Source organism: Roseibium sp. (genome assembly GCF_965216085.1).
Taxonomy (GTDB): domain Bacteria; phylum Pseudomonadota; class Alphaproteobacteria; order Rhizobiales; family Stappiaceae; genus Roseibium.
Genome location: NZ_OZ244138.1, coordinates 3,662,821 through 3,718,539 on the forward strand (window position 1 = coordinate 3,662,821; position 55,719 = coordinate 3,718,539).

Genomic DNA, 55,719 nt, shown 5'->3' on the forward strand with positions numbered 1-55,719 from the left:
TTGATCGCGCCCATCAGCACCCAACGGTTCACCTCCAGATCGCTGATCCAGGCGGCGATTGATTGGGTAATGAAGAGACTGGACAGCATGTAGGAAAAGACACCGGCAGCGGCGATTATGAACAGGATCATCACGCTTTCCTTGGTGCTGTCGCGCAGGACGGCCCAGATGGCCGATGGCCGGGTCAGCTTGTAGATGATCATTGCCATGACCAGACATAGGAGCGCGCCCACAGCTGCGGTTTCGGACGGTGTCGCAACTCCGCCATACATGGCGTAAAGCACACCCAGAATGATTGCGACAAAGGGCAGGACGCGCGGCATGATTTCGAACCGTTCCCGCCAGGTGTAGGTCAACCGCGAAGTGCCGGTTCTGCCGCCAGACGTCCAGGTCGCATAGATTGACCAGGCCATGAACAAGCCAACCAACAAAAACCCCGGGACAACACCGGCCAGGAAAAGGCGGCCAATCGAGGTTTCCGTTGCAATGCCATAGACGATCATTGTGATCGATGGCGGAATCAGGATCCCGAGTGTTCCACCAGCTGCAATCGATCCGGTTGCAATTTCCTCCGGATAACCGCGTTTGCGCATTTCCGGAATGCCCATCTTGCCGATGGCCGCGCAGGTGGCCGGACTGGATCCGGACATGGCGGCAAAGAGCGCACACGCCCCAAGATTGGAGATCACCAGGCCGCCAGGTATCCGGGTGAGCCACCGTTCCAGCGCTTCATAAAGATCAGCGCCGGCACGGGTCGAGGCAATGGATGCGCCCATGATGATGAACATCGGAATGGAGAGCAGCGCAAAACTGTCGAGTTTTCCAAAGAGCACCTCCGGGATCAGTTCCAAAGACCGCAATCCGTCAAATGCGAGAAGGAAACTGGCCGACACCAGCAACAGCCCGATCGCGACGGATATCCCGGAAAACAGAACAAAGATCGTAACAGTGCCGACAACCGAGCCAAGAAGAAGCGGATCCATCAGCTTGCCTCCCGTTCTGAGTAGCCCTGGAGCGTGTCCAGAAGATCGGCGATCAATTGGAGCAGCATCAAGCTGAGACCCACCGGAAGCGTCAGATACGGGATCCACAACGGCACCGCTGTGACCGTGTCAGACGTCCAGCCCCGCGCTTGTGCGAAATGCCAGAACTCAAACCCGTAAAAAAGACAAACCGCGATGACTGCGACTGCCGCCGTCTGTGTGAGGATCGCCAAGACCCGCGCGGCAGCCGGGTTCAGCCACAACGGCAACAGATCGACATTCACATGGCCTTTGTGTTTCTGCACAAAGGCAAGGCCAATCAGGGTCGCCCCGACCATCAGATAGATGACGATTTCGGTCTGCCACACAGTAGATGCATTGAGAACAAAGCGGACGAAGATCATTTGACACGTGAGCAGCACAGCGCTGACGATCATTGCAGCGGCGCACCAGCCAGACACTTCCGAGATCCAGCCAACGACCCGCTGAAATCCGCGGGCGGCAACCGGCCTGGCGGACAGAATGGTTTCCATGATTTTTTACCTGATTAAGGGGAAAAACGGGTACAGCCTTACGGCCACACCCGGGTATGGTCAGTCGACGGAGAGCGCCAGGTCGAGCAGCCTCTGGCCGTCAGCAACACTTTCGGTGAAGGCCTTGTAGGAGGTCTTCTGAGCCAGGGCCTGCCAGGCAGCAAAATCCTCTTGAGACATTTCGGCAATTTCCACACCGGCCTCTTTGAAGACTTCAACCGAGGCTGCGTCCTGTTTTTTGGCTTCTTGCAGATAATAGGCTTCCGCTTTTTTCGCTGCGGCTATGAGCGCTGTCTGCTGGTCAGATGTCAGCGCTTCGAAAGTCGATTTGTTCATCAAGAGCGGCTGATAGAGAAACCAGAGCGCCACCTCTGAAGCTGGCGTGTAGCAGGCGACCTGTTCGAAGATCCGGTAAGAAACAAAGGACGACGACGAGGTATTTGCGCCGTCCAAAACCCCCGTCTGCATGGCGCTGTAGATTTCCGAAGACGCCATGGACGTGATCGATGCGCCTGCACCGACCAGCATCTGTTCAAAGGATTTGCCAGCGGCCCGCATCTGCTGACCTTCGGCATCACCTGGTTTTACGATGCACTTGTCTTTTCCGACAAAACCACCGGCAAGATACCCGTGTACCAGCACCATCACGTCATCTTCGGCCATCTTAGCTTCGAGCGCATCCATGAAGGGCGAGTTTGCAAGGCGGGCCGCATGGTCATGGTTTTTAACCAGGCCGGGCATCAAAGTGAGATTGAATTCCGGCCGCTGGCCACCGGCATAACTCAGCGGAAACACCGTCATGTCGAGAATGCCTCGGCTGAGCGGACGGTATTGCTCGCGCGGTTTGAAAAGCGATTTTGACGGAAAGATCTTGATCTCAAGGTCAACCTCCGAAGCTGCAACTTCTTTCGCAACAATTTCCGCCACAGCGTGGCGGACGTCCTTCGTCGACCACTGATGCGACAAGCGAAGTTCCGCACTTTGTACAGCTGTTGTGAGGGCCGCCGCGCAGGCCGCGGCGCAAAGAGCTGTCTTTAATATGCGCATGATATCCTTCCATATGCGTTGATATAATATCTATATGTATACATATAATTTTTATAAGAATGCAAATGAAAAATTTCTGCATCGACATGGCAGGTGAAGAATGCTAACGGCAGGAGGACATCAGAGGCTTGATCATGAAACGTGTCGCAGACCAGCTCATCGAAACGCTCAAACAGGAAATGCATGCCGGGACTTTGAAACCCGGTGACCAGTTGGAAGAAGCGGCCCTCGCCGACCGCTTCGAGGTCTCACGCACACCGGTGCGCGAAGCCGTGCGCTCCCTGGTGGAAAGCGGACTGCTCGAAACACGGCCCCGAAAAGGAGCCTTTGTCCGGATGTTGTCGGCCAAGGAACTGATCGACCTTTTTGAGGTCGCAGCCGAGCTGGAAGCCTTGGCCAGCCGCCTGGCTTCCGAACGCTTAACCGATGAAGGGCTTGCCAGTATCCAGCAGGGTCTTGAGGCTTGCGCGACCGCCGCTAACAACGATGATGCTACGGCCTATTCAGCCGCCAACCTTCAGTTTCACCGGGCGATCCATATGGCGACCGGCAATGAGTGGCTAATTGAGCAACTGGCTCAAATCGAAACCCGGATCAATCCTTACCGCTCCATCCCTTACAAGATGCATGGCCGGTTGCGGCAATCGGCTGAAGAGCATGCGGCAATCCTAAAGGCCATATCCACTGGCAAAGGCGCGGAAGCAGCGCAGCTCATGCGGGACCATATGATGTTGCAAGGAAAACGCGTTCCGCTATTGCTGCAAAGTGTCGGGTAACTCCCTGGCAAATCAGACAGGCTCCTCCCCAAACTCCCAAGATAAGCCTTGATAAACGCGGCCTAAGGAAGGACGCGTGAGTTTTCTGTGCGGCGTTTGTAGCACCAATTGGCAAACAGAGAAAAGCGCTAGGTTCTCAACAAACCAATCAGCGGCACTGTCACAAAGTCTTGTTGGACCGACCTTATTAAGCTCCGCTATAAAAGCTGAATAATTTCAAAATGCTCGTGTACAAATATGTCCAGAATTGAAAAAGCCTCTGCCGAACATCTGCCCGCCATCATCGCGATCATCAATGCAGGGGCGACCAGTGTCCGCAAGGACAAGGAATTCGCCGATTGGCAAGAATACCTGCCAACGTTTGAGGCCATGCTGGCCGCGCCGGAGATGGATATCTATGTCGCGCTTGATGCCGCTGGGGACGTTATCGGCACGTACCAGATCCATTTTCTGAAAGGCCTTGCGTTTCGCGGCCGCCCCCGGGTGGAGCTGGAAAGTGTGCATGTGCGCGCCGATCAGCGCGGCACCGGAATTGGCCGCCTGATGATGGAGCATGCTGAACAACTGGCGAAAGACGCCAATGCCTGCATGGTACAGCTGACGTCCAACAAGGAGCGCGAAGGCTCTCATCATTTTTATAAGCGGCTCGGCTATGACCAGAGCCACCTTGGCTACAAAAAGATGTTTGTTTAGATCAGGCGCCCAAAAAAAGAACCCGCCGCTCTGCCTGAAAATGCGCCACACATTCTTTCAGCAGACAGAGCAAGCGGGCCGGAACCAAACCAACCGGTCTGGCGGAGCAGTTTTTGAAGCTTATTTCAACCGGGTCCAGGTTTCGCCTTTGCAGATCAGACCGCCCATGACACAGCCTTCCAGTTTCAGCTTGTTGTTGCCGTTCAATTTGATGAAGCCGGTGTAGGTTTTGCCGTCTTCAGCATTGTAGACCTTGCCTTTCCATTGACCGTCCTTGCCGGTTGGCTTCATCGACTGGACGATCCGCACACCCAGCAGCGGCCGGCTTCGTTTGGAAGCATCTGGATTTTCGGTATCCTTGCGCGGCTCGCGCAACCAAATCAGTTTACCGCAAAGGGCGCTGCCGCAAGAGCTGATCCGGATTTTCGAGGCGCCATTCGGGCGTGCCCAATCGCCTTTGGCATCAGCAGCCAGAGACGGAGTGGCAGTGGCCGCCAGCAGCCCGGCGGCTACAAACCCGGCAACAGCAAATAGTTTCATCATGTTTCTCCTCCCGAAGCGGAAAAGCTTCCGTTTACGAAAGCGGAAGGTACATCACTCAAATGCCTCTGCCTAGCCGTCACGTTACGGAACACCGGCGTTTTTTTTTCTAAAAATAATGAGAGTTTCCGCGCTAATCGCGCGCCAATCCCAATCACCATCAATGGAAATTCAAGCAATCCGTTTTGCATAACACCGCACCAGTTAGTGCCAGGAATTACGACTGCCAGTTTTGGCAATATTGAAAATCGGCATCTTGGCCATTGTAATGCCGAAAGTGTCTGTCACCGGGCCAAGGATGTGCGGTGTTAAGAAGCGTATTGATCCGTGTTGTTATCCTCGCCACAGTCGCTGTCCTCGGCGGCACCGGATCGCCGCGTGCTGACAACATCCGGGCGGCCACCGACGAATGGCCACCGTTCCGTATTTCAACGGACACAGGTTTCGTCGGTTTAGACCTCGATTTAATCAGCGAAATCGGCCAACGCATTCAGACACAAATAGAAGTGATCAGAATGCCCTGGGGACGAGCCCTTGCTTCCATGGAAAGTGGCGCCGTCGACATCATGACCGGTCTCGCCTACCGGAAAGAACGGGCAGTCTATATCGCGTATACCGATACACCATATTATTCCTGTGAAACGGCTTTTTATACGCCAGCATCCCGGCCTGCGATTATCAATGGATATGAAGACTTGCAGGACTATGTGGTCGGATTCGTCCTGCATTCCGCCTATTTCGAAAGGTTCGACACGGATCAAGACCTTCAAAAACTCGGCGTGTCGAAAGAACAGATCCTGATTGATATGACGAAGCGTGGCCGATTGGATGTGATGATCGGAACAGATTGCCAAGTGGATTATTTCATCAAGGCCAGCGGCCTTAGTGACAAGATCATCAAGACAGATTACCGCCCTGGAAATTCGGTCGACCTTTTTCTGGGTGTCTCAAGGCAATCACCCTGGGCGAAACGGCTCGATGAACTCAATTCCGTAATAAAATCCCTTGTCGATGACGGTACCATCGATGAGCTGGCCAAGCGGTACTACGATTCCCCATCCTGATCCGTCTAGAGCATCCTGCGTTCAGGTGAACGCAGACAAGATGCTCTACCACTTCAAAATCGATCAGCTTGTGGCTGTTCAAGCGGTTCCACCTGAACAGCCGCTGATCTAGAGCTCCCCCTGTCCAAAGCCTCCAAATGACCGCATTTGCCCTGCCACGAAGCAATCGCCATCAGTAAGCGCTCCAGAACAGGCTGACCCTCCATTTGCCGGCATCGCCAACAACAGCAAAAAAGTGCAAAGCGTCGGCTTGGTGAATCCAAGATTAATCCGCTCTGTCGAATTTTCAGAGAATGCTATTGAAATCAAACAGGAATTCGCAACCATAGGGTTTCCATCCGGTAAATTTCAGACTTACTTAAATTTTTGTTCGGATTTCATTAAATCTAATTCTTAACTGGCTCTTCAACTGCTCCTGATGAAGTAACCCTCAAGAAACGACGGGGAAAGCTTCAGATAAGCTTGCGTTTCTAGGAAAGTCTTTGAGACAAACAGGGGAGAGCGTAATGGCTCGTTTTGAAATGCATTCGGCCGACATGGCCATCATGGGCGAAAAGCCAGTAACCGCCGACATTCTGTTCCAGATGGGCCTGGACAGCGCCTGTGGCCGTCACGGCGCCACCGATCTTGTAACCGCCCATAAGTGGTTCAACATTGCCGCGCTGAAAGGCAATCAGGAAGCCGTGCGTTACCGCAAGGAAATCTCCGGTGAAATGAGCACCAGTGAAATCGCCGAAGCACAGCGCTCTGCGCGTGAATGGCTGTCGATGCATTGAGCGTGGTGAGGGCTGCCAGCCGTATGGCACCTGAACGCGTTAACATCACATGACGCGGTGCGTATGAGCCGCCGCGTCACCATCTTCAAATTTACTCAATAAACAGCTGCCAGGCCAAGATCATCCCAGAGTTTTTGAGGGATTGGCGGACCCAGCGCATATTCAAACTCTTCAACCACGGTCCCTGCCGCATTCAGCCGGCAGCGGTAGGTGATTTCATACCAGTTTCTCCGGCTGCGCAGCGCAGCCGCTGGCGCAAAGATCAACTGGGCGTTTTGAACAGTGTTTTTCAGCGCATAGGGCATCAATCTGTCCGGCTGAAAACCGGCAGCGTCTGCCCGCACCTGCTCCATCGCCTCCAGCGCACAGATTTGCTCCCGCCGGTCCTGGCTGGTGACCATCGTCAGCACCCGGCGTGCTTGTGCTGAACGTGGGTCTTTTAAGACCTCTGCGGCCCGCAAGGTTCCCGCCACCACCCAGTAGTGTGGCGCACGCCAGTCTGGCGCTGAGCGGCTTTGATCAAAAGACTGGTCTTGAGGCAGGCGCGTTATTTGCTGAAGCTCGACATCGTCAAGACGTATCCCCTCACCTCCCGGTGCCGGCCGTAAAGTCGGCACACCTGAGGCTTTTCCATCTAAAGATTGGCCCTGTCTGCGATTAATCATCGGTTCAGACAATACCGGACGATCCGGCTCTTGAACAATTTCCACCTCGACCGGAGCCGAAGTGCCGTTTAGGTGGATCACGGCGGGTGGCAGGCTTGCAAGGATAATAAACAACGCGGCATGCAGCCAAACGGCACAAACAGCCGGAAAATGGTCGGCGATTAGCCGCTCGAAGACTTGGGGCTGCGCTGCCTCGATAAGGCTATCCTCACGCTTTGATTGCAGGTGTTAGAAATCAGGAAACTGCGGCAACAATGGGTCATAACCAACACCTATCGCTTGCCAAGCGGCACAAAAGGCTGAGTGTCTGCTTCGTCGTTCGATGTTTATGTGTGCCCTGCTAGGGCTGCTGCGAACAGGCTCCGCGCAACAGAGATGTCTCAATAAAGAAGCCGGTAGGAGGTGAGAATTTGCCCATAAATGCCGGTTTCCTTGATCGTTTCAAGCCCCTGTTTGAGGGCCTTGATCAGCTCTGGATCGCTGTCTTTGTTGAGCGCCATATAAAGGCTGCCACTGATGTCTTCCAAGCGGTAGACTTGCTCAAATTGCGCCGGATCCATTTCTTCCAGAACCAATCGGTGTTGAAAGGATGCTTCGTCGAAGGCGATCAGATCCAACCGGCCGAGCGCAAGCTTGCGGATGTTCAAAACATCCTGACCAACCACTTCAAGATTGGTAAATTTCTTACTCTTAAGGTATTGATATATCAAATCTTCCACCGACACACCTATGGTGTAGCCTTTGGCATCATCCAGCTCCTTGACTGTGATATCTGTCCGGTTGGCAAGCTTATAAAGCGACGTGTTATAGGGGGCGATGACGCCGATCCATTCAAACAACTCTTCACGTTCTGGGATCCGCCCAATCGAGAAGATCAGCGTGTTCTTGCGGTTCTGGGCTGTCAGATAGGCCCGCGCCCAAGGCAAAAACTGAAAGCGGGCGTTGAGGCCGGCTTGGCCAAGAACCGCCTTCACAACGTCACTGGAAAGCCCCTTAATCTCGCCATTTTCCAAATAGTTGTAGGGTGGGAATTCTTCGGTGACGATCGTCAGGTCCTGAGCCCAAACCGGACGGGCGAACAAGCACAGCAGCAAAAACGGCAGGAAGCGGCGCGTCACACCAAGATGTCGACCAAAGAACATGCGCCATTAGGCCAAGGAAACACCTACCCGGCAAGCTGCGAATTCTGTCATGTCCTTCGAAGGCAAGCGCAATTGCTTCCGATTGGGTCGGTTGATTTGACCGGCCGCTTTGGCGCAGACCGGTGACAGCCTCTCGCCCGCCCGGGTCCTTTTGAGGGTTTTCTGCGCCGGTCTTGAGAAACGCCCTGCGCAGAATGTGTAAATTTCAGCACACCTTCTGGCTCCTGATTTGGGCAGCGGTGGAAAAAAGACAAGGGAGCAAAAATCCCCTTGAACTCTGAAGCGTTTGTTCGTACACGGACGGTACCGGAGAGGTGGCCGAGTGGTCGAAGGCGCTCCCCTGCTAAGGGAGTAGGCGGGCAACCGTCTCGAGGGTTCGAATCCCTTCCTCTCCGCCATTTCCTAAGAGTGAAATTGTTTACCGTCTCCAATACGCATGTGAGCAATGCTGCGGACGGTTGTCGCAGGTGGCTTTTCAAAACAGGCCTTTGCACTCGATTTTAACCCGTGCGAAAAGACTGCGGCTTTCATGTCGCAGGGAACAAATCGATGAAATTTTCCGACCTTCGTCAGGCCAATATCACCCGGCAAAAGGAATGGCCGGGAAATGACCAGGCTGACATTGCCTTTCGGGGACTGGAAGTTGCCGGTGAATTCGGTGAAGTCGCGGAAGCCTTGAAAAAATATCTCCGCGGGCAGCGCGGCATCAAAGGCTCAACTGCTACACTGGAAGATGTTGCATCTGAAATGGCCGACAGCATCATCGCGCTCGATCTACTCGCAGACCTGATGGGCATTGATTTGGGAGAAGCGGTGGCCCGGAAGTTCAATGCAACGTCTGAAAAATATGGGCTGGAGACGCGCCTATCAGATGATGGCCGTCCAATCTAAGGCTTCAGGATGCCCAAATCCGGCTCGGTCAAGCTGGTCACATACCGCGTGCCCTCTGCACCTTCAATCAATCCGGTCGTCAGAGCATAGCCGCCCGATGGGTCCTGCAGGGTCTCCAGAATGTCCCCGTCCTCATTTATCTTAATAACAAACCCATAACGTTGTGCTGCCGGGCGCAGGAAGGCCGGAAGGCGCATGACCACTTTCTTCAAAAATGGCTTGTCCGCAATCGCATCTGCGACCGGCGACCGCGGACTGACAATCCCCACCCAGAATGTCCCGTCGGGGTTCCTATTGATGTTGTCTGGAAATCCGGGAAGGTTTTCGACAATAACTTCAGGCGCCACAGTGCCATCCACGGGCACCTTCAAAATGGAATAAGTACCGGTCTCAACGACCAGAAAATGCGTACCGCTTTCAGTTACCGCCAGGCCATTTGCAAAGCTGAGACCATCGAGAAACGTTGTTGTTTCACCCGTTGCAGGAGTGTAGCGCAACACCCGGCCATTGGGACCGTGCTCCATCAGATCCAGCAGCGAGGCCGGCAGCGTCCCGCCATTTTCCCTTGCACCGAATTTTGTCGAGGCGTCCGTGAAATAGACCGTCCCGTCCGCAGCAATATCCAGATCATCCGCATAGAGGATCGGCGAGCCGCTTGCTGTCTTGTCGGCCAGAGTAACGACTTCTCCGTCTCCGGAAATTTTCAAAAGTCCGCGAAAAGCATCCGCAACATAGAGTTCTCCAGCGCGGTCAAACTCCACACCAAGCGGGCGTCCATCGGTTTCCGCAAACAGCGAAACCTTCCCGGACGCCGGATCATACTTGAGAATGCCACCTTCATGGGTCGCAATATAGAGAGCTCCATCCGGACCGAGCGCTGCGTCTTCAGGGCCGCTATGTGCCCCGAGTTTCAGCCGTTCAATTCCGGCCAAGCCTTCATTGGGGGCATAAGAACCGGTATATCCAGGGTTCTTTGGCGCGTTCCAGGCGACCGGATCTATCGGCACCGGCCAGAACAGAAGATACGCACAGAGCACAATGAGCAAAACAGCCATTGCCTGCCAAATTCTTTTGGTCATGGGTCTCTCTGAAAACGGAGAAATAGTAGACTTGCAATACTACGGATAGTGGTGTGGTACCAGTGCCTGGCAGCCAGGACAAACAAGCCCCCCACAGGGTCATTCACGCTGGCGCTCCCTCCTGCCTATTACCAGCATCAAAGACCAGATCAGCGGCAGGGAACAGCACTTCGGATAAGGCAGTATCATCGCTGCGATTGACATTCAGGTCGCTCCGGCAGGCAATGCGCTCCCGGTATTCAACACGGATTCTGGAATAATGAACTGGAATCGGGACATCTCTGCAGAATAGGCAGAACTGACTTGCTTCAAAAATCTGGTGTTTTGCTGGCTTCAGCCTTCAACCACGACAAGAACTGCGCTTTGCCGCCGTCATCGTCCAATGGATAGTGGACGTTTACATAATAGCCGCTGTCCAGATGAACCGGCATCTGACAAGCCGGTGTCAGCTGCCCCGCCGCGATGTGGTCTGCAACAACGGAGCGCCAGCCAAGCATGATGCCGTCGCCGGTCAATGCAGACTGAACCGCCTGGACATAATTGCCAAAGCGCAGATCACAGGCTTCCCTTGATCTGCGGCGGCCCAATGCCTTGAAGTAACTTTCCCAGCCGAGCCATTCCGGGTCCTGAACCGCCACATGGATAAGGCGGCGGGACGACAGGTCTTCCAGATTTTTTGCCAGCCCGTGTCGCTCCAGATAATCAGGAGAACATATGGGCACAATCGTTTCTTTGAGCAGAAGCTCCCAGGGCCCATCCGGCCATTTGCCGTCACCGTAACGAAGCGCAATATCCGAACCGTCATGCAATCCGGCCGCGCCCTGATAGGCGGCCATCACATGAACAGAAATCTCCGGATGAGCGGCGCTAAAGTAGTTCAGGCGCGGCATCAGCCAATAAGTGGCGCAGCCAAGATTGCAAGACACGGTGACCACATTGTTCTGACCGTTGCCCGCTTTCCGCATATCTTCGACTGTTGAGGCCAGCCGCCCGAGGGTTTCAATGACGGTGCGGTGAAACTCATGACCAGCTTCCGTCAACCCCATCGGCCGGGTCGAACGGTCCAAGAGCGATACGCCGACAAAATCTTCCAGCTGCCGGATCATCTGACTGACAGCTGATTGCGAGATCGCCATCTCCTTGGCCGCGCGGGTCATGGAGTGATGACGGACAACCGCATCAAACAGCTTCAGGCTTTGCAGGGACGGGATCTGATTCCACATACCATTAGCTATAACTTATTTTATGATGATAACTCACTCTCTTTTTCGCTGACTGAAACGACAGTATCAAACCGCTAGCATGACATCATTAGCTGGAGGAGAAGGTGATGCAAAAGGTGACTTTGGGAGACATGCTGCACGAGTGCGCAAAACGGTATGCAGACCGGCCCTTTGTCACCATTGCGGAAACCGGTGAGACTTACTCCTATTCAGATGTGGAAACACTGACCAACCGGCTCGCCCACGGCATGAAGGAGAAACTCCCGGCCAATCTTTCGCATGCGGCCATTGTGTTAGAAAACTGCGTTGAATATCTGGCGCTCACCTATGCGCTGAAGAAGATCAACACGGTGGAAGTTTCGATCAACCGCGCAATGCGCGGGGCGGCCCTGGCCCGGATGATTGATCAAACCAAAACACCAGTCCTCTTCACCTCCGAAATTCATCTGGGCGCCCTGTTCGAAATCCGGTCCGAACTTATGCACCTGCACACTTTGGTGCTTCTGAGTGGGGCTGCAAAGGCAAAGGCATTGTTCCCAGATCTTAATGTGATTGCTTTTGAAACCCTTTTGTCGGATCGCAGCGACCATATTGTCTCTCCGGCTAAAGACACCGATACAGCGACCATCTTGTTCACCTCCGGCACGACTGGGGTCTCCAAGGGCTGCTTGCTATCGCACCGCTACGCAATTCGCACAGCCGAGAACATGATCGGCCCCTTCCGGGTCACCAGCGAAGACTGCATCTACTCCCCCTACCCGCTGTCGCATATTGGTGCCGCCTACTACGATATTCTGCCAACCATGATGACGGGCGGCCGTGTCGTTCTGCGCGAACGTTTCAGCGTGTCAAACTTCTGGCCTGAAGTGAAAAAATATGGCGTTACCTGGTTCATGATGCTCGGCTCTGTGCAACAGCTCTTATGGGCGCACCCGCCCTGTAAGGAAGAAAACACCCACAAGGTCACTCGTTGCTGGGGAACGCCCGCCCCCGTTCCGAAGGAGGACTTCGACGCCCGCTTCAACTTGCACATGATCCCTGGTGGTGGCTATGGTTCTACGGATGCCGGTTGGGTTGCCGTTCCGCAGTGGGATCACTACGGCGGGATCGTTCTGCCGCATTTCGATGTCGAGATTCATGATGATAATGGTGAAGAACTGCCCGCCGGCATGGCCGGTCATATGGTCGTACGGCCGAAAGAACCCGGCGTCATGTCCGACGGTTATTTCGGCATGCCGGAGCGCACGCTGGAAAGCCGCCGAAACCTCTGGTTTCAAACCGGCGATATCTGCCGCATGGATGAAGACGGTCATCTTTATTTCCTGCACCGGGTAAGCGAACGCATCCGGGTGAAGGGGGAGATGGTGTCTGGCTACGAGGTTGAAGAAGGCATTTTGAGCCACGACGCCATCGAGGACTGCGCCGTCATAGCTGTCCCGGGCGAGTTTGGCGAAGAAGACATCAAGGCCTTTGTCACGGTCAAAAATGGCCGGTCTATCGATGCAGACACGATAAAAAGCCACTGCGCCTGCCGCATGGCCAAATTCATGGTGCCCAAACACATCGCATTTTTGGAAGAGATGCCCCGCACGCCCACCGGCAAACCTGAAAAGGGCAAATTGGCGGCCATTACGGGTGCTTAACTCAAGCGTTGCCCGGCCAAACCGCACAAAGTTTCAGTGGGGTTTTTAAACACCAAATCCCGTTTTGGATTTGACGAAAACTAACTGCTTCCAGTTGGCTCGTTCCGTGAGATCTGCCGGAAACGCCGCGGTGAGACACCGCTGTGCCGTTTGAAATCGCGGCTGAAATGATAGGGGTCGCTGTAGCCGCACCGCGCCGCCACACCGGCGATCTGGCTGGTTGTCGCGGTGAGCAAATGCTCAGCCAGCATCATGCGTTCCTGCCGGAGCCAGGAAATCGGAGTGGTGCCGGTTGCAGCCTTGAACCGGCGGAAGAGTTGCGAAGAACTCAGTCCGGCAATACCTGCCATCGCTTCAATTTCCCAATGCCCGTCGATGCTGCGGCGCAGTTGGCGCATGACTTCATTGATCGGATCGTCTCCAACGGCTGCCCAGGTGTCCGCCCGTTTGCTGTACAAGGCCGCCACCACTGCAGCCACCTGCGCATTCAAACGCGCATCAGCATCCGGTGCCTGCGCGCGCAGCGCCGTGATGACGGCCTCGAAACAACCGCAAAGGCTCCCCAAATCCTCAATCACCGGATCGTCCAGCAAGGCTAATTGTTCATACAGACGATCCAACCCGTGGCCCGCCATAGCGAACCACAGGTACGTCCAAGGAGCGCCGTGACCGGCGCCGTGACCATATTTCTGGCTGGTATCCAACCACACAAGGCTGTCTGGACCGGCCTTAAAAACCTTCCCGCCGACTTCTATCCGTCCCGCGCCCGACAACGTGAGGATGAACACATGTTCATGATAACTCTGCCGCACCATGCCGTCTTGATGGGTGACAATCGTCTGCCCACCCACAGGAACCGTGTACGGCCAGAGAGAGGCCAAAGGATCGGTGGCGTGAAAGAACACTTCGGATCGGTCAAAAACACGCATTGTGCGAGTATTGTCCAGGTTTCTTGCACAATACACCATTTTTTCCGCACTTGATGCTGGTATTATCAATTAACGCTTTAAGCGCAGCCGCTTGCCACCAAATCAAGGATGGTTCTGATGACCGTTGAAAAACCCGCCGTCCGCCGGATCGTCAACGACCCGGCCTTAACGGCCTCCCAAAAAGCCCGGTATTTGTCGCTAGAAGCAGAAAACGCACTGGCTTATCCGGATTTGGACAGCGGCACACGGGCCGCGCTCGATGACCGGGTCATCTGCGACATGTATGAAGGCCATGCGCCCTACAAGCCGCGCTATGTCCTGCCGGATTACAACGTGGTGTTGACCAGAGGCAGCGACTGGCTGGAACTGCCTGTGCCGCGGACCCTGGAAGAGGCCATTCATACCTTGATGATTGCTTACCACCATGTGCCGTCGGTAACCGGCATGCCGGTCTATATCGGCCAGCTGGATGATCTGCTGCTGCCGTTTTGCGATGGCGTTTCGGACGAACGCCTCTATCAGCAAATCAAACTGTTCTGGCGTTATTTGGACCGGGTTTTGCCGGATGCTTTCATGCACGCCAACATCGGGCCGAGCGACAACCGGGTCGCCCGTGCCATCCTGCGGGTGGATGCGGAACTGAAACAGATCGCACCGAACCTGACGTTCTTTTATGACCCTGAAGTGAGCAGCGACGACATCCTCCAGATGGCCGCCGCCAATATCGCCGAATGCTCCAAGCCGCATATTGCCAATCATCCGCTGCATGACGCCGTCTTCGGCGACCGGGGCTACGGCATCGTTAGCTGCTATAATGCCCTGCCCGTCTGCGGCGGTGCCTCCACCCTCACCCGGGTTAACCTGGCGAAAGTGGCTGAACGTTCCACCGATGCCGCCGACTTCCTGAATAATCAGCTACCGTACTATGTCGACCTGAATTTCCGGTTGACCGAAGCGCGCGTCGATTACCTCTTCAATCAGTCCGGCTTCATGGACAGTTTTCTGGTGACCGAAGGCTGGCTGGATGAAACCCGGTTTGCCGCCATGTTCGGCATCTTTGCCATGGCCGAGGCGGTCAACACCCTGCAGGACAAGGCGGGCGCGGCCGGGCGTTATGGCCACGATGCTGATGCCAATGCCCTCGGCCACAAGATTTCCGCAAGACTGGCAGACTTGGTGGATACACGGCCGATGAAAAACATCTGGCAGGGCCGCGCCATGCTGCACTCCCAGGCTGGTCTTTCCACCGACGAAGGCTATACACCGGGCGTCCGGATCCCCTATGGCACGGAACCTGATCCGGTCAGCCACATTCGCGCGCTCGCCGCACACCATGAGTACTATTCATCCGGGATCAGCGAAATCCTGACGCTGGATGAAACCGTGAAGGCGAATCCGGCCGCCATCCGTGATCTGTGCAAGGGCGCCTTTGCTTTGGGCTTCCGCGAGTTCACCGCCAATGTCGCCAGCAATGATCTGGTACGGGTGACCGGCTATATGATCCGTCTGTCGGATGTTGAAAAATTCAACGCCGAGGCTGGGTCGCGTACCAACACCACGGCGCTCGGCGCGGAAGCCGCCGACGTCACCTCAATCCTCGACCGCAAACCCCGGGTGGTTGCCAATGAGCTCTTTGCAGGCGCCGGTCAGTAAGATCCTGACCTGGTCCTGTGTCGATGGGCCCGGCAACAGGCTGGTTCTGTTTCTGCAGGGCTGCAATTACAATTGTATCACCTGCCACAACCCGCACACCATCGGCCAGTGCAACGATTGTGGCGATTGCATTCCCGCGTGCCCCACGTCCGCGCTTTCATTGGTGGATGGCAAGATCCGCTTTGATGCGAACGCCTGCACAAATTGCGACGCCTGCCTGAGGGCCTGCCCGATCAGTGCCAATCCGATGGTTCAGACCTACACCGTCGAAGACATCCTGGCGTTGCTGCGGGAAAACGCGGACTTTCTGTCCGGCATTACGATTTCCGGCGGCGAAGCGACGCTGCATCACTCCTTCATCAAGGCGCTGTTCTCCGCCATAGGCGCGACAGCGGACCTGAAACATCTGACGCGCTTCATCGACAGCAATGGCCACCTGGGCGCGGACGGCTGGAAAGAGCTTCTGCCGGTCACCGATGGGGTGATGCTCGACATCAAGGCCTTTGACGTTCAACTGCATAAGTCTTTGACAAAACGCACCAACACCCGGAGCCTCGCCTCCGCCCGGCAATTGGCAGACGCGGGCAAGCTCTATGAGCTGCGCTATCTGATGATCCCCGGCCGGACGGACACAGATGCTGAGCTGGACGCCCTCGCTGACTTTGTGCGCTCGCTCCCTCAGCCTATCCGCCTCCGGCTCAACGGTTTTCGCACGCATGGCGTCCGGCCCGAAGCGGCCAAACTCCCGGCACTTGCCCGCGACAGGCTGGAAGCTGCCGCCGCTAAACTTGAAACGGCCGGTCTTGGCCCGGTCGCCTTGCCGGCGATTTAACAACCTTCTAAAGACTAGCGGCCTTTGACCGGCAAGACCGTTCCAGCCGTGCCAACCGTCTCCCAAAACCATTCCAGCTTGCCCCACCATCAGAACCCTGCCACTTTTGCGGATAGGTTTTATGGATCCGCATATTCGGGAGCTTCGGCATGAACGGCAAACGCACCCTGATCGACATTTCCGTTGCGATTGAAGCTGATATTCCCTCAGATCCGCCGATTATGCTGCCGGAGATCGAGTATCTCGATCACCAGGCAACGGTGGAGCAGATGACCGGCTTCTTTCCGGGCCTCACCAAAGATCAGCTTCCTGGCGGAGAAGGCTGGGCCGTGGAGGTGATGAAACTCTCCACCCACAACGGCACACATCTCGATGCGCCTTATCATCACCACTCCACGATGAACGGCGGCGAGCGGGCGATCACGATTGACGAAGTGCCGCTGGACTGGTGCCTCAATCCCGGCGTTAAACTCGATTTCCGGCATTTGCCGGATGGCCATGTTGTCAGCGCAGCGGAGGTCGAGGCCGAACTCGACCGGATCGGTCATGACCTGGCCCCACTCGATATCGTTCTGGTCAACACGTCTGCAGGCAAAAAGTACGGTCAGCCTGACTATCTAACGTCCGGCTGCGGCATGGGGCGCGAGGCAACGATGTATCTACTCGATTTGGGTGTACGGCTCACCGGGACCGATGCCTGGTCCTGGGATGCGCCGTTTTCGCATACCGCCCAGCGCTGGATGGAAACAAAAGACCCCTCCATCATCTGGGAAGGCCACCGGGCCTCCATGGACATCGGCTATTGCCACATCGAAAAACTCTCCAACCTGGAGGCCCTGCCCGCGTCCGGCTTTCATGTCAGCTGTTTCCCGGTGAAGATCAAAGGCGCATCGGCGGGGTTTACAAGGGCCGTGGCAATCTTGGAGGAGTGAACCCGCACCGGGCGCCCACTGTAACGGTCACGCCTTTGTAGCTGCGAAAACGAGGGCCTGGATCTTGCCTTCCACCTCCCCGGCCCCGCATTTTTCGGCGATCAGACCCTCGGCTTGGTCGGTAACCGCCTGCAATTGCTCTGCGTTGCGTGTTTCTATTTCATTTCTCAATGGCGTTCCCTGACAATAAGCGATGGCCGGATGGCGGGGCGACGGGGCCCTGCTGACATCGGCACGAATATCGACTGAGACATCATCGAAACCACTTTGCAGCAGTTCGGCCTGTATTTTTTCGGCATCGTGATGACCGTGTGGTGTCCGGGCGAGAAACAGCGGCGGATCCTCTGTGGCAAGCGCAGCAAACTCATTCTCCCGGAGGTGGTCCCACACACTGAATATGAAAGTTCCACCCGGTTTTAGAACCCGGTAGGCCTCGCGGTATCCCGCACCGTGATCTGGAAAAAACATGACACCAAATTGGCAAATCGCGGCATCAAATGAATTGTCTTCAAACGGCAGTTTGAGCGCATCGGCCTGCCGCCACTCAATTGGATACGCTGCCGGATGTTTGCGTTCGGCGTGGTCCAGCATCGGCTGATTCAAATCTGTGGCGACATACTGGACCGAGTTTGCCAGTCTGGGCGCCAAAGCCCTCGGCACGACACCGCTTCCAGCTGCAATTTCCAGAACCGAAGCCGGGTTCAGATCCACGACCCTGGCAGCCAAATCTTCGGCATACGACCTGAATATCAGCGGGACCAGGTAGTTATCGTAGAACTCGGGGATCGAACCGGTGAATTCCTTGTCGCTGCTGGTCATTGCGCCCCTCCCTGACATCGACTTGCCGTAAAGTCAGGCAGAACGCTAACACAGCAGCAACTTGGGAGATACAACCATCCCGAACAGGGGTCAGTTGGACTGGCAACTGTGCGCGCAGAGCACCGGACACTGGAGACACCTCAGTCGAGGAACATCAGTCCAGAAACTTCCATGTCTCTGCACCATCAAAGTGCCTAAGCCCAATGCCGTCGATCACGCTGGGATCCGCCAAACACAAATTCACCGCCATCCGGCCAATCGCATCTCCGGCAATGCCTTCCCAATGGGTGGTCGCCCCGCATATTTTACAGGAGTGAAACGCCAGCTGCTTGTCCCCCCAGACATATTGTATCGTCGCATCCGGCTTTGCGGTGATCTTTATGCTTTTGGTAGAACCATGCCCCCAAACGGTTCCGAGCGACCGGCAGATCGAGCAATTGCATTTCACCGCGTGTTTTGGCGGAGAGGTCATTTCATAAGACACCGTGCCGCAGTGGCAGGCCCCTTTGACAGGAAGGGAAATATCAAGACTTGCAGTGTCTTGCGGCATGGAAAAAGCTCTTCTGTGGCGGCAATATCTAGAGACTTTGCAGTTCCGGTCATACTGCCGTTTGTGAATACATGGCCGAAATCATGTCGAAAACTCAGGCCTCAAGATCGCATTTTTACCGGGTAAACTTGGCCTCCATCGTGGGTGCTGTCCCAGAACGGAGATCGGACATCGGGCCTATTCAAACCAGCTGGCGACAGTCGCTTGCACCTCTAGAAGTGGTTTGTCGGCAGCCCGGGCCGGCAGTATGACCGGACCGGAAGGATGGATGATCAAAAGATGTTCCTTCCAAAGGACCAGATCAGGCGCGCTCTTCGGCCATTCCCTGCGGGTCTCAAGTTTCACTCCGTCGAGATCCAGACAGGTCCCCAGAGTTTTCTTGTCCAGAACAACAGTCTGCTCTTCCCCGAAAAACCGCTGATAGATGCGTTTTGCCTGCGCAAACGTCCAATATTTGTAGGCCAGCAACCCAATAACGATGCCAGCCCAAAGAATGAAGCCGCTAAGCATCAGCAGATCCGTGGGATGCAGTCCCGGGGCACTCTCAGCAAGATCTTTTCCAAGCATGAAAATCGCCGCCAGGAACGCGGCCATCACAGACACCCGAATGACAAGCCCGATCCTGGATATAAAGGAGAAGCCCTGTCGATGTTTGGAGTTCGATTTGCTTGCGCTTTTGAGCGTTTTTAACCAGAGCGCATTTGCTCGCAAATAGGCCCTGACATCTGATGGACCATAAACAAAGCTTGCTTCAATTCTTTCAGTATCCACGATGAAAACCGCCATTTTTGTCAGAAAGGCTCGATAGGCAAAAAAACACCCGCCGTCCCAATTTAGTGGGAAACGGCGGGCTTCATTTCAACGGTATATTCGAACTTAGCCAGCGGCCTGGCTTATTCCACGCCGATCTTCGATTTCAGAAGATCGTTGACGGCTTGTGGGTTGGCCTTGCCCTTGGAGGCTTTCATGACCTGGCCGACGAACCAGCCAACGAGGTTCGGCTTGTCCTTGGCCTGCTGAACCTTGTCCGGGTTGGCGGCGATGATTTCATCGACGATGGCCTCAATCGCGCCAAGGTCAGTCACTTGCTTCATGCCGCGGTCTTCAACGATCTCAGCCGGGACGCCGCCCTCGGTCCAGACGATTTCAAAGACGTCCTTGGCGATCTTGCCGGAAATCGTACCGGCCTTGATCAGGTCGATGATGCCGCCAAGCTGGCTGGCAGACACCGGAGAGGTCTCGAGATCCTTGCCTTCTTTGTTCAGACGGCCAAAGAGCTCGTTGATCAGCCAGTTAGCAGCCAGTTTGGCGTCCCGGCCCTTGGCAACTTCCTCGAAGAAATCGGCAGAGGCTTTTTCGGCAACCAGAACATCGGCATCATAGGCGGTCAAACCAAAATCCTTGACGAACCGCGCCTTCTTGTCATCCGGCAGTTCCGGTAGATCAGATGCCAGCTCGTCAACGAATTCCTGAGAGAACTCCAACGGCAGAAGGTCCGGATCCGGGAAATAGCGGTAGTCATGCGCTTCTTCCTTGGAGCGCATGGACCGGGTCTCGCCCTTCACGCTGTCAAACAGACGGGTTTCCTGATCGATCTCGCCGCCGTCTTCCAGGATCGCCATCTGGCGGCGGGCTTCATATTCGATCGCCTGGCCGACAAAGCGGATTGAGTTGACGTTCTTGATTTCACAGCGCGTGCCGAATTCGCCGCCAGGGCGGCGCACCGACACGTTGACGTCAGCGCGCATGGAGCCCTGGTCCATGTTGCCGTCACAGGTGCCGAGGTAACGCAGGATGGTGCGCAGCTTGGTGAGATACGCCTTGGCTTCGTCCGCAGAGCGCAAATCCGGCTTGGAGACGATCTCCATCAAAGCAACGCCGGACCGGTTCAGATCCACAAAGGACATGGACGGGTGCTGGTCGTGCAGGGACTTACCTGCATCTTGTTCCAGGTGCAGGCGCTCAACGCCGATCTCGACCTGCTCATCCGGCATATCCAGAAGGATCTTGCCCTCGCCCACGATCGGCTGCTTGAACTGGGAGATTTGGTAGCCCTGCGGCAGATCCGGATAGAAATAGTTCTTGCGGTCAAAAACAGACTTCAGATTGATCTCGGCTTTCATGCCAAGGCCCGTGCGGATTGCCTGGCGCACGCATTCCTCGTTGATCACCGGCAGCATGCCGGGCATCGCCGCATCAACCAGCGAAACGTTGTTGTTCGGATCCTGGCCGAATTCGGTCGAGGCACCGGAAAAGAGCTTGGCTTCGGAGGTGACCTGGGCATGGACTTCCATACCGATCACGATTTCCCAGTCGCCGGTCGCGCCCTTGATAAACTTCTTCGGGTCGGGAGTGCGTACGTCGACAAGTGTCATGGGGCGTTCAATCCTGTTTTCGTCAAAAGCGCTCGCTTGGAAGGTTACGGCCGAACAGCCGGAGCGCTGATAATCACCGGATTGATGACCTACTGGGGAATTGCTGTTGCTGCAAGCGTTTCCTGAGCTAAAGCGGGCGCTTTCGCACAACGAGCGCAGATCAGGCGGTTCGGCTGAGCCCGCCAGAATAGTCGCAATCCCATGCAAAACATAAGCTGACCGGCCTGCCCCAGCAGGTTGTTACTCTTCGGCACCTGTCTCTTGGGGATTCTGCGCCTGGCCCGTGCGCATGATGAAACCGATCAGGACCGCGACAGCCTGATAGAGTTCTATCGGAATTTCGTGGTCCACTTCGATTTGCGACAAAGCTTCGGCCATCATCGGGTTCTGCTCGATCGGCACGCCTGCCTCCCGTGCGATCTCTTCGATCCGCTCGGCCGCCGTGCCCGTTCCCTTGGCGCTGACGACCGGTGCCCCCTCTTCTTGTTTATATTCAAGGGCAACGGCGATCTTGTCTGGAGTTTTGGAACTGCTCATCACCGCCTCACGATTGCCGGTTGATCAAGGCGCCATATTTAGCAGCGGTTTTCGGTGGAAGTCCGCGAATGAAGCGCAGTTCCTGAAGGTCAAGACCAGCGTCTGCAAAGGCCGCTTCCATGGTTTCTTGCTGGCCGGTCAAAAGATCCAGCGTCTCCTTGCGGTCGACCCAGAGTGAGACAAAGGTGCCACCGCCGCGTAAACTGACGGCCGCCTCCAATGGACCAGTCGCCGTCAGGTCCAGGGCAAAGCGCAACCGCCAGGCCGGCTCACCTGCCTCTTCGCCGTTTTGACCGCCACCGTCCCGGCCGATCTGCATTTGCATGACGGCCGTTTCCTGACCAAAGGCAATCGGCAGTTCCACTACCGCGTCCATCGGCTTGCCGGTTGCTGCTTGCGGTCCATCATCACCGGCAAGACCACCATTGACCAGCTGGGCCAACCGCATCCGGGCCAGTGCCGCATCGGTTTCCTGCAGCAAGGATTGAAGGTTCTGCGGTGCAGATCCGGCCCAATAACCGCTGGAAGTTTGCGGCGCTTGGCCCTGTGGGCTGCCGTGCCGCGACGGTGGTGCGGGCTGACGCGCCGGAAAGCGGACGGCTGGCTCCGCGCCAAGCTGCTGCAGCAAAGATTTGAAAGACAGCAGCGCATTTTTGAGATCCGGCAAGGGCGTTTGCTGCCCGCCCGTTTGCAGCGGCACCTGACCTTCCTTAAATTGCCCGGACTGGCGCACAGCTTGCTGCAGGGAGGTTCCTGTCACCGGCTGACTGGAATTCAGCCGCAGCCCCAGGATTTGTTGCATGGCCTTTTGAACCGCATCCGGCATGGACACCTTCCCCGCCGACTGGGCAGACATCAAAGAACCGATCTGGGCAAACAACGCCCCAAGACTGGCCTGCTGCTCTGAAAGCGGCTGACGCAAAACGTTAGCGGCCTGCTGCACTGGGGTTGCGGGCGTTGTTCCCACGGACCCGGCTGTCGATGCGACACCTCCAACCGCCGGACCTGCGGGCATTGCAGTTTTGGCCGCTGAATAGGCTTGAGCGGGCAATTGCACTGCCGATGCCCCTGACGGGCTTGTGGCGGAAAATCCGCTTTGCGGGGTCATCACCTGTGACGCCAGTCCCGCAGATAATCCGGGCGCTGGCCCAGCTGGTCCTGTTGGCGCCGCAGGCGGTGCCGCTGGCACAGGCGGTTGCCCGCTCCCTGAAATAGCGGCCTGTCCGCCTGTTCCAGCCGGATTGACCGGCAACGGTGAGGCCTGCGGCGCTTGCCCGCCCGGCAATTGTTGAGCACCTGAAGCTGGAACTGCACCGGTAGGAGAAGCCCCTCCAGGGGTTGGTTGGGCCAGATTTACAGGGGGCGGAGGTCCGCCCGCTTGTACACTGGCAGATGGTCCTGGGGCCACGGGTCCCGTTGCTGTTGGCGGAATGTTTGCTCCGCGCTCACCGCCGACCGGGATCGTGGCAGCAGACGGAAGGCCTGACGGACCTCCTGGAAGGACCGGACCATTTCCTGCGGACGGCTGAGCCACCGTTTGTGCACCGGACTGAACAACAGTTTGCGCTGCGGCCGGATTGTTTGGCTGCGCTGCAAACGATGCAGCGCTGGCGCCTGTGCTCGCCGGAAGCGGCGCAGCAGCTGATTGGGTGCCGGTTGTCAAACTAGCCCCAGATGCGCCGGCCACGGGCACACCGAGCGACGTGTTTCCCAAGACCGAGGTCGTGCCTCCAGTAGGTCCACCTCCAATCGGGGTACCAGCGCCGAGTGGCGCCCCCTGTCCGGCTTGAAGCGCCCCGGCCGGGGGCTGACCCAAAACCACCGGGTTGCCGGAGGTCGTCGTAACGCCCCCTTGTCCGGACTGGAAACTTGTCGTCGGCGTGGCTCCAGTCGAAGTGATGCCAGTCCCTGCCGCTGGTGACGGGTTTGATACCGGTATGGTGCCTTGGGTCGAAAGTGGATTGGTGCCTGCCTGGCCTGTCGCCGGTTGTCCAAGCCCAGCATTCGCAGCGCCCCCGGGCACTGGCGCCGCATTTGGTGGCAACACTTGATGAAGCGGCGTTGACGGACTTGGCATTAGTGGAGCTGGCGTTTGCGCGGGAATTCCTGTTTGCCCCGTTTGCGGCAAAACGCCGGTGGCTTGCAGAAACTGTGTCACAACCGGTGCAGGCTGCGGCAAACCAGTTGCTGGCGGCGCCGGCTGCGGGGAGCTTGCGGGTGCGGATGGTTGCGCTACTGGCGGCGGTGTCCCGCTGCTTGGCACCTGTTGTGCTGGTGGTTGACCGGCGGCGGGCGCATTCCCAGCTCCCGTTTGCGGGGTCAGCACAATGGATGGCTGCTGTTTCGTCCCGGAGACCGTTATTGTGACATCGGAGCCGACCGGCAACGGCGCCGGCACGCGGAGTTCCACCGTTTTGGCCTCCGACGTCAGACGAACGACACCACCCGGCAGATTGGCATCGACTTTTGCGCGCAGTTCCGTGCCCGGCTCCAGGTCTTGGGCCACCGTTCCACTTTGTGCTGTCGCTGGCAGCGGCTGTGCGCTGACCGTTTCCACCATGCCACCATCTCCAAGGGCGCTGTTTCCTCGACTACATTAGCGCTTCGAGTATGGCGGCTTTCTTAAAGCTTGGCGAGCGTTGACACGGATCAAGGCACCGACGGCCCAAAACCGTCATCTTATGTCCAGTTGTGCGGAATTCCGGAGGGCTCCGGGCATCGGCTGAACCGATTGAATTGCCGCAACCAGACACGCAGGAGAGAGGAGAAACCTGTGAACTGGATGGACCGATTGAACGAACGCGCCGAGCTTATGGGACGCATGCTTGAGACCATAGGTGCGATGAAAGGCCTGCCTGGGGAGGACCACGCCGACATCGACCTGGAAGTCGCAGCAAGGCGTTGCATCAGTTGCGAGGGAACAGAAGAATGCCGGCATTGGCTCGACAGCCATTCCGATGGGGCAGACGCGCCTTTAAAGGCGTGTCCGAACGCGGCGCTGTTCCAAAGCTGGCTGAAAGTCTGAACAAATGGCTCCCGCGTCCCTTGTTGGATGCGGGGCCAATTCTTTTTGCAGTTTCCTTAAATACATCTCATTGCGATGCGCGCATGTCGTGAGGCGTCATTATTCACCGCCCAAATGGCTGCACCGGGCGATTTTGCCCCCTCTCGGGTCGTCTTTGCCTGATTTCAAAAACCGGCAAATTGCAAGTCGCCCGCCATCTTTGACACGCTGACATCTAGCGTAGTTATTCTCTCATGCTAGTCTGCCTGGACAAACAGGGAGGATGTCACATGCGCTGTGTTACGACCTTACTATTGAATCTGCTGGTGTTCTGGTGCCTGACTTTGCCGGCATCCGCACAGCTCTTCGGTCACGAGTATGAGGGAACGCAAGCCCCCATTCGTGAAGGAGAACAGCCGGTCGTCCCTCTCGATACTGAAGATCCGACCTACAACGCCTGGCGCACACCTCTCCCCAGTTTCGAGGGATCAAAGGAAGGCCGCACGCCCGGACTTGTGGATCCGCAGCGATTTTATGGCCAGGGCTATATGCAGCTGCCAACCTTTCTTCATCAACCGCTGGCCTTCACCCCCGAGGATCTGGCGGCTGGCAAAGTTGATGTGGCCATTATGGGGGCCTTCACGGATATGGGCGGAGGAGCCCGCGGGGCCTCGCGTGGCCCCAACGCGGTTCGCAACTCGTCGATTTACCTCGGTTACGGTGCACGGCAGCCGCATATGCATGTCATGGTCGATCCGCTGCAGGACATGACGGTGGTTGACTATGGCAATGCCCCAAATGACATGATGAGCACGGAACGTACGATCCACGCCGTCCGCTCTTTTGTCCGCCAGGCGGCAGAAGTTCAACATGAAGACGGCAGCCGTGTCATTCCTTTCATTATAGGCGGCGATCATTCTCTGATGTATCCGGACGTTGCTGCACTCACCGATGTCTACGGCAAAGGCAACGTTGGCGTTGTGCATTTCGATGCTCACTACGATGCCGGCAAATACGGCATGGGCCACCTGATCAACCACGGTATGCCCGTTTATCGCTTGATCGAAGAAGGCCTCGTGGAGGGCAAGAACTTCATCCAGGTTGCCTTGCGCGGTTATTATCCCGACGAAAAGGCTTTCGAATGGATGCGCAACAATGGTTTCCGCTATCACACCATGGCCGAGATCGAACGGCGCGGGTTCGACGCTGTGATGGAAGACGTGATCAAAGAGGCAAATGACGGCCCAGAGTACATCTTCGTTTCATTTGATATCGACACGCTTGACCCGGCATTCGTGCCTGGAACCGGCACACCTGAGCCTGGCGGTCTGATGCCGCGCGAGGTGTTCCCGATCATTCGGCGGTTGTGCGCAGAATCGAATGTGATTGGCTTCGAGCTCGTGGAGCTCGCGCCTTTGATGGACCCGACCTATGTGTCAGCACTGAACGCCAACAGGGTGATCCGGGAATGTCTGACTGGCATCGCCATGCGCAAGCAAGGCCTGACCGACCCGCACTACCTCAGTCCTTTGACGGTCACGCATGGCCAAAGCGGAAACTAACCGCCTATTCCTGAGCGTTTTTGCACTTTATTGGGTTTGGGGCGGATCGGCACAAGCAGACCCTGTGACGGTAACCTGGGCCGATCTGCGCGCAGATCGGCCGCCGTCCTGCGAAACTTTGATTGAAGGTTACCAATCTCCGGCGAAGTGCAGCCAGCAGGCGGCCTCGGCCCGGTTGCTTTCCCGTCAGTACGAGAAATGCACACCAGGCAGGAGCGACCTCAACGATCAAGTTGTCCGGATTGCCGGATACGCTCACCCGCTTGAATTCGAGTTTCGGGATGTAAAAGCTTTTTTGCTGATACCGCCTTTGCGCCAGGATTGCAGCCACGCGCCACCGCCCCTACCGGACCAAGTGATTTCGGTGAGCTTTCCAGATGGCCTTAATGTGAACGCCGATCCGGTCTGGGTGACGGGCAGGCTTACAGTCGAGCGCGGCAAAACACATTTGGCAACGGCCCGGTACGCGCTCGAGGCAATATCGGTCACGCAAGCAACAATCCCTGAGGTCGCTGCCGGGAAATGAGATTTTGCAGGTCTTCGGAAGTTCTAGCCGTCGTTCTGCCTAGTCGGCAGCGCCCCGGCGGCGGTTGAGCCAGTAAGCAATGCCGCCTGCGGCGGCCCCGCCAATAAATCGGAAAGGAAACATCGCCAGTGCGCCAGCATCCTGGGATATAGGCAGCGGCAGCTGAATCAGGCCGACTGCCGCTTCCAATATCAACGAGAGCGCAGCCGCGGCAAAACCGGCAATCCAAAGTTTGCCGGGCTGATCAGCGCGCCAGCCGAGATAGATCCCAATCAACAGAGCGAAGGGGTTCAAAAAACCGGACAGGGTGAAGAGGTCAACCCATGTGTCAGAAAGCGTTACCATAGCGCTGTCTTAGCGCCGCCATCCCCAAAAAGCGAGTGCAATTGCGCCTCCGCTTTCGTATACGGCCAATCAAGCTAACAATACTCCACTTCAGCCCATTTTGTTCCTTTACAATCACACCGTCCTAGAGAATGAATGACGCATTGAAATATTCTCCTCTGAAATCGAAAGTTTCGAACTCAAATCTGTTCGAGAAATATTGAAATGACCGCACAGGCATCGGACGCTGAACAAGATCTGACAATCGGAACACTTGAGGAAAGTGACCGGAGACTGGGAATTATCTGCGGTCACTGCAGCCGGTTCCGGTACTTGAAATCTGCGCGCTATGCTGCCGATCTCACGCTTTCAGCTCTCGGCGCCTCTTTGACCTGCTCAAGATGCGGATCAGACGATGTCCAGGCTATTGCCATCAGCCGGGATCCCGAAAATGGGTATTGGCCAGCAGAGCGCAGCTGATATCCCCCCATCTTGCAAGATTGCAACACCTGTCCCGTCTTGACCGGCCGAACCGGTCTGATCTCTTGTGGTGTTTTTGCCTTTGTGATATCGCCTGAACCGCATTCTTTGAGAGGTTTTATGCGCGGATACAACGAGTCCCGGTAAAACCCGGTTCGTTTCAGGACCCTTCAGCGAAGATTGAAGGGCCCAAATTAGCCGGGTCAACAAAAGTCCCACGCCGCATGCGTCTGCTGCGGTGATAGGTTTCTTTTGCTCAAAGAACAAGAATTCCCTTAACAATGGACATATCGAAAGCCGAACAGCGGGTTCTGCACCTGCTGGCTCAGGGCGGCTATATCCTTACCGAAAAGGACGAGGACGGCCGTATCTTGAAATACGAGACAATCACCCGCGATGGCTGGTTTTGGGCGGGCTGCTCGCCGCAGCTTTTTCACAAACTGAAGTACCGCAGGCTGATCGCCTCAAAGAAAAGCGGGCCTTACCGGATCACCCATCTGGGCTTGCGGCGCGTCCGCTCTCAGCTGGACAACCGGTAACGGCTCCTCCTCACAATACTGCCCCGGACTTGATCCGGGGCCAATTTTTACACATCAGATCAGGTCCCGGCTCAAGGTCGGGACGGCACAAAAGAAAAAGCGCGCCGGAAATCCGGCGCGCTTCTAGATTTGACCAAAGCTGTGAAGGTTAGCCGATCAGAGCGTTGTCCGCGCGCTTGACGGCGATGACGGCTGAGCGGGCCAGTTTGCCGTCGCCGTCCGGGAACGGTGCTTTCGGGTGCTGAATGCCGACAAAAAGCGTGCGGCGGTCAGCGGACCAGGTGACACCCGTCACTTCGGCGCCATAGGGCACGGTCATGAAACGCTCGATCTGACCGGTGACCGGGTCGCCAACCAGCATCTGGTTGTTGCCCATACCAGCAAAATCGCCTTCGTTTTTGTAGTTGCCGTCCGTCTGGATCCACAGAAGGCCGGATGAATCGAACATCATGCCGTCGGGCGAGTTGAACATGTTGCCGGCGTTGACGTTGGACGAGCCTGCATAGGCACTGTCACCGTGAACCTCCGGGTTGCCGGCCATGACATAGAGATCCCACTTGAAGGCACTTGCGCCATGGTCGTCATTGGCCGGGTACCAGCGGACGATTTGGCCGTAGTTGTTCTTCTCGCGCGGGTTCGGGCCGTTGACGGCGGTGTCGTCGCCACCGGCGTTCGGTTTGACGCCGCGGTTCTTGTTGTTGGTCAGCGCGCAGTAGGCTTCAACAGACACCGGGTTCACAGCTACCCATTCCGGACGGTCCATGGTGGTTGCGCCAACTTTGGACGCTGCCATGCGGGAGAATATGCAGATCTCTTCCTTGCTCATGCCGGTTGCTTCCGGAGTGAGAGCCACCCATTCACCGTTGCCGTCGTCAGCGAACTTGGCAACATAAAGCTGCCCGTCGTCCAGAAGACCATCGGTTGGGGCGCCCGGCGTATAGGTGCCATTGGAGACGAATTTATAAAGGAACTCGCCGCGCTCATCATCGCCCATGTAGACAACGACCTGGCCGCTCGGCGCGAGCGTACAAGCGGCGTTTTCGTGCTTGAAACGGCCGAGAGCTGTGCGTTTGACCGGCGTTGAATCCGGGTTGGACGGATCAATCTCAACAATGTAGCCAGCCCGGCGCGGCTCGTTGCCGTTTTTGGAAATGTCGAACCGCGCGTCGAATTTTTCATAGCTGTAGCGGCTCTCGTTGGAAATACCGTAGCGCTTGTAATCATCCGGGCGCTCGAAAGTATCATCGGTGGAACCAAAATAACCGTTGAAGTTTTCTTCGCAGGTCAGATACGTGCCCCACGGTGTCTTGCCCGCACCACAGTTGTTGAAGGTGCCAAGGGACTTGGTGCCGGTTGGGTCGGCGTCGGTCTTCAAAAGGTCATGACCGGCCGCCGGACCGGAAATCCGCATTTCCGTATTATGGGTGATCCGGCGGTTGAACGGGCTGTCGACGACCACTTTCCAGCCGTCCGCCCCTTCTTCAACTTCCATGACGGTCACGCCCTGGAAGTTCTGCAGCATCTTGACATCGTCAGCCGACTGCGGCTTGCCGTCCCCGGTGTGCGGCAGGTTGATCTTCGGGTTCACATATTCGCTGTTGACGGCAATCACTTGCTTGTCGCCAACAACAAACAGCTCCATGCCGTCGGTGTTTTCGCCAAAGACGCGGCCGGAAGACGCGACCGGAACACCCGTCTCGCTGTCAAAATCAGCGGCGTCTGAGAACAGCTTATCGCCCCATTTCACCAAGATGTCCCAGATATACCCTTCTGGAACATGCACGGTCGCATCGGTGGCAATGCCAACCGGGGCGAAAGCAAACCGGCCGGATGCCGCCTGAGCTTGCACAGATGTGGACGTCATCAAGCTGGCACCGGTGCCAAGGCCCATAACAGCCGCACCGGAACCAAAGGCAACCAGACCGCCAAGGAAACCGCGGCGTGACAGGCCCGCGTCAACAACACGGTCAAATTCGGTGATTTCTTCGGTCGGACGAACCAGTTCGTCCCACTCGTCCCAGGACAATTCGTCTTTGTTGATATCGGTCATGATTGCTCTCCAGAAGGATGGCTACTTAGATACGCTCATATGTGAGGTAAACAGCGATACCGAAAACAGCGTGACGCTAGCATGACAACAACGCCAAAGTTTCCCTGTTCAGCCACGGGATAAACTTGCTTTTGATCGTCATCGAACGAACGAGTTTGGCCGCCTCCCTTATAAAACCGCTGTCTCCTAACTTTTGGCCGGCAGACCGGGTTTTCAAATTAATTTTCGGAAAGGTCAGCCCTCGTCCGGCAGATCGGGAACATCTCCCAAAAGATAGCGCGGGCCCCGCCCGTGGCGGCTGGCGGCATCGCCGGCATTGTAGAGCTTGCATTTCTGCATCGACAGGCAACCGCAACCAATACAGCCATCCAGTTTTTCCCGAAGAGCCATCAATCCCTCAATCTTCCGATCAAGATGCGCCCTGAAACCCCGGCTGATTTTGGTCCAGTCCGACTTTGTCGGCGCCCGGCCGTCCGGCAATTTCTTGAGTTGTTCAGCAATCTCGGTGATTGAAAATCCGAATTCCTGTGCCACCAGCACAAAGGAGAGGCGCCTTATGTCGGCACGCAAAAACCGCCTCTGACCGCCAGTGTTGCGCACGGAGGTGACCAGGCCTTTTGTTTCGTAAAAGCGGATCGCCGACACCGACACCCCTGTCCGCTCGGCCAGCTCCCCGATTGATAATAAATCCGTGCCTTTCACAAGCGTCTCCAAAAAATGATGTTTCAGCCCTTGACCTCAACTTAACTTGAGGAATTATCTCTGGTGTCCAACACAAGTCAAATCTTGAAAGGACGCACAATGTCAGGCGCATTTTTAGAACATGTGAACGTCACCGTGAGTGATCCGGAGGCAACAGCAAAACGGCTGAATGACTGGTTCGGCTGGGAGATCCGCTGGAAGGGTGACAGCTTGGGCGGCGGCACCACCTACCATATCGGCAATGATACCAGTTATATCGCCGCCTATACGCCGCCAAAGAAGACCGAAGCTCTGCAAGGTGAGAGCTACGGTATCCGCGGTGGTCTCAATCACATTGCGGTCGTTGTCGATGATCTTGACGCAACGGAAGAGCTGATCAAGGCTGGTGGTTATCAGACCAAGAACCACGCCGACTACGAGCCGGGCCGCCGGTTTTACTTCGATGATGACGACGGCATCGAGTTCGAAGTGGTCAGTTATTCGGACTAGCAAATCCTACGAACCAGAACGGTATCAGATGCCGGAAATACTGCCCCGTCTCCCAAAAGTTTTGAGAGGCGGGGGCGGTCTGGCGAACCCTCGATTGGCAATAGGAAAATGATCTGCTGGCGTTTACGGTGTGTCCGGAATCACGAAGGACGGACCCGGAATGACAATTTCAGACTCTCGATTTGATGCACTCGAAACACCGTCGCTGATTGTTGATGAACAGCGAATGACACGAAACATCAGTCGCTTGGCAGATCACATCAAAATCAAAGGTGGCACGCTCCGGCCGCATTTAAAGACGGTCAAGTCAACGGAGATTGCCAAGCGGCTTTTGACGGATGGAACGGGTCCAGCAACGGTCTCGACCCTCGCAGAAGCTGAAGTGTTTGCCGAAATGGGCGTGCGCGACATCACCTATGCGGTTGGTATCACGCCGCAAAAACTAGACAGAGTCTCAGCAATCCGGGCCCGCGGCTGCGATCTTTCCGTCATCCTCGACAGTGTAGCCCAGGCACAAGCCGTGGCGGATGCCTCAGAACGGCTCGGTCAAAGAATTCCGGCGCTCATCGAAATCGATTGTGATGGCCATCGCAGCGGTGTTGCCCCCGAAGACCCTGTTTTGCTCGAAATTGGCAGGATCCTGGCGGACAGCGCGGAGTTGCGCGGTGTGCTGACCCATGCTGGCGAAAGTTATGAGGTATCGGGCAAAAAAGCGCATGCCGACTTCGCCGAAATGGAGCGCATGGGCGCGGCGCGGGCAGCCGACCGGCTGCGTGCCGCCGGACTACCCTGCCCGGTCGTCAGCATCGGTTCCACCCCAACAGCGCATGCTGTTGAAAATCTCGATGGAGTAACCGAAGTTCGCGCCGGTGTTTATGTCTTCTTTGACCTAGTGCAGGCCGGGATCGGTGTCTGCGACGTTGATGACATCGCCTTGTCCGTCCTGACAACCGTGCTGGGGCATCAGCACGACAAAGGCTGGATCATCACTGATGCCGGCTGGATGGCCATGTCAAGAGATCGCGGCACGGCGGCGCAGGACGTCGATCAGGGCTATGGTCTTGTCTGCGATGAAGCTGGCAAGGTCCTACCAGACCTAATCGTGATCAAGGCCAATCAGGAACACGGCATTATTGCCGTCCGGCCTGGAAGCACAGCTCCCCTGCCAGATCTGCCGCTCGGAACCCGGCTTCGTATTCTTCCCAATCATGCCTGTGCGACAGCTGCACAATATGGCGCTTACCATGTTGTCCCGGCGGTCCCCGGCGCTGACCTCAAAACATGGCCACGGTTCGGCGGCTGGTAACAATAAAAACGGGCGGAGGACCGCCCGTTTTCAATCCCGAAACTCAAGGGCGAACGCTTACCGCGGCGCCATGCGGATCGCGCCATCTAGACGAATGGTTTCGCCGTTGAGCATGTCGTTTTCGCAGATGGCTTTAACCAGCTGAGCATATTCCGTCGCCCGGCCGAGGCGGGACGGGAACGGCACTTGCTGACCAAGGGAATCCTGAACCTCTTGAGAAAGGCCCAGCAGCATTGGGGTCTCAAATATGCCAGGTGCGATGGTCATGACCCGGATGCCGGTTTTCGAGAGATCCCGGGCAACCGGCAGCGTCATTCCGGCAACACCCGCCTTGGATGCAGCATAGGCGACCTGACCGATCTGGCCATCGAACGCCGCAACCGAAGCTGTGGAGACAATGACACCACGGCCGCCATCGGCAGTCACCGGATCAAGAGTGGACATGCCAGTTGCAGCCAAAGAGATGCAGCGGAAAGATCCGATCAAGTTGACCGAAATGACCTTCTCGAACATATCCATCGGATGTGGCTCACCGCGCGACGTGGTTTTACCCACCGGCGCAATGCCGGCGCAATTGACCAGAATGCGTTCCTGGCCGTGGGCCGCGCGGGCTGTCTCAAACCCGGCTTCAACGCTGGCCTGATCGGTGACATCAACGTCGGCAAATACGCCGCCGATTTCCTGCGCAACAGCGGCGCCTTGTTCCGCGTTTCGATCGAACAGCGTCACCTTGACACCTTCCGCTGCCAGCATCCGCGCGGTCGCCGCGCCCAGACCTGACGCTCCACCAGTGACAACAGCTGCCAGAGATTGATCCAGCTTCATCAAAGCCTCCTCAGAATTTAATCTATTGATATTCAACAGATAATTATTAGTTGATTGACGAAAACGTCAATTTGAGAGGCAAAGTGTCTGAGTTTCCGCCATTCGTCAAGCTTGATTGCGCTGATTTGCTGGAAATGCGGAGACTGAGAAGCTGTGTCAGTTAGACAGCACTGCGAGATCGACCGGGTCCGGAATGCCGCCAACCGAGCTTGCACGGCGGATGTCCAAAGCAGGGCCGGAATAACCTTGCGCTTTTGCAAGTTCCAACGATGCACAATCGGTCAAAGCGGTACTTTTCTGCGCTTTATTGGCATCTTCCAGCTTGGCCGCCCGATTAACCGCATCGCCGATCACTGTAAATTCAAGCCGGTCCTTAGATCCGATCACCCCGACCGTGACTGGACCTGCGGCGACCGCCGTGCCGATTCGCAATTCGTACGGCCAGCCGGCATCCTTGAACCGGTCCTGCGCCGACTTGACCGCTTCCGCCAAGCCTTGTGCTGCACGCAAGGCATCGGCGGCATAGGTCTGCGATGGCGCCACGGCGCCAAAAGTGGCCAGGATACCGTCCCCCAAGAACTTATCGACCTGTCCACCTTCGCGGTTGATCACCTCAACGGCCAGATTCTGGTATTCGGCGAGCACCGCCAGAACCTTTTCCGGCGGCAATAGGGCCGATGTCGAGGTGAATGAACGGATGTCAGCATAAAGGATCGCAGCTTCCCGAAGACTGCCCTCCCCGGCCTCCAAGGCTTGGTGGGCATCGGTAATGGAAGACGCCACTTCCGGCGCAAAGAACCGTTTCAGATCCTCAGCTGCGCTATGTTCCCGCGTGGCTTCAAACAGCATCGAACGCCCGCGGAACAGCGCGACGGACAACAGCACCGTGACGGCAAATATGACCATGGTCTTGTCGAGTTCCGCACCGATCAGGATGCTGTTGCCGGTGAGATATTCAACATAGTTGCGGGTCACCCGCATGCCACCCATGTCGGAAAAAACCGCATAGGAAACCAGCCCAAGCCAGCCCGTTATTGCAACAAGTCCGGTGGTAAGGACAAACCTTGGATCAAACCTGAGTGCGCGCAAACCAATGAAGATGAACACATACATCAAGGTCGGCGTTTTCAAATAAAAGGTCGGATGCTGGTCATATTGAATATGAAAAGAAAAAATCAACCCGACGAGAAGTGCCATATCCACGCAAATGGATATCAGCAGAAACCATTGCGGCAATTCAAAGCGATAGGACAGCGCCAGCCGGGTGACTGTGAAGAGGAAATAGGTCCCAAGTGCAATCGGCACAAAATTGAACCCGGCTGACCCTTCCGCCCGGGGCGCAATGATGTAGAGCGTTGAAAAAAACAGGACGAGCGCCAGTTGGACCCAACCGATCAGCCGCTCAGACGCTGCCTCACGCGCTGCGATTTCCGCCCGAACTCGATCAGGCAGGCCGGTATCCGGCGGTCCGCCACGCAAAATATATCGGATGGTTTCGCTCAATCTCGCCATGGCACACCCGTTGACTGTTGGGCTGAATGTCGCTGCTGACGCTCAGTTTGACAAGCCAACCGCGCCGGAATGTGAGCTTATGTGATTGCCCCGGCATTTGGAGCCTCTGGACTGGAGATGCGCAGCTTCTCAACAGCCATAACGAGATCCGCCTGTCGTCGGCAGCCGCATTTTGAAAGCGCCGATTTGATCTGATTGCGCACCGTATGGATGCTCACAGACCGGTGGCTGGCAATTTCGGCTGCTGTCATACCATCTGCCAGAAGTAATGCGATCTCAGCTTCCACCGGGCTCAAACCAAGTGCACGCTGGACCACTCCACCAATCTCCAGAACCGGCGCTTCCGCCTTTAGTGCCAACAAGAGCGCGGCAGTTGATCTGTCAAAAAAAGCGCCAAAGGGCGAGCGGTCCATGTCGCCAAGGCACAATCCGATCGCCCGGCAGGTCCAGCTCTGCCCCCTTTCACCGTCAATGTGCCAGCTTCGGAAGACCGATTGTTTGCCTTTGGATTGAAGGCGCGCCAGCTGAGCAATGCATGTCTGGACGGAAGATGAGGTAAGCCGCAATTTCCCCCCTAAGCTGGTCTGGATTGGCTCACCGCGCTCAATCAACCGTTCAGCTTCCGAGCTGGCATAATGAATCCGCATCTCGGGATCGACCAGAACGACAGCTGTTTGCGATCCCAATTTGTGCTGATCAGCAGCCCATTTTTCAAAGGACAGGCCCGAGATCATTCGGTTGATTTCTAAAGACTGGCGCATGATCGGAGCAATGCGTGCGCACAAGGACAACCAGCGTTGCTCGTGGCCTTCTTGATCTTTGGCACGCATGTTGCCGCCGAACAGGAACATCCGGTTTTCATCACGAAGAAGCAGCGTCCCGCCGCCGTAATAAATGTCCTCTGACGGACGCAGCAAATCGGCATAAAAGCCGGTCTTTTTCATAACCTCGGCAGGGCACAATTCAGTGGAAGAGGCAACTTGGCCCACTGTCATGGCCTGAAAGTTTAGCGCATAAGGATTTTCATCGAGATAGTGCTCTTGGTAGAGCTCCAGGATTTCAGGGTCATAGCCAGATGCATATGCAAGCGGGGCAGCGTTGGTTTCAAGATCGTATCCCATAATCTGCGTGCAGACCTGAGGCCCAAGAACCCTGCCAAGAGAATCAACAACTTGCTGCCAACGATCCGGTTCAGTAGCCGCTGCAAGGATGTGATTGGAAACATCCGCAAATTGTTCAACTGTAACTGGCACACGCGCTCCAATTCCCTTTGGCCCGTCGATCATGTCCAGACCTGAAACATTTTACGATGGCATAGCCCAAATGGGTCATGCCTGCTGCAAGAAATTTGTATACAAAATTCTTGATAGCGTTGATCGCTTTGCTGACACGGAGTTTTCCTCCCAAAGCATCGCGAGTCTGAATTGCACTCATGTGCTCCCACAAGCACGCAATTCAAAAAACGGATCGTTATTGAAAATCCATATTCAAGTTTGGCGGCCGTTTCGGCCGCCTCTTTTTTTGAAGAGCACCGCCAGGGCGCCGGGCGTCACGGTGTCAGAAACATGCCTTCGCGGGCGACGACAGTTCCAGGATGGATTTTTTGCGCCGCTTGGCCAATCTCATCAAGTTCATCATCAGACCGGCATGGATCATGATGAAACAATACCGGCGTTTTGACTTTAGCGGTTTGGGCCAACTCGACAGCTTTTTGCCAGGTTGAATGCCCCCAACCCTTGAATCTTTCATATTCGGCATCGGTGAACATGGCGTCGTAGATCATGATATCCGCGCCTTGAACAAACTTTGGCAACGCGGCATCGATTTCAGGGTCTCCATGTTCATGATCAGTAATGATGCAAATGGACTTGCCTTGATAATCGAACCGGTATCCGCACGCACCGCCCGGGTGGTTGAGGCGCACCGTTTTAATCACCAGATCATCGGTCCTTGGCAGGGCATCTCCTGCCGTAAAGGTTTTGAAGTCCACAGCCTTCAGTGTTTTGGCCGCCACTGGAAAAATCGGCGGCGACATGATCCGACTGACAATGTCCACCAGACTGGTGCCATCTTGGAAATGCCCGGCCCAGGCCGTTACGGAGAAATTGGGGTCGTATGCGGGCTTAAAGAACGGCAGGCCACAAATGTGATCAAGGTGTGTGTGCGTAAACAAGAGATCAAAGGAGCGAGACCCCGCGCAGCACAACTCCAGTCCCAGATTGCGCGCACCTGATCCACAATCGATCTGCACAAGCGCATCACCGGCCCTGAGCTCAAAACAGGCTGTTTCACCGCCATACCGCAGAGTCTTTTGACCAGGCGTTGGTGTCGACCCGCGTACGCCCCAGCACCGAAGTGAGAAATTCTCTGCCACTTACAACTCCTTACCCGCCGCTGCTGCCCTGACGGGCTTCAGCTAGATCCCGGGTCGTGCGTTCCAAACGTAAGGCTAACGTCCGCATCACTTCCAGCGAGATATCCGGAAACTCATTCAAAAGCTTTAAGAAATCGTCTTTTGAGACCATCAGCACATCCATGCTGTTGGCGGCAACCAATGTGGCCGTTCTTGGAACGTCGCAAAGAATTGCGATTTCGCCGACGATGGAGTTCTCCGAAACCTGGGCGACCTTCTTTTCACCCGCCGGAGTTTGAACCAGAACATCAGCATCACCAGCCAGAATGATAAACGCGCTGTCGCCTTCCTCCCCTTGTGTACACAGGCGTTCCCCCGCCTGAAACTCAGTCCTGTCACTGATAAAGGCCAGCAACCGGAGCTTTGTTTCGTCAATGCCGCGGAACAAGGGCACTTTACGCAGTGCTTCAACTTCGGCTTCAAGCGTCACAATCTTCTCCATAGAGCCATTCATTTGGCCCCTTCGTGTTATTCCCCTCAAACCCGGCCTAAGCAGCCGGCCACTTTTCTGTCCGGTACCGTGTTATTTTTTTGCGTCCAATACACGCCCCTGATCCAAGGTAAACCCATGTTCAAATTCAGCGGCAATTTCGGCGTTGGATGTTCCGAACAGAAATGTCTTTCCGGACAATATGCTTCTGAGGTTTTCGCGCAAGACTTTGTCGTCTTCCGTCAATCCAGTCGCTATATCGTCTAAGATGGTTGTTTGTGCGTTTTTTAGAAGCCCGCGGACCAGCGCAATCTTGCGCCGCTGTCCTGCAGACAGTCGCGACCCGGCCACGCCGACATGATAGCCGAACCCGGCAAAAATGATCGGCTGGCGTAATCCGGTTTCTTCAACAATTGTGCGGATCACTTCGTCGATCCGCCGCCGGGCATCCCGGCGGTCGACACGGGCGCGGCCGAACAGCAGGTTGTCTTCGATCGTCAACGGCGGCAGATAAACCTTAGGATCGAACGCGACAAAATCTTGGTTTGCTGCAACGACCTTGTCGAGGAACTTGGTCCGCGCCGCGATGATTTCAGCCTTCAGTTCGTCGGTCATCACACCCAAACGATGGCGGGCCGGGACCAGCTTAAAGGCAAGCCCTGTCAATCTTGAGCGGTCATTATCGGTCAAGCCTGGGCGGGTTTGCCCCGACCGGGCGATCCGCACGATCCGCTCGAACTCCGGCAGATCATCCTGGGTAATGAAGGAGTAAGATCCCAATAGTCCGCTGCTGCCAGACACGTTGGAGAAGAGTTCCAGCATAGTTTCGGCGATCTGGAGACCAATGTCTTGAAGCTTTTTGTCAAATCCATTGCTGGATAAGAACTCTTTCACCACCGGCAAATCGGGCACCTGATCCATTGTGATTTCCGGATCAGACGGAACGGCAAAGAACAAGTTGTCGGCAAGGCTGGCGCTGGCATTGAACGTGCTCGGATCCCAAAGCTCCACAAGCCCGGCAAGTGTCGGATCTGCTGCGATTCTGTCCGCCAATTCTTTGCGCACATTCAAGATCCGTTCAGCAAACGTGTCATTCATCGACGGATCAAACCGGGATTGAAGCCCAAGCCGGTAAATATCGGCATCCAATTTCACCGCAGCCAATAGCTCCAGTGCTTTCAGATCCAAGTCGTCGGCATTGTCGACGCCGGCGATCGCCAGATCATGCCATTCCGCCTCGAGATCATAGGACGGATTTTTTGTCTCTTTAGCTTCGCTGAGGCTTCGTTTGTAGTTTTTGAGTGCGTCGCCTTCACGCTGAACCTCAGTCATCGGCCTATGCCGGAGACCGTAATAGAGGTTTTCCCGAATCGTCCCGGTCCAGACATGGACGGCGCCACCGACATAAGCGATTTCACGGCCAAGGGTTGAATCGGTCAATTTGTCGAGATCGTGATCACCGATACAGACCTTTCCGCTCGCCGGTGACACCAGGCCAGCGGCCAATTGGAGGACTTCCGCTCGGCCCGAACCATCCGCACCGACAATTGCGCTGGAGGTCCCGCTCTTGATCGTAAGGGACACATCGGTCACTTCCTGACCCGCGGCACCACCAGAAAACGCCACATGTTCAAACTTCAGATCACCACGAAGTTTTACAGTTTCATCAGCGGTCAGCCGCTCTGTGTCATAGATGTCTTGCGGATCAAAGTTTTCGACAACCGTTTGGTATTTAATGCCGACATCAACTGTCATCTGGTAATAGGCCAGCAATTCTTTCCAGGGACCGGCAAGGTCCTTATAGGCGGCGATGACAGCCAGCAGAGCGCCGATACTCAAGTTCCCCTCAATCACCAGGTAACCGCCGATCAGGTAGAAGAAGAACGGCGTCAACTGATTCATGAAGTTGTTGAGAAATTTGATGAAAAACTTTCTGTTGTAGATTTCGTAGCGGATCTTGAAGTTTTCAAAGAGGCGGTCGGAAATGTCGGCCGAATGCCAGGCGGAAGCATCATTGGCGTGAATCTCGGCAACACCCGTAATACTCTCGCCTACCTTATCGGAGATCAGACGTATGTTTTTGACCCGCTTGCGTGACAGCAACGCCACTTTCTTTTGCAACATCGGGATAACATAGCCCTGAACAGGGTAGGACGAGATTGCGGCGAGGCCCAGAAGCGGGTCTTGCATAAAAATAAAGCCGAGCTGAACAACCAGCATCCCGCCTTGGTAAGCAGGCAGAGAGAAAGCCTCCCCGACGAAACCGCCAACATCCTCCACTTCCGATGTGATCATCGGAATGATTTCGCCGGAGCTGACTTTGCGGAAATGCGGCAGTCGGAACCTTAGAACACGTTGGAAAAGTTCGAACCGCAACCGGCGCAGCATGCGTTCACCGAGGCGGCCTTTATAAACATTCAAATAAAATTTCAGCCCGTTGGAGACCACCACGAGGGTAAGAAAGCAGCAGCACAGAAAAAGCAAATACGGGATTTGATCGAGGTCGAAGCCCAAAATAGTGCGCGGAAAATTGTCTCCCTGGACTGCGTCATTGACGATCAATTTCGGCAGCTCAAGCAGGATATAGATGACCGGATAGGTCAGAACCGTGATCAGAAGAATGTAGATTTGCTGGCGTGCGCTGTACTTCCAAATGAAGCTAAAAAGGCTTTTTTCCATCAGCTTTTCCGTACAGGTCTGGATCAATCCTAATGCACATTGTCCGAATTTGGGATACTAGGTCCAGCAATCGAACGTGCCTGCCAAGATCGAAACTTGCCACACAATAATAAATTCGCGCCGCTGCTTCTTGTCGATAGTCACCAGAGTATCTGATATCTGGACGTGACAACGGCTATCCTTATGAGACATAAAGCCTACGGGGCCGCATTACAATTCCAGGGGCAGTATGAGTTCCACCACACCGAAGATCCTGATCTACAGCCATGACTCTTTCGGGCTTGGCCACTTGCGCCGGTGCCGGGCGATTGCCCAGTCTTTGGTCGGCGACTTCAGTACGCTGTCTGTCCTGATTCTGTCAGGCTCACCGATCATTGGCAGTTTTGAGTTCCGTGCGCGGGTTGATTTTGTCCGCATTCCAGGCGTGATCAAGTTACGAAACGGCGAGTACACGCCGCTCTCGCTACACATCAACATCGATCAAACCCTGGCCATCCGGTCCTCCATCATCGAGCATACGGCCAAAGTTTTTGAACCGGATATCTTTATTGTCGACAAGGAACCAACGGGTCTGCGCGGGGAAGTGCTTGGCACTTTGGAAGCACTCAAAGGCACAGACACGCGTCTTGTTTTGGGTTTGCGCGATGTTATGGACGACCCGGAAACGCTTGCAGAGGAATGGGACCGGAAAAACGTCTACCCGGCCTTGGAAAACCTTTACGATGAGATTTGGGTTTATGGCCCGGAGGGAATTTGCGATCCACTCGATGGCTTGGACCTCCCCTCCACGATAACGGACAAGCTTCGCTACACAGGTTATCTGCGCCGGAACTTGCCGAAGTCTGCAGAAGACCAGCCTGCGCCTGCCCCATTTGGTGAAGAGCCGTATATCCTGGTCACGCCAGGCGGCGGCGGGGATGGGGTGGAAATGGTCGATTGGGTCATGAAGGCCTATGAAGCCCGTCAGCGCCCGCTCTTTCCCGCCCTGATTATTCTTGGCCCATTTATGCCGGCTGCCGCGGCAGCCGACTTCACCGAACGGGCCGAACACCTGCGTGACGTGGAGGTTCTGCGCTTCACTCCACAGATTGAGCCTTATTTGAACAGCGCGACTGCAATTGTTGGCATGGGCGGTTACAACACCTTCTGCGAGATCCTGTCGTTCGACAAACCGACCTTGATGGTGCCCCGAGTGGTTCCGCGCAAAGAACAGGCAATCCGGGCTGAGCGGGCTGAAAAAAGTAACCTTTTGAAGGTTCTGCCGATCGATCATTACCCGGACGCGGACCTGATGGCCCTGGCTCTTTCAGAACTGCCGCAATCGCCGCCGCCGAGCACTGCGGGTGTCGACAATCTTCTGGGCGGCCTGGAGGTTGTCGGCCAGCGGGTTGGCGAGATTTTTGCTGAAAAGCAAGAAACCCTTGCACCAAAACTGGTCAATTTCTAACGTCCCGTTCCTGCCAATTCTAAAGATCTGAAGTCTTGTAAATGTCCCGTATTGCCGTAGTGGTCAAAGGCTATCCACGCCTGTCTGAAACTTTTATTGCCCAGGAAATTCTGGGACTGGAACGGCGGGGAATTGAAATTCTGATCGTCGCCCTGCGCCAGCCGTATGACCCGTACATTCATGATCTTCACCGGCAGATTTCAGCCGAAGTGATGTATCTGCCGGAATACGTCAAGGATGACCCGGCCCGGGTTGCCCGGGCCAAGCGTTGGGCTCAAAATCAGCCGACTTACGAAGCCGCCAAAGCGCTGTTCGACAAGGACTTTGCGCAGGAAAGCAATGCCAACCGCCAGCGGCGGTGGGCACAAGGCTGTGTCTTTGCCCATGAACTGCCTGAGGATGTGACTTGGATCCACACGCACTATCTGCATACGCCGTGTTCGGCTTCCCGTTACGCGGCCCATTTGGCAGGCCGGCAATGGTCGTTTTCCGCCCATGCCAAGGATATCTGGACCAGTCCGGAGTGGGATCTTCGGACCAAACTGGATGACGCTGCCTGGGGCGTCACCTGTACCGGTGTGAACGCAGAATATCTCAAAGGCCTTAGCAAGGATCCCGACAAGGTGGAGCTTGTCTATCACGGCCTGGACTTCTGTGGCTTCCCAATGCCCTCGGAAACACCGTCAGCACGGGACGGCAGCGGCGCGCCGGTACAACTTCTTTCCGTTGGCCGTGCGGTGGAAAAGAAAGGCTACAACGACCTTTTGACCGCGCTTAACAAGCTGCCGGATGACCTCAACTGGCACTTCACGCATATCGGCGGCGGCGCGCTTTCGGAAAAACTGAAAGCCCGGTCAGAAAAACTTGGATTGTCGGACAAGATTACCTGGCGCGGGGCACAGCCACGCGAAGAGGTGATCAAGTCGTGCCAGGAAGCGGATCTCTTCGTCCTGCCGTCCAAACTCACCAAATCCGGCGACCGCGATGGCATCCCGAACGTTTTGATGGAAGCCCAATCCATGGGCATTTGCTGCCTGTCGACCAATGTCTCGGCCATACCTGAACTGATCACAGATGGGGAAACGGGCCGACTTGTCCCGCCAGCCGAACCGGCAACTCTTGCCAAGGCCCTGGAAGAGCTGATTAAAGACCCGAAGGAACGCGACCGGCTTGGCCACGCATCGGCCGGCAACGTGCGCACAAACTTTGCAACACACCCGGGACTGGATCATCTGGCGGAGAAATTCCGAAAAGTGATTTAGGACCCAAAACGAAAAGAGCCATCCTCCGTGAAGATTGCCTTCACAGCCCCGATGAAGCCGCTGGACGATCCACAGCCGTCGGGCGACCGCACCATGGGCCGGCTGATCCTAAAGGCGTTGGAAATTGGCGGTCATGAGGTTCGCATCGCGACCCGCTTTCGCGCCTGGCGCAAGGAGGGTGGTGACAATGCTCTGCTGGCGGTCAAGAAAGCTGCACTGGAAGAAGCTGAACGGATTGGCGATGCCTGGACACGTGAAGGCTACCGGCCGGACCTTTTCCTGACCTATCACCTTTATCACAAGGCCCCGGACTGGATCGGTCCTGCGCTGGCCGACCGCTTTGACGTGCCTTATGCCGTGATTGAGGCAAGCCGCGCCCGCAAACGCCGCGCAGGCCCTTGGGCTGTTGGCTTTCAAGGAGCTGATGATGCGCTGAAACGCGCCGATGGGATAGCCGCACTCCACAACTGGGACCGGGACCGTCTCTTGCCGTTTTTTGAAGAAACGGGAACCGTTCCCGCTGAGCGGCTGCGAACGGTTTTACCGTTTCTCGATCTGAGCGCCTTTGAATCATCCGCTAGCGTTTCCCCCCGCACGGAGCCTGCAGAACCTTTGAAACTGTTGACGGTTGGCATGATGCGCGTGGGGGACAAGACGGCCTCCTATGAGGTGCTGGCAGCAGCGCTTTCAGAACTTGTAGACCGTCCCTGGCATCTGACAATTGTTGGCGACGGGCCGAACCGCGAGAAAATTCTCAGAAAGTTCCCGCAAGACAGGATCACCTGGCTTGGCGCGCTTTCCCCGGAAAACGTGATTGCCGAATATCCGAAGCATGATCTGTTTGTCTGGCCGGCGATCCGGGAAAGCTTTGGGTTTGTGCTGCTCGAAGCCCAGGCCTCCGGCCTCGGCGTGATTGCCGGGGATGCGCTCGGTGTCCCGGAAATCATGGCCGATGGCACTTCCGGACTGCTAGCGCCGGAAGGCGATTCCTCAGCGTTTGCCGCCAAGCTGCGGCAGGTTCTGGACACTCCGGCGCTTGCTAGGCGGTTCGGGGAAGCCGCCAGAACCCGCATGATCGAGGTGCATTCGCTTCAGGCAGGCGCGGAACGGCTTGACGCCTTTCTCAAAGCCGCACTAGACCACTACCAACACCGCCAGCTTGACCAAGCCAAGGATCGCTGAACACCATGCCTCTTTCCGCCTTTATCTACGTTCAACATCTTTTGGGCACAGGCCATGTGGTCCGAGCAACGGCGATCGGCAAGAAGCTCGCCGAACGCGGTGTCGAAGTTACCCTGGCCTCCGGCAACCAAATCCCGCCAACGCTCGATGTCGAAGGCCTTGAAATTGTCGAACTGCCGGGCGCCAAGACAGCGAATGCCGAATTCTCCCGGCTGATCACGCTCGACGGCAAGGATCTGGATGACGACTGGCGGGCAATGCGAACTGCCGCAACCCTCAAGGCCTTCGCCGCCAAGCCCTACGACCTTCTTTTGACCGAGACCTACCCTTTTGGCCGCCGGCAGTTCGAGTTTGAGCTCTCTGTCTTGATGGACACCGCGAAAAACCGGGACAATCCACCGGTGATCGCCAGTTCCATCCGCGATATTCTCGTGCCCAAGCAGCAGCTCTGGAAAGAAGAGTGGATGGCCGACAAGGCCCGCGATTATTTCGACACGGTGCTGATCCACGCCGATCCGGATTTCATCACGCTGGCCGACAGTTTTCCCTTTGCCCACAAGGTGGAAGACCTTCTGGCCTACACCGGTTACGTCGTGCGTGAGGGCGACCGGCCAGAACCGCCGGACGGCGACGGCGAAGACGAGGTTGTCGTTTCCTGCGGCGGTGGTGCCATGTCGGAAAGCCTGCTCAGCGCGGCCATCGATGCCAGGCTCCTTTCCCGGCGGGCTGGAGACTGCACCTGGCGGGTTCTGGCCGGCCACAATGTGCCGGAAGACGAATATCAGGACTACCGGAGCCGCGCCGGCGACGGCGTCATTGTGGAGCGGGCCCGGCCCGATTTTCCAGGTCTTTTGAAACGCGCACGTCTCTCCATTAGCCAGGGCGGCTACAACACGGTTCTTGACGTTTTAGAAGCCGGGGTTCCCTCCGTGATCGTGCCCTTCGCGCTGGCGACGGAAACCGAGCAGGAGCAACGGGCCAAGGCCCTGGCAAACCATGGCCGGGTGGTGGTCGCCAGCGAGGACATGCTGACACCGGAGCGTCTTGCACAGGCCGCCGACGATGCGCTGGCACTGCCCCGCAGTCATCACAAGGTTCTTTTGGGCGGCGCGGATCGCAGTGCAGACATCTTGATGGAAAAACTTAAAGGCCGCAGCGCATGAACGCGGATCTCGACCGCTTCCGCTCAGAGCTGACGGCCCATCTGGACTGGTTCGCCGAGCACGGCCGCAAGGTCCGGTTTTGGTGGCGTGACGATGACGCGTTTGAGCCGACGCCACAGCTCGACCGGATGCTTGGGCTTGCCAACAAACACAATGTTGAAATCGGTCTCGCCGTTATTCCGAAAAACGCCGGCGAGGCCTTAAGCGCCCGCCTGGAGATCGAACCGCGTGCACAAGTGCTGCAACATGGCTGGCACCACAAGAATTATCAGCGCAAGGATCTTGGCGAGCGCGCGGCCGAACTCGGCAGCCGCCGGGACATGGACGAACTGCGCGCCCAGCTCTCGGATGGCAAGGCGAACCTTGAGCGCCTCTTCGGCACCAAATTCATTCCGGCGATGGTGCCGCCGTGGAACCGGATTGCCCGGCCGGTTGCCGATATGCTGCCGGAGATAGGCCTGCCGGGTCTCTCGACCTTTACCTGGCTCAACGCACCGCGCGCCCATCAGGTCCAAAGCCACGTCGACATCATCAAGTGGAAACGCGAAGTCCGCTACATCGGCTGGAAAAGCGCGGCACAGCGGTTTGACCTGCAACTCTGCCGCCGCCGGACCAACCCACAGGAGCCGCTCGGCATTCTGACCCACCATTTGGTTCATGACGACGGTTGCTGGGAGTTTCTGGACGAGTTTCTCGCCATTGCCGCCCACCACCCGGGAGCTGAGTGGCCACACATCAAAGATCTTTTCAGCTGAAAATCCACTATGGCGGAAGACTTATGATCATTTCGAAAATACTGAAACTTCCCAGCATAGTCCGTAATTCATACTATATGCACAAGCTTTTGGATTTAATGGAAAAGCAAAATTACGAAGTGGCAGTCATTACATCGAAAAAATCAACTCGCTTTACTTAAAAACAGAAAGTCTGCTGATCAGGGCTTATGCACTTAACAAATTGAATGAACCCACCGACTTGATTGATTCAACGGTTCAAGATGCGCTCGATCACATTGAATATCGTCGCTGTCGCGACGTTGACGCCGCCTATATCTATGCTTTTGCGGATGCGGTGAGCTCTGATGGGTTAAATATTACGCCTTACAAGAGAGGTGCCTTTGATCCGCTCCAGAACCATCTCCATCTTGTCACCAGCAGTCTCAAAAGAGCTTTGCCGCTGGATTTTCCCGACATCGGGAGTTGAATCAGTTATTTGATGTGTTTGAAACTGATACCTATGGCTGTTCGGCAAGCGGGTACGATGTACAAGACGTTTGAGCCACACACCCGACACGCAGACATCTGAGATTTCTGTTATGACCGACACCCTTTATCTGCTGACACCCGGATTTGAAGATCCCTCCTATCCGGACACAACCTTCTATTGCTGGCACTGCGCCTTGATGGAAGGAGTCTTGGCGTCTTTCCCGGAACTTGGTGCGGACCTGGACGTCAAACGTATTCCCTGGCCACGCCCGCGCACCGAGATCGTTGAGCTTTTGGGGGAAGAAAACCAAAGCCTGCCGGTGCTGATCCTGGACGACGGCGGTTTTATTGACGACAAGGATTCCATCCTGGAAGCGCTCACAGAACGTCACGGATTTCCTGAGCCTCATCCATAGAAGATTGTTGCGATGGAGCCGGCGGAATATACTTGCTTAGTCTTTGCCGTCATCCCGGACAAGCGCAGCGCAGATCCGGGATCCACTCGTTTGCAGAGCTGACGGTGAAAGCACATTCTCTTCGGCAGATGGCGCTGAGAGTAGACCCCGAATTCTTCGCGTTGCTTCGTCCGGGATGACATCAATGGGTGTGGGTCTCCCTACTCCGCCGCCTCGACGTCTTGCCGCAGGACAGCCGCGTAGTCCCGCCGGAGGAGCGCCAATTTCGGATCAATGTAACTCTTGCAGAAGGGCCGGTCCGGGCCTTTTAGATAGTAGTTCTGGAACTGGTCGTCAGACGCCTTGAAGTCCGCCAGGAACAAGGCTTTGGTGACAAGCGGTTCGTCAAAACCCTTTTGGAGTTTGTGCAGAACACGCCCGACGCGGACGCCGGTCCCGGCGTCATAGACGTAGATCGCACTGCGGTATTTGCCACGCATCTTGTGGTGCGAGGTCGCTGCGTGGGTGCGCAAGTGGACTTCGATTAAAACCTCGAGAGGGAGTTCTGCAGGATCGAAAGTGACCAAGACTGCTTCCGACCACGACGCATTGGGCGGATCAGAACGGATAAAGCCCTGTTCCACCTGAGAAATGCCAGCAAGTGTCTGAAAGACGGCTTCGGTGCACCAATGGCAGCCGCCGCCAAGCCCGATCTTCACCTCAGTCTCCAATGTCCTTAAGAGAACCTCCATTCTGCCGGTCTGATATGGATATTCAAAACGCCTTGACCAAGATTCCCCCAAGACAAGTCAAGATTTGTGATCAGCCCCCTCTTGGCGCGCCTGTTCCTGCGCCTTAAGGTTCAGATTCCTAATCAGGTTTGCGGCGGCGCGCCTTGTGCGGTCTACTCTTGGAGCCATCATGTCTCACGATCACAACCATGATCACGATCATTCGGAACTCTCCGAAATCGAATTGCGCGTGCGGGCGCTGGAAACGCTTTTGACCGACAAGGGATACATCGATCCTCCGGCGCTCGATGAGCTGATCGAGACCTATGAAACCAAAATCGGCCCGAAAAACGGCGCCCGGGTGGTGGCAAAAGCCTGGTCTGATCCGAATTATCTGGACCGGCTGCGAAGCGATGCGACCGCAGCGATTGCCGAATTCGGTTTCACCGGCCGTCAGGGTGAACACATGGTGATTGCCGAAAATACTGAAGACACCCACAACATGGTCGTCTGCACCTTGTGTTCCTGTTACCCGTGGACCGTTTTGGGCCTGCCGCCGGTCTGGTACAAATCCGCGCCCTACCGCTCCCGTGCGGTGCGCGACCCGCGCGGGGTTCTGGCTGAATTTGGTGTCACCCTGCCGGAGGACAAAGAAATCCGGGTGTGGGATTCGACTGCAGAAGTCCGCTATCTGGTGATCCCAGAGCGGCCTGCGGGCACTGAAGACTGGCCGGAGGAAAAACTCGCTGAGCTCGTGACCCGGGACAGTATGATCGGCACTGGTCTCGCTCTCGATCCCGCCACTTTGGAGGCGTCTTCATGAATGGCGCTCAGGATCTCGGCGGTCAAATGGGCTTCGGCCCGATTGAACTGGAAGAAAACGAGCCGAATTTTCACGCCAAGTGGGAAGAACGGGCCTTTGCCATCACGCTCGCCATGGGCGCGACCGGCAGCTGGAACATCGACACCTCGCGCCATGCCCGCGAAACGTTGCCGCCGCCGGTCTATCTAACCTCCAGCTACTACAAAATCTGGACGCTCGGACTGGAAAAGCTCTGTCTCGACAAAGATCTGATCACCAAAGAAGAACTTGATAGCGGCACGGCTCAAGACCCGGCGAAACCAGTCAAACAGATCCTCAAGGCAGACAATGTCGCCGCCGTTTTGGCCAAGGGCGGACCGGCAGACCGGCCGGGAAACGCCCCTGCCCGCTTCAAGACGGGTGACAGGATCCGCACCAAACGCATGCACCCGGAAGGCCACACACGCCTGCCGCGCTACGCCCGTGATGCAGTCGGCACCATCGACGCCGTTCATGGAGTGCATGTCTTCCCAGATGCCAATGCCCATGGGCACGGCGAACAGCCCACCTGGCTCTACAGCGTTGCTTTCAAGGGCACCGATATCTGGGGGCCGGACAGCGACCCCAAACTCACTCTTCGGATCGATCTTTGGGAGCCTTATCTTGACCCTGCCTGATCCCGTTCTTAGCACCCCGAAACTGCCGCTCGATCAGGACGGCGGTCCGGTCTTTACCGCACCTTGGGAAGCCAAGGTATTTGCCATGACGCTGCAAGCCTATGAGAGTGGTGTGTTCACTTGGCCGGAATGGGCCGAGACCTTGGGTGCGGAACTCGCCAAAGATCGCGATGGCAGCGGCGAAATGCTCAGCTACTACGATCATTGGCTGAATGCGTTTGAAACCCTGCTTACCCGCAAGGAAGTAGCGGATGCCAGCCAATTACAGGGGCTGCGGGATGCTTGGGACAAGGCGGCCAAATCAACGCCCCACGGCCAGCCGATTGTTTTGGGTAACTGACGTGTCTTTGGAACTAAAAGTCCCGCCCGTTGTGGTTTTTCTGATCGCCTTGGCGCTCCTCTACGCCGGTCATGTCGCCCTTCCCTTTGCCAGCATTTCACCTGCTTTTCAGGGAACTGTAGCCTTTGTCGTCGCGTTGATCGGCTGTGCCTTTGGCGGGCAGGCGGTGGTTGCCTTCATCAAGGCCAAAACCACCGTACATCCAATGAAACCCGAAGAGGCAAGCACGCTAGTCACCACAGGCTTTTTCAAGGTGAGCCGCAATCCGATGTATTTCGGGCTCCTGTGCCTTCTGCTTGCCGCCGGGATCTATTGGGGTACTCTGACGCTGGTTGCTGTCGGCCCCTTGTTCATTTGGTACATGACTGAATTCCAGATAAAGCCCGAGGAAGAACGTCTGAAAGAGGTCTTTGGGGAAGACTATCTGGCGTATCTTGAGAAGGTCCGCCGCTGGATTTGATTACAGGCCGCATGATTATGCGGCCCGGGTCCATTTTTGATAGATGCTAACATCGCTATTCAGCTGCAACTCGAAGGGCCGGTTCGCGCTCTTCCCGTTCCATGCGCTCCGCCCATCTGTCAGCAAGATTGATCATCAGTGCCCGAATGTTGCGAAAGCCGACCAGCTGCATCATCAAAGCGGTAAATCCGTTTTTCGGTTCAACTTTGATGACGACCATAAACTCTGCTGTCGTTCCCTTCGGTGTCACAGACCAACGGCCCTGTACCCGTTTAAACGGATAAGGATAATCGGCCGCGTCCGTGTGGACCTTGAAGCCGAAGACTTTGCCGTCTTGATAAAGGTCGCAGGTTTCCGCCCAGCTCTCCCCTTTTGGGCCGTAGCATTTACGGCGTGTGCTAGGCCCCTCTCCGCTAAGGACATCGACTTTGGACAGATTGTCCGCGACATCGGCGTACCCCGGATGATCAGTCATCACCTGCCAAACCGTTTCTGCGGAGGCGCGCGCCTCCCGGATCACTGATATCTCAAATCCCTTACCAACTTTGGTCATCGAAAACCGGCTGCGGGGCGGTGAAAGCCGCAGTGCTGTCAAAGACTGCGAGACTGCAAATCCGGCTACCCCGGCTGCAACAACAGCCACCGCATACCAACCAAAACTGGTCAAATGCGCGGGAAAAAACACAAGAGCGGCGATACTCGCCAATACCCATGCATCATCCGCAACGGACACAAGATAAAGATCTTTGGAAGTTAAGAACTTGTCCCTGGCGATCAGCGCGACATCGACGGCGAAGATCAAAAGACCGCCCCCAACCAGCGCAGTCCCCAGAACATGGGCGCTTGTTGAGGCCGCAAACAGAAGATCAGCGAAGACACCAGGGAGCAAAAGCAAGGCGAGACCGGAGATCGCGGACGTCGCAGCGTTGGCAGTCAAAATAGTTTGGGCAAATCGGCGTGTAGACATGGCGAACACCTCTCAAAGATTGTGAATGCCACGAAGCATGCCTGATCGCTGAATGATCTCAATTACGTGAGAGGTAATGGACAAACGCGAATGTTCCGCTGAATAGTGAGGCATGTCTGAAAACCACACAGCTTTTCCCAGCCTTTTGAAAACCTGGCGTTCCCGGCGCCGGCTCAGCCAGCTTGACCTTGCGCTTGAAGCGGGTCTTTCCCAGCGGCACATCAGTTTTTTGGAGACCGGCCGGTCACAGCCGAGCCGTGCGGCCATTGCTCAGCTGGGCTTTGCGCTGCAAATGCCGGCGGCCGAAATCGATACCTTGTTGATTTCCGCCGGGTTTGCGGCCCCCTCCATGGACACCCGCTGGAGTGCGGAAACCAGAACCGCCGTGCAGGCTTCCATTGATCATGTTCTGGCAGGCCATGAGCCGTTCCCTGCCTTCAGCGTCGACCGGATCTGGAGCATTCAAAAAGCCAATGCGGCCGCGCAATCGTTCTTCGGCGAAATCGGCAATGTCACGGAGCTCAATATTCTAAGAGCGATCATTATGCCGGGCCCGGTGCGCGACAGCATCGTCAATTGGCAGCCGAACACCCGGGCGCTTATGCGGTTATTAGAGATGGAAGTTGCGCGCCGTCCAAATGACCTCGACGCTCAGGCTCTTTTGAAGGAGCTTGTGGAACAACCCGGTGTACGGGACGCGCTCGAGAGCGCACCAATTTCTGCACCTGTGCCGGTCCTGACCATGAACTTCAAAGTTGGCGATGCAGACCTCAATTTGTTTTCGATGATCGCGACCATCGGCATGAGCGCCGATGCGGCATTGGACGACATCCGGATTGAAACCCTGCTGCCGGCAGACGATGCCACCCGAACCTGGTTTCTAGCGCGCGTACACTAAGCGAGCAGACTATCCCCCGGTGTAAAGGCTGCCTTTTTGCGCAAAAGCCTCTGCGGCAAAACGCATGAACGTTCGAATTCGGGCAACATTTTTCAAGTCCGGATGGGTCAGCAGCCAAATGTCGAGATAATACTCCGGCTCCAGACCGGGCACCCGCATCAGATCCGGATCCGGATCGCCCATGAAACACGGCATGTTCACAATCCCGAGCCCGGCTTTGGCTGCAGCATGGGCGGCAATCATGTCATCGGCCAGCACACTGACATGGGCGTTCGGATACCGGGCCCGGATCCGCTTTGGCACGCGCTGGGAAGCCCATTTGAACACAAGGCAACCGATCGAAATGTCTGAGGGACTGGCCGTTAGCGCATCGCCGAACCGGCGGGCATAGTCTTTGGAGATGTAGTAAGTGCGTTTTTGGCGCGTCGCCATTCTGCCAAACAGTGTCTCATCCGGCTTGTTTGTGACACGCACTGCAACGTCCGCCTCGCGCCGATGCAGGCTCAAGACCTCGTTGGCCGCGATCATCTCCATCTGGATCCGCGGGTGCCGTTCGGCAAAGGCCTTCATGATCTCCGACAGCTGCACCTGAAACATCAACTGCGGCGCGGTGATCCTGAGTGGTCCTTCCAGCCCGGCATCCTGCGCTGTGATGCTGGTGTCGAGCGCCAGCAGTTCTTTTTCCACCCGCGCACCGGTTTCCAAGGCTTCTTGTCCGGCAGCCGTTGGCATAAACCCGTCCGGGATCCGCTCAAACAGACGGGTCCCGAGTTCATCTTCCAGACTGGCAAGGCGCCGCGACACGGTCGAGTGTGTCACCTTTAAAAGACCCGCCGCTTTGGTGATGCTGCCTGCCTTGGCAATGGCGAGCACAAATTTCAGATCGTCCCACTTTTCCATGCTGTGCATTTTTGCACAAAAGCTGTTCGATATTGAAGAATTTTTATCATGCCGCCTCCTGCCTATCTTGATCCCATCGCAACAAAGGAGAGTTCCGCATGACCACTCAAGCACTTGCCCTGATCACAGTTACTGACAAAGACGCCCTCGGCGCTTATCGCGAGAAAGCCCCAGACGCCCTTGCCCGGCACGGCGGCTCGGTCGTGCGCGCAGATCCAGAGCCCGTCGTTCTGGAAACAGCGGGTGATCGGCCGAACATTGCCGCACTGTTGTCCTTCCCGAGTGCCGAAGCGGCACAGGCATGGATCAACGATCCGGATCTTGCCGACGTTCATGCCTTGCGCAACAAGGGCGGCAAATCCACGATTGTTGTCATCCCGAACTGAGCCAATTGGGCATCCGGGTATGCTGCTTTAGAAAAGAAAACGGCCATCAGGTAGTCACCAGATGGCCGGCAGTTTGGGAGGAATGAGCGCGGTAATTAGATGGGGCCACGCGCTGTTTTTATTATCTGGTCCAGCTCAGATTTAGTTTTTCCCTGACTTCTTGAACCAGCGCTTCTTTGCTTATGAGCACATCCGCCTTAAGGCTGTTCGACATAAATCTCGTGCCATTTTCAGCGGTTTCGATGTCTTCAACCAGACTGTCTAGGTCTGTGCATATCTCAAACATTTCCGGATCATTGCCGCATCTTTTTATTATGGCGGCCCAATCTGATGGAAATATCGATTTGATCCTCTGCGTGTTCAACATCGGTCTTCTATGCTCATTTGTATGAGAGCACTTTGCCCGCTGCGGCTGCAGAAACAAGTGAAACACGGTGATAATCACGGTGTTACACGATGTAACGCTGCGTCATTAGCGCTTGTTTTTAAAGCACTTTGGTGAAACTATGATATCCACATGGCAGATCAGGATATCACTAGCAAAGCACGTGAATTTCACGGTGACTCCAACGAAATTCTGACTGCTCTCTCCCAAATATTGGCCAGTTCGAGTTTTTCCAATGCAGAACGGCTGAAGAGTTTTCTTGAATATGTGGTGACCGAGTCGGTCCATGGCCGCGCCGATGCCATCAAGGGCAAAACCATAGCTCTGGATGTCTATGGACGCGGCGTTGAAACCGAAGGCGGTCCGGAAAATGTCGTCCGTGTGGACGCCCGCCGGTTGCGGCGTAGACTTGACGACTATTACGAAACCGACGGCCAGGCAGCCTCGATACGCATTCACATCGATAGCGGCGGCTATGCCCCGCGTTTCGAAGTTTTAGAGGTTTCAGACACGGAGACTGAGACGCCAAAATCAACATCGATCGTCGATCAACGAAACTCTGTGAGGCGTTTCCCGTCGATCTATCTCCTTCTGGTCGGCCTGACTGCGGTCTTCGCAATCATCTTTTTCGCAGGGTATCGGGTTCTTTTCCCTCTCTCAGAGGAGGTTGCCGAGCTACCAGAAAGCCGGGCACCTGAACGGCAGGCACTTCTGGAGAAATCTCCGGTATCCCTCCAGGCCGTGAATATGGCAGAGCAAGCGCGAACTTTGATGGTTCCGATCACTGATCTCAAACGTCAAAAACTTGCCCTTGGTTTTTTTGAGCACGCTCAAGAATTGGATCCGAAGTATTTCGGCGGATATGCAGGTGCTGCGCAGATTTTCGGCACACTTGCTTTGTTTTCACTCGATGAAAATGAACGGCAGGCATTGAGTGCGAAAGCCATGGAATTGGCACGACAGGCAATTCAGCTGAACCCGACAGCAGCTTGGGCCCAATCTTCTGCTAGTTGGGCGCATTATGTAAGCGGCAATTTCGAAGAAGCTTTACGAATGTCTGCGCGTGCCTTTGAACTCGACAGAAACGATCCTGCGATAACTGCCGTCTATGCGGTTATTGCGATGACCAGCGGAGACTTCAAATTTGCTCGGGACTTGTCCGACCCAAGCTCCACGACAATAAAAGTCGATCCTAAAACGGGCACTCGCAACACCTACGCCATGACAAATTATTTTTTGGGCAATTATGCAGAAGTGTTGAGTTCCTACCAAACCGCAGCTGAGTTGGGAGAGCCGATCAGTCCTCTCAACATGGCATTTGAGATAGCTGCCTTCCACGCATTGGGTCAGACGGCGGAAGCTCAAAGGAAACTCAAGGCGTTGACAAAAAGTTGGCCAAACATCCCATTGGACAAGATCCTCCGCCGCGGCTTCAAAGACCCCCAGCACCTGGACGACGTCTTCGACCGCTTGATAGATCTTGGCTGGTCCCCTCCTCAATCACCATAACCTGGTACTGCATTTGGACAGCGCCAATTGCGTTTTGTTACCTGGTTCCGCCCAGATTGAGTTTATCCCTGACTTCTTGAACCAGTGCTTCAATGCTTTGCAGAATATCAGCCTTCAAACTATCGGACATAAATGCCTTATTGCTTTCCGCAGTTTCGATATCTGCGGCAAGTCGGTCCAAGTCTTCACAAATTTCAGTCATATCTGGGTCACTGCCGCATTTCTCCAAAACGGCGGCCCATTCTGCAGGAAAAATCGATTTGATCCTCTGCTCGTTCAACATCGGTGTACTGCGCTCACTTTTTTCAAAGAATTGTGCCCGCTTTCAGAACGTGAACAAGTGAAACACGGTGATACCCACAGTGACGCAGCGTCATTTGTCATTGATTTTAAAGCATTTTGATGAAAACATGCGCCCCTCATGGCAAAACAAGCACCCACAGCGGTTACACGTGAATTTCACGGTGACTCGTCAGAGGTTCTGGCG

At 55.9% G+C, this 55,719-nt stretch carries 59 protein-coding genes and 1 tRNA gene (2 of these 60 cut by a window edge); 32 read left to right on the forward strand and 28 right to left on the reverse strand.

All coding sequences use genetic code 11. The features are described 5' to 3' along the window. The 3 genes in view from ACOOFE_RS17175 to dctP are tightly spaced (at most 60 nt apart) and all read right to left on the reverse strand, a layout consistent with a single transcriptional unit that may run on beyond the window. On the reverse strand, positions 1–983 hold the 5' portion of the coding sequence (locus ACOOFE_RS17175; RefSeq protein WP_420411174.1) for a TRAP transporter large permease. Its footprint begins 334 nt before the window's first position; the window shows 983 of its 1,317 coding nt (coding positions 1–983); its start codon is at positions 981–983; its stop codon lies off the left edge, out of view. Next, positions 983–1,516 (reverse strand): TRAP transporter small permease, encoded by a 534-nt coding sequence (locus tag ACOOFE_RS17180; RefSeq protein WP_420411175.1) that lies wholly within the window; start codon positions 1,514–1,516, stop codon positions 983–985. Before ACOOFE_RS17180 ends, ACOOFE_RS17175 begins: the two co-directional genes overlap by 1 nt. Positions 1,517–1,576: 60 nt before the next feature. Continuing rightward, complete coding sequence (dctP, locus tag ACOOFE_RS17185) at positions 1,577–2,563, reverse strand: TRAP transporter substrate-binding protein DctP (RefSeq protein ID WP_420411176.1); 987 nt, start codon at positions 2,561–2,563, stop codon at positions 1,577–1,579. Positions 2,564–2,697: 134 nt separating this feature from the next. Here dctP and ACOOFE_RS17190 point away from each other — a divergent pair, with 134 nt between their 5' ends. Together ACOOFE_RS17190 and ACOOFE_RS17195 are read left to right on the forward strand one after the other, a co-directional pair. Further along, the gene (locus ACOOFE_RS17190) at positions 2,698–3,339 is read left to right on the forward strand and encodes a GntR family transcriptional regulator (RefSeq protein WP_420411177.1); all 642 of its coding nucleotides are present in this window, start codon (positions 2,698–2,700) and stop codon (positions 3,337–3,339) included. Between the two features lie 237 nt (positions 3,340–3,576). Beyond that, a complete protein-coding gene (locus tag ACOOFE_RS17195; protein ID WP_420411178.1) occupies positions 3,577–4,032 on the forward strand; it encodes a GNAT family N-acetyltransferase in 456 nt (151 codons plus the stop codon). 120 nt (positions 4,033–4,152) lie between these two features. On the opposite strand, the gene ACOOFE_RS17200 is transcribed toward ACOOFE_RS17195, so the two are convergent. Next, positions 4,153–4,575, reverse strand: a complete 423-nt coding sequence (locus tag ACOOFE_RS17200; protein WP_420411179.1) for a DUF2147 domain-containing protein — start codon at positions 4,573–4,575, stop codon at positions 4,153–4,155. Positions 4,576–4,877: 302 nt separating this feature from the next. Between ACOOFE_RS17200 and ACOOFE_RS17205 the strand changes: the two genes are divergently transcribed. Then, positions 4,878–5,636 (forward strand): substrate-binding periplasmic protein, encoded by a 759-nt coding sequence (locus ACOOFE_RS17205; RefSeq protein ID WP_420411180.1) that lies wholly within the window; start codon positions 4,878–4,880, stop codon positions 5,634–5,636. Between the two features lie 536 nt (positions 5,637–6,172). Next, a complete protein-coding gene (locus ACOOFE_RS17210) occupies positions 6,173–6,412 on the forward strand; it encodes a hypothetical protein (RefSeq protein WP_141188875.1) in 240 nt (79 codons plus the stop codon). A 95-nt stretch (positions 6,413–6,507) separates the two neighbouring features. On the opposite strand, the gene ACOOFE_RS17215 is transcribed toward ACOOFE_RS17210, so the two are convergent. Next, positions 6,508–7,191: a DUF930 domain-containing protein gene (locus ACOOFE_RS17215; protein WP_420411181.1), complete on the reverse strand. Its 684-nt coding sequence runs from the start codon at positions 7,189–7,191 to the stop codon at positions 6,508–6,510. A gap of 266 nt (positions 7,192–7,457) precedes the next feature. Next, positions 7,458–8,219, reverse strand: coding sequence for a substrate-binding periplasmic protein (locus ACOOFE_RS17220; protein WP_420411182.1), 762 nt, complete (start codon positions 8,217–8,219; stop codon positions 7,458–7,460). 308 nt (positions 8,220–8,527) lie between these two features. On the opposite strand from ACOOFE_RS17220, the gene ACOOFE_RS17225 reads away from it, so the two are divergent. Together ACOOFE_RS17225 and ACOOFE_RS17230 are read left to right on the forward strand one after the other, a co-directional pair. Continuing rightward, positions 8,528–8,617, forward strand: a tRNA-Ser gene (locus tag ACOOFE_RS17225). A gap of 151 nt (positions 8,618–8,768) precedes the next feature. Further along, positions 8,769–9,110, forward strand: a complete 342-nt coding sequence (locus ACOOFE_RS17230) for a MazG-like family protein (protein WP_420411183.1) — start codon at positions 8,769–8,771, stop codon at positions 9,108–9,110. Here the strand turns inward: ACOOFE_RS17230 and ACOOFE_RS17235 are convergent. Together ACOOFE_RS17235 and ACOOFE_RS17240 are read right to left on the reverse strand one after the other, a co-directional pair. Further along, the gene (locus tag ACOOFE_RS17235; protein ID WP_420411184.1) at positions 9,107–10,189 is read right to left on the reverse strand and encodes an SMP-30/gluconolactonase/LRE family protein; all 1,083 of its coding nucleotides are present in this window, start codon (positions 10,187–10,189) and stop codon (positions 9,107–9,109) included. The genes ACOOFE_RS17230 and ACOOFE_RS17235 overlap by 4 nt on opposite strands. A 308-nt stretch (positions 10,190–10,497) precedes the next feature. Then, positions 10,498–11,412, reverse strand: coding sequence for a LysR substrate-binding domain-containing protein (locus tag ACOOFE_RS17240; protein WP_420411185.1), 915 nt, complete (start codon positions 11,410–11,412; stop codon positions 10,498–10,500). A gap of 107 nt (positions 11,413–11,519) precedes the next feature. Here ACOOFE_RS17240 and ACOOFE_RS17245 point away from each other — a divergent pair, with 107 nt between their 5' ends. Continuing rightward, positions 11,520–13,055: an AMP-binding protein gene (locus ACOOFE_RS17245; protein WP_420411186.1), complete on the forward strand. Its 1,536-nt coding sequence runs from the start codon at positions 11,520–11,522 to the stop codon at positions 13,053–13,055. Between the two features lie 80 nt (positions 13,056–13,135). Here the strand turns inward: ACOOFE_RS17245 and ACOOFE_RS17250 are convergent, their stop codons facing one another. After that, entirely contained in the window at positions 13,136–13,984 is an 849-nt protein-coding gene (locus ACOOFE_RS17250; protein ID WP_420411187.1) for a helix-turn-helix domain-containing protein, read from the reverse strand. A 117-nt stretch (positions 13,985–14,101) separates the two neighbouring features. Between ACOOFE_RS17250 and ACOOFE_RS17255 the strand changes: the two genes are divergently transcribed. From ACOOFE_RS17255 to ACOOFE_RS17265, 3 genes are all read left to right on the forward strand, one after another. Next, the gene (locus ACOOFE_RS17255; protein ID WP_420411188.1) at positions 14,102–15,637 is read left to right on the forward strand and encodes a YjjI family glycine radical enzyme; all 1,536 of its coding nucleotides are present in this window, start codon (positions 14,102–14,104) and stop codon (positions 15,635–15,637) included. Beyond that, a complete protein-coding gene (locus tag ACOOFE_RS17260) occupies positions 15,609–16,469 on the forward strand; it encodes a YjjW family glycine radical enzyme activase (RefSeq protein WP_420411189.1) in 861 nt (286 codons plus the stop codon). The genes ACOOFE_RS17255 and ACOOFE_RS17260 overlap by 29 nt, the downstream gene beginning before the upstream one ends. 149 nt (positions 16,470–16,618) lie before the next feature. After that, a complete protein-coding gene (locus ACOOFE_RS17265; protein ID WP_420411190.1) occupies positions 16,619–17,401 on the forward strand; it encodes a cyclase family protein in 783 nt (260 codons plus the stop codon). Between the two features lie 27 nt (positions 17,402–17,428). Here ACOOFE_RS17265 and ACOOFE_RS17270 read toward each other — a convergent pair whose 3' ends face one another. From ACOOFE_RS17270 to ACOOFE_RS17295, 6 genes are all read right to left on the reverse strand, one after another. Continuing rightward, a complete protein-coding gene (locus ACOOFE_RS17270) occupies positions 17,429–18,220 on the reverse strand; it encodes a class I SAM-dependent methyltransferase (protein ID WP_420411191.1) in 792 nt (263 codons plus the stop codon). Between the two features lie 154 nt (positions 18,221–18,374). Next, positions 18,375–18,770, reverse strand: coding sequence for a GFA family protein (locus ACOOFE_RS17275; RefSeq protein ID WP_420411192.1), 396 nt, complete (start codon positions 18,768–18,770; stop codon positions 18,375–18,377). Positions 18,771–18,947: 177 nt separating this feature from the next. Next, positions 18,948–19,541, reverse strand: coding sequence for a hypothetical protein (locus ACOOFE_RS17280; RefSeq protein WP_420411193.1), 594 nt, complete (start codon positions 19,539–19,541; stop codon positions 18,948–18,950). A 122-nt stretch (positions 19,542–19,663) separates the two neighbouring features. Then, complete coding sequence (gene gatB / locus ACOOFE_RS17285; protein ID WP_420411194.1) at positions 19,664–21,145, reverse strand: Asp-tRNA(Asn)/Glu-tRNA(Gln) amidotransferase subunit GatB; 1,482 nt, start codon at positions 21,143–21,145, stop codon at positions 19,664–19,666. 240 nt (positions 21,146–21,385) lie between these two features. Beyond that, entirely contained in the window at positions 21,386–21,682 is a 297-nt protein-coding gene (locus ACOOFE_RS17290) for an EscU/YscU/HrcU family type III secretion system export apparatus switch protein (RefSeq protein WP_420411195.1), read from the reverse strand. A gap of 7 nt (positions 21,683–21,689) precedes the next feature. Beyond that, entirely contained in the window at positions 21,690–24,242 is a 2,553-nt protein-coding gene (locus ACOOFE_RS17295; protein WP_420411196.1) for a flagellar hook-length control protein FliK, read from the reverse strand. A gap of 222 nt (positions 24,243–24,464) precedes the next feature. On the opposite strand from ACOOFE_RS17295, the gene ACOOFE_RS17300 reads away from it, so the two are divergent. The 3 genes from ACOOFE_RS17300 to ACOOFE_RS17310 all read left to right on the forward strand — a co-directional run bounded on the left by ACOOFE_RS17300 (position 24,465) and on the right by ACOOFE_RS17310 (position 26,774). Continuing rightward, positions 24,465–24,707, forward strand: coding sequence for a DUF6455 family protein (locus ACOOFE_RS17300; protein WP_168206554.1), 243 nt, complete (start codon positions 24,465–24,467; stop codon positions 24,705–24,707). Between the two features lie 269 nt (positions 24,708–24,976). Continuing rightward, positions 24,977–26,248, forward strand: a complete 1,272-nt coding sequence (locus ACOOFE_RS17305; RefSeq protein WP_420411197.1) for an agmatinase family protein — start codon at positions 24,977–24,979, stop codon at positions 26,246–26,248. Next, positions 26,229–26,774, forward strand: coding sequence for a DUF3299 domain-containing protein (locus tag ACOOFE_RS17310; RefSeq protein WP_420411198.1), 546 nt, complete (start codon positions 26,229–26,231; stop codon positions 26,772–26,774). The genes ACOOFE_RS17305 and ACOOFE_RS17310 overlap by 20 nt, the downstream gene beginning before the upstream one ends. A 39-nt stretch (positions 26,775–26,813) precedes the next feature. Here ACOOFE_RS17310 and ACOOFE_RS17315 read toward each other — a convergent pair whose 3' ends face one another. Then, positions 26,814–27,119, reverse strand: coding sequence for a phosphatidylglycerophosphatase (locus tag ACOOFE_RS17315; protein ID WP_420411199.1), 306 nt, complete (start codon positions 27,117–27,119; stop codon positions 26,814–26,816). 204 nt (positions 27,120–27,323) lie between these two features. On the opposite strand from ACOOFE_RS17315, the gene ACOOFE_RS17320 reads away from it, so the two are divergent. After that, positions 27,324–27,578 carry a hypothetical protein gene (locus ACOOFE_RS17320; protein ID WP_420411200.1) on the forward strand — a complete coding sequence of 85 codons (255 nt, stop codon included), beginning with the start codon at positions 27,324–27,326 and terminating at the stop codon, positions 27,576–27,578. 281 nt (positions 27,579–27,859) lie between these two features. Continuing rightward, positions 27,860–28,117, forward strand: coding sequence for a YjhX family toxin (locus ACOOFE_RS17325; RefSeq protein WP_420411201.1), 258 nt, complete (start codon positions 27,860–27,862; stop codon positions 28,115–28,117). Between the two features lie 148 nt (positions 28,118–28,265). On the opposite strand, the gene ACOOFE_RS17330 is transcribed toward ACOOFE_RS17325, so the two are convergent. Further along, on the reverse strand, positions 28,266–30,167 hold the full coding sequence (locus ACOOFE_RS17330) for a PhoX family protein (protein WP_420411202.1): 1,902 nt from the start codon (positions 30,165–30,167) through the stop codon (positions 28,266–28,268). 234 nt (positions 30,168–30,401) lie between these two features. Further along, a complete protein-coding gene (gene soxR, locus ACOOFE_RS17335; protein ID WP_420411203.1) occupies positions 30,402–30,869 on the reverse strand; it encodes a redox-sensitive transcriptional activator SoxR in 468 nt (155 codons plus the stop codon). A gap of 99 nt (positions 30,870–30,968) precedes the next feature. Here soxR and ACOOFE_RS17340 point away from each other — a divergent pair, with 99 nt between their 5' ends. After that, on the forward strand, positions 30,969–31,358 hold the full coding sequence (locus tag ACOOFE_RS17340) for a VOC family protein (RefSeq protein ID WP_420411204.1): 390 nt from the start codon (positions 30,969–30,971) through the stop codon (positions 31,356–31,358). Positions 31,359–31,518: 160 nt separating this feature from the next. After that, complete coding sequence (locus tag ACOOFE_RS17345; RefSeq protein WP_420411205.1) at positions 31,519–32,664, forward strand: DSD1 family PLP-dependent enzyme; 1,146 nt, start codon at positions 31,519–31,521, stop codon at positions 32,662–32,664. A 57-nt stretch (positions 32,665–32,721) separates the two neighbouring features. Here the strand turns inward: ACOOFE_RS17345 and ACOOFE_RS17350 are convergent, their stop codons facing one another. The 6 genes from ACOOFE_RS17350 to ACOOFE_RS17375 all read right to left on the reverse strand — a co-directional run bounded on the left by ACOOFE_RS17350 (position 32,722) and on the right by ACOOFE_RS17375 (position 40,523). Then, a complete protein-coding gene (locus tag ACOOFE_RS17350; RefSeq protein WP_420411206.1) occupies positions 32,722–33,489 on the reverse strand; it encodes an SDR family NAD(P)-dependent oxidoreductase in 768 nt (255 codons plus the stop codon). Positions 33,490–33,645: 156 nt separating this feature from the next. Beyond that, positions 33,646–35,001, reverse strand: coding sequence for an adenylate/guanylate cyclase domain-containing protein (locus ACOOFE_RS17355; protein ID WP_420411207.1), 1,356 nt, complete (start codon positions 34,999–35,001; stop codon positions 33,646–33,648). 77 nt (positions 35,002–35,078) lie between these two features. Continuing rightward, positions 35,079–36,254 carry a helix-turn-helix transcriptional regulator gene (locus ACOOFE_RS17360; protein ID WP_420411208.1) on the reverse strand — a complete coding sequence of 392 codons (1,176 nt, stop codon included), beginning with the start codon at positions 36,252–36,254 and terminating at the stop codon, positions 35,079–35,081. Between the two features lie 296 nt (positions 36,255–36,550). Continuing rightward, a complete protein-coding gene (locus ACOOFE_RS17365; protein WP_420411209.1) occupies positions 36,551–37,375 on the reverse strand; it encodes an MBL fold metallo-hydrolase in 825 nt (274 codons plus the stop codon). Positions 37,376–37,385: 10 nt separating this feature from the next. Further along, on the reverse strand, positions 37,386–37,844 hold the full coding sequence (locus tag ACOOFE_RS17370; RefSeq protein ID WP_420411210.1) for a cyclic nucleotide-binding domain-containing protein: 459 nt from the start codon (positions 37,842–37,844) through the stop codon (positions 37,386–37,388). Positions 37,845–37,937: 93 nt separating this feature from the next. Continuing rightward, complete coding sequence (locus tag ACOOFE_RS17375; protein ID WP_420411211.1) at positions 37,938–40,523, reverse strand: ABC transporter transmembrane domain-containing protein; 2,586 nt, start codon at positions 40,521–40,523, stop codon at positions 37,938–37,940. Positions 40,524–40,752: 229 nt separating this feature from the next. Here ACOOFE_RS17375 and ACOOFE_RS17380 point away from each other — a divergent pair, with 229 nt between their 5' ends. From ACOOFE_RS17380 to ACOOFE_RS17410, 7 genes are all read left to right on the forward strand, one after another. Further along, on the forward strand, positions 40,753–41,970 hold the full coding sequence (locus ACOOFE_RS17380; protein ID WP_420411212.1) for a glycosyltransferase family protein: 1,218 nt from the start codon (positions 40,753–40,755) through the stop codon (positions 41,968–41,970). A gap of 41 nt (positions 41,971–42,011) precedes the next feature. Beyond that, complete coding sequence (locus ACOOFE_RS17385; RefSeq protein WP_420411213.1) at positions 42,012–43,232, forward strand: glycosyltransferase family 4 protein; 1,221 nt, start codon at positions 42,012–42,014, stop codon at positions 43,230–43,232. A gap of 27 nt (positions 43,233–43,259) precedes the next feature. Next, entirely contained in the window at positions 43,260–44,414 is a 1,155-nt protein-coding gene (locus ACOOFE_RS17390) for a glycosyltransferase family 4 protein (protein ID WP_420411214.1), read from the forward strand. A gap of 5 nt (positions 44,415–44,419) precedes the next feature. Beyond that, on the forward strand, positions 44,420–45,577 hold the full coding sequence (locus ACOOFE_RS17395) for a glycosyltransferase family protein (protein WP_420411215.1): 1,158 nt from the start codon (positions 44,420–44,422) through the stop codon (positions 45,575–45,577). Next, positions 45,574–46,332 carry a polysaccharide deacetylase family protein gene (locus tag ACOOFE_RS17400; protein WP_420411216.1) on the forward strand — a complete coding sequence of 253 codons (759 nt, stop codon included), beginning with the start codon at positions 45,574–45,576 and terminating at the stop codon, positions 46,330–46,332. Before ACOOFE_RS17395 ends, ACOOFE_RS17400 begins: the two co-directional genes overlap by 4 nt. Before the next feature lie 202 nt (positions 46,333–46,534). Then, positions 46,535–46,780 (forward strand): hypothetical protein, encoded by a 246-nt coding sequence (locus ACOOFE_RS17405; RefSeq protein WP_420411217.1) that lies wholly within the window; start codon positions 46,535–46,537, stop codon positions 46,778–46,780. Between the two features lie 112 nt (positions 46,781–46,892). Beyond that, positions 46,893–47,198, forward strand: coding sequence for a DUF3088 domain-containing protein (locus tag ACOOFE_RS17410; protein ID WP_420411218.1), 306 nt, complete (start codon positions 46,893–46,895; stop codon positions 47,196–47,198). 200 nt (positions 47,199–47,398) lie between these two features. On the opposite strand, the gene ACOOFE_RS17415 is transcribed toward ACOOFE_RS17410, so the two are convergent. Next, positions 47,399–47,896: a peptide-methionine (S)-S-oxide reductase gene (locus ACOOFE_RS17415; RefSeq protein ID WP_420411219.1), complete on the reverse strand. Its 498-nt coding sequence runs from the start codon at positions 47,894–47,896 to the stop codon at positions 47,399–47,401. A 202-nt stretch (positions 47,897–48,098) separates the two neighbouring features. Between ACOOFE_RS17415 and nthA the strand changes: the two genes are divergently transcribed. The 4 genes from nthA to ACOOFE_RS17435 are packed head-to-tail and all read left to right on the forward strand — an operon-like array spanning position 48,099 to position 50,187. After that, a complete protein-coding gene (gene nthA, locus ACOOFE_RS17420) occupies positions 48,099–48,731 on the forward strand; it encodes a nitrile hydratase subunit alpha (RefSeq protein WP_420411220.1) in 633 nt (210 codons plus the stop codon). Then, positions 48,728–49,387, forward strand: a complete 660-nt coding sequence (gene nthB / locus ACOOFE_RS17425) for a nitrile hydratase subunit beta (RefSeq protein WP_420411221.1) — start codon at positions 48,728–48,730, stop codon at positions 49,385–49,387. The genes nthA and nthB overlap by 4 nt, the downstream gene beginning before the upstream one ends. Continuing rightward, on the forward strand, positions 49,374–49,727 hold the full coding sequence (locus ACOOFE_RS17430; RefSeq protein ID WP_420411222.1) for a nitrile hydratase accessory protein: 354 nt from the start codon (positions 49,374–49,376) through the stop codon (positions 49,725–49,727). Before nthB ends, ACOOFE_RS17430 begins: the two co-directional genes overlap by 14 nt. Before the next feature lies 1 nt (position 49,728). Next, positions 49,729–50,187 (forward strand): methyltransferase family protein, encoded by a 459-nt coding sequence (locus ACOOFE_RS17435; protein WP_420411223.1) that lies wholly within the window; start codon positions 49,729–49,731, stop codon positions 50,185–50,187. A gap of 55 nt (positions 50,188–50,242) precedes the next feature. On the opposite strand, the gene ACOOFE_RS17440 is transcribed toward ACOOFE_RS17435, so the two are convergent. After that, positions 50,243–51,154 (reverse strand): SRPBCC family protein, encoded by a 912-nt coding sequence (locus ACOOFE_RS17440; protein WP_420411224.1) that lies wholly within the window; start codon positions 51,152–51,154, stop codon positions 50,243–50,245. Between the two features lie 112 nt (positions 51,155–51,266). Between ACOOFE_RS17440 and ACOOFE_RS17445 the strand changes: the two genes are divergently transcribed. Then, the gene (locus ACOOFE_RS17445) at positions 51,267–52,052 is read left to right on the forward strand and encodes a helix-turn-helix domain-containing protein (protein WP_420411225.1); all 786 of its coding nucleotides are present in this window, start codon (positions 51,267–51,269) and stop codon (positions 52,050–52,052) included. Positions 52,053–52,061: 9 nt separating this feature from the next. Here ACOOFE_RS17445 and ACOOFE_RS17450 read toward each other — a convergent pair whose 3' ends face one another. Next, on the reverse strand, positions 52,062–52,952 hold the full coding sequence (locus ACOOFE_RS17450) for a LysR family transcriptional regulator (RefSeq protein ID WP_420411226.1): 891 nt from the start codon (positions 52,950–52,952) through the stop codon (positions 52,062–52,064). Positions 52,953–53,050: 98 nt separating this feature from the next. Here ACOOFE_RS17450 and ACOOFE_RS17455 point away from each other — a divergent pair, with 98 nt between their 5' ends. Beyond that, a complete protein-coding gene (locus ACOOFE_RS17455) occupies positions 53,051–53,338 on the forward strand; it encodes a DUF1330 domain-containing protein (RefSeq protein WP_141187491.1) in 288 nt (95 codons plus the stop codon). 517 nt (positions 53,339–53,855) lie between these two features. Beyond that, positions 53,856–55,232 (forward strand): tetratricopeptide repeat protein, encoded by a 1,377-nt coding sequence (locus tag ACOOFE_RS17460; protein ID WP_420411227.1) that lies wholly within the window; start codon positions 53,856–53,858, stop codon positions 55,230–55,232. Between the two features lie 37 nt (positions 55,233–55,269). On the opposite strand, the gene ACOOFE_RS17465 is transcribed toward ACOOFE_RS17460, so the two are convergent. Then, positions 55,270–55,434 (reverse strand): hypothetical protein, encoded by a 165-nt coding sequence (locus tag ACOOFE_RS17465; protein WP_420411228.1) that lies wholly within the window; start codon positions 55,432–55,434, stop codon positions 55,270–55,272. Positions 55,435–55,653: 219 nt separating this feature from the next. Between ACOOFE_RS17465 and ACOOFE_RS17470 the strand changes: the two genes are divergently transcribed. Beyond that, positions 55,654–55,719, forward strand: the 5' portion of a protein-coding gene (locus tag ACOOFE_RS17470) for a tetratricopeptide repeat protein (protein ID WP_420411229.1). The gene runs 1,323 nt beyond the window's last position; the window shows 66 of its 1,389 coding nt (coding positions 1–66); it begins with the start codon at positions 55,654–55,656; its stop codon lies off the right edge, out of view.

What these genes read in the sequence shown, in the direction of transcription:
- ACOOFE_RS17195 (WP_420411178.1), top strand. Translation starts at nt 3,577, where the DNA reads ATGTCCAGAATTGAAAAAGCCTCTGCCGAACATCTGCCCGCCATCATC.
- ACOOFE_RS17270 (WP_420411191.1), bottom strand. Translation starts at nt 18,220, where the DNA reads ATGACCAGCAGCGACAAGGAATTCACCGGTTCGATCCCCGAGTTCTAC.
- ACOOFE_RS17310 (WP_420411198.1), top strand. Translation starts at nt 26,229, where the DNA reads ATGGCCAAAGCGGAAACTAACCGCCTATTCCTGAGCGTTTTTGCACTT.
- ACOOFE_RS17395 (WP_420411215.1), top strand. Translation starts at nt 44,420, where the DNA reads ATGCCTCTTTCCGCCTTTATCTACGTTCAACATCTTTTGGGCACAGGC.
- ACOOFE_RS17450 (WP_420411226.1), bottom strand. Translation starts at nt 52,952, where the DNA reads ATGGAAAAGTGGGACGATCTGAAATTTGTGCTCGCCATTGCCAAGGCA.
- ACOOFE_RS17330 (WP_420411202.1), bottom strand. Translation starts at nt 30,167, where the DNA reads ATGACCGATATCAACAAAGACGAATTGTCCTGGGACGAGTGGGACGAA.
- ACOOFE_RS17300 (WP_168206554.1), top strand. Translation starts at nt 24,465, where the DNA reads ATGGACCGATTGAACGAACGCGCCGAGCTTATGGGACGCATGCTTGAG.
- ACOOFE_RS17460 (WP_420411227.1), top strand. Translation starts at nt 53,856, where the DNA reads ATGGCAGATCAGGATATCACTAGCAAAGCACGTGAATTTCACGGTGAC.
- ACOOFE_RS17345 (WP_420411205.1), top strand. Translation starts at nt 31,519, where the DNA reads ATGACAATTTCAGACTCTCGATTTGATGCACTCGAAACACCGTCGCTG.
- ACOOFE_RS17235 (WP_420411184.1), bottom strand. Translation starts at nt 10,189, where the DNA reads ATGACCAAAAGAATTTGGCAGGCAATGGCTGTTTTGCTCATTGTGCTC.
- ACOOFE_RS17265 (WP_420411190.1), top strand. Translation starts at nt 16,619, where the DNA reads ATGAACGGCAAACGCACCCTGATCGACATTTCCGTTGCGATTGAAGCT.
- ACOOFE_RS17400 (WP_420411216.1), top strand. Translation starts at nt 45,574, where the DNA reads ATGAACGCGGATCTCGACCGCTTCCGCTCAGAGCTGACGGCCCATCTG.
- ACOOFE_RS17325 (WP_420411201.1), top strand. Translation starts at nt 27,860, where the DNA reads ATGGACATATCGAAAGCCGAACAGCGGGTTCTGCACCTGCTGGCTCAG.
- ACOOFE_RS17245 (WP_420411186.1), top strand. Translation starts at nt 11,520, where the DNA reads ATGCAAAAGGTGACTTTGGGAGACATGCTGCACGAGTGCGCAAAACGG.
- ACOOFE_RS17200 (WP_420411179.1), bottom strand. Translation starts at nt 4,575, where the DNA reads ATGATGAAACTATTTGCTGTTGCCGGGTTTGTAGCCGCCGGGCTGCTG.
- ACOOFE_RS17210 (WP_141188875.1), top strand. Translation starts at nt 6,173, where the DNA reads ATGGCCATCATGGGCGAAAAGCCAGTAACCGCCGACATTCTGTTCCAG.
- ACOOFE_RS17375 (WP_420411211.1), bottom strand. Translation starts at nt 40,523, where the DNA reads ATGGAAAAAAGCCTTTTTAGCTTCATTTGGAAGTACAGCGCACGCCAG.
- nthB (WP_420411221.1), top strand. Translation starts at nt 48,728, where the DNA reads ATGAATGGCGCTCAGGATCTCGGCGGTCAAATGGGCTTCGGCCCGATT.
- ACOOFE_RS17290 (WP_420411195.1), bottom strand. Translation starts at nt 21,682, where the DNA reads ATGAGCAGTTCCAAAACTCCAGACAAGATCGCCGTTGCCCTTGAATAT.
- ACOOFE_RS17410 (WP_420411218.1), top strand. Translation starts at nt 46,893, where the DNA reads ATGACCGACACCCTTTATCTGCTGACACCCGGATTTGAAGATCCCTCC.
- ACOOFE_RS17190 (WP_420411177.1), top strand. Translation starts at nt 2,698, where the DNA reads ATGAAACGTGTCGCAGACCAGCTCATCGAAACGCTCAAACAGGAAATG.
- nthA (WP_420411220.1), top strand. Translation starts at nt 48,099, where the DNA reads ATGTCTCACGATCACAACCATGATCACGATCATTCGGAACTCTCCGAA.
- ACOOFE_RS17275 (WP_420411192.1), bottom strand. Translation starts at nt 18,770, where the DNA reads ATGCCGCAAGACACTGCAAGTCTTGATATTTCCCTTCCTGTCAAAGGG.
- ACOOFE_RS17240 (WP_420411185.1), bottom strand. Translation starts at nt 11,412, where the DNA reads ATGTGGAATCAGATCCCGTCCCTGCAAAGCCTGAAGCTGTTTGATGCG.
- ACOOFE_RS17220 (WP_420411182.1), bottom strand. Translation starts at nt 8,219, where the DNA reads ATGTTCTTTGGTCGACATCTTGGTGTGACGCGCCGCTTCCTGCCGTTT.
- ACOOFE_RS17340 (WP_420411204.1), top strand. Translation starts at nt 30,969, where the DNA reads ATGTCAGGCGCATTTTTAGAACATGTGAACGTCACCGTGAGTGATCCG.
- ACOOFE_RS17180 (WP_420411175.1), bottom strand. Translation starts at nt 1,516, where the DNA reads ATGGAAACCATTCTGTCCGCCAGGCCGGTTGCCGCCCGCGGATTTCAG.
- ACOOFE_RS17455 (WP_141187491.1), top strand. Translation starts at nt 53,051, where the DNA reads ATGACCACTCAAGCACTTGCCCTGATCACAGTTACTGACAAAGACGCC.
- ACOOFE_RS17260 (WP_420411189.1), top strand. Translation starts at nt 15,609, where the DNA reads ATGAGCTCTTTGCAGGCGCCGGTCAGTAAGATCCTGACCTGGTCCTGT.
- ACOOFE_RS17255 (WP_420411188.1), top strand. Translation starts at nt 14,102, where the DNA reads ATGACCGTTGAAAAACCCGCCGTCCGCCGGATCGTCAACGACCCGGCC.
- ACOOFE_RS17465 (WP_420411228.1), bottom strand. Translation starts at nt 55,434, where the DNA reads ATGACTGAAATTTGTGAAGACTTGGACCGACTTGCCGCAGATATCGAA.
- ACOOFE_RS17315 (WP_420411199.1), bottom strand. Translation starts at nt 27,119, where the DNA reads ATGGTAACGCTTTCTGACACATGGGTTGACCTCTTCACCCTGTCCGGT.
- ACOOFE_RS17320 (WP_420411200.1), top strand. Translation starts at nt 27,324, where the DNA reads ATGACCGCACAGGCATCGGACGCTGAACAAGATCTGACAATCGGAACA.
- ACOOFE_RS17445 (WP_420411225.1), top strand. Translation starts at nt 51,267, where the DNA reads ATGTCTGAAAACCACACAGCTTTTCCCAGCCTTTTGAAAACCTGGCGT.
- ACOOFE_RS17305 (WP_420411197.1), top strand. Translation starts at nt 24,977, where the DNA reads ATGCGCTGTGTTACGACCTTACTATTGAATCTGCTGGTGTTCTGGTGC.
- ACOOFE_RS17350 (WP_420411206.1), bottom strand. Translation starts at nt 33,489, where the DNA reads ATGAAGCTGGATCAATCTCTGGCAGCTGTTGTCACTGGTGGAGCGTCA.
- ACOOFE_RS17440 (WP_420411224.1), bottom strand. Translation starts at nt 51,154, where the DNA reads ATGTCTACACGCCGATTTGCCCAAACTATTTTGACTGCCAACGCTGCG.
- ACOOFE_RS17250 (WP_420411187.1), bottom strand. Translation starts at nt 13,984, where the DNA reads ATGCGTGTTTTTGACCGATCCGAAGTGTTCTTTCACGCCACCGATCCT.
- gatB (WP_420411194.1), bottom strand. Translation starts at nt 21,145, where the DNA reads ATGACACTTGTCGACGTACGCACTCCCGACCCGAAGAAGTTTATCAAG.
- ACOOFE_RS17295 (WP_420411196.1), bottom strand. Translation starts at nt 24,242, where the DNA reads ATGGTGGAAACGGTCAGCGCACAGCCGCTGCCAGCGACAGCACAAAGT.
- ACOOFE_RS17230 (WP_420411183.1), top strand. Translation starts at nt 8,769, where the DNA reads ATGAAATTTTCCGACCTTCGTCAGGCCAATATCACCCGGCAAAAGGAA.
- ACOOFE_RS17385 (WP_420411213.1), top strand. Translation starts at nt 42,012, where the DNA reads ATGTCCCGTATTGCCGTAGTGGTCAAAGGCTATCCACGCCTGTCTGAA.
- ACOOFE_RS17380 (WP_420411212.1), top strand. Translation starts at nt 40,753, where the DNA reads ATGAGTTCCACCACACCGAAGATCCTGATCTACAGCCATGACTCTTTC.
- dctP (WP_420411176.1), bottom strand. Translation starts at nt 2,563, where the DNA reads ATGCGCATATTAAAGACAGCTCTTTGCGCCGCGGCCTGCGCGGCGGCC.
- ACOOFE_RS17355 (WP_420411207.1), bottom strand. Translation starts at nt 35,001, where the DNA reads ATGGCGAGATTGAGCGAAACCATCCGATATATTTTGCGTGGCGGACCG.